51 protein-coding genes and 1 other annotated feature (1 of these 52 running past the window's edge) are annotated in these 57671 nt (G+C 39.1%); of the genes, 23 read left to right on the plus strand and 28 right to left on the minus strand.

From position 1 onward, the window contains the following. Positions 1-117: 117 nt before the first annotated feature. On the plus strand, positions 118-1266 hold the full coding sequence (gene yiaY, locus CTN01_RS14050; protein WP_005370749.1) for an L-threonine dehydrogenase: 1149 nt from the start codon (positions 118-120) through the stop codon (positions 1264-1266). A gap of 81 nt (positions 1267-1347) precedes the next feature. Here the strand turns inward: yiaY and cls are convergent, their stop codons facing one another. Then, positions 1348-2799, minus strand: coding sequence for a cardiolipin synthase (gene cls / locus CTN01_RS14055; RefSeq protein WP_045082648.1), 1452 nt, complete (start codon positions 2797-2799; stop codon positions 1348-1350). A gap of 287 nt (positions 2800-3086) precedes the next feature. Here cls and CTN01_RS14060 point away from each other — a divergent pair, with 287 nt between their 5' ends. From CTN01_RS14060 to sbmA, 4 genes are all read left to right on the plus strand, one after another. Beyond that, complete coding sequence (locus CTN01_RS14060) at positions 3087-3782, plus strand: TIGR01621 family pseudouridine synthase (protein ID WP_045131845.1); 696 nt, start codon at positions 3087-3089, stop codon at positions 3780-3782. A gap of 150 nt (positions 3783-3932) precedes the next feature. After that, positions 3933-4202: a hypothetical protein gene (locus CTN01_RS14065; protein WP_045149569.1), complete on the plus strand. Its 270-nt coding sequence runs from the start codon at positions 3933-3935 to the stop codon at positions 4200-4202. A gap of 80 nt (positions 4203-4282) precedes the next feature. Further along, the gene (locus tag CTN01_RS14070; protein ID WP_045082645.1) at positions 4283-5221 is read left to right on the plus strand and encodes a class I SAM-dependent methyltransferase; all 939 of its coding nucleotides are present in this window, start codon (positions 4283-4285) and stop codon (positions 5219-5221) included. Positions 5222-5507: 286 nt separating this feature from the next. After that, positions 5508-6509 carry a peptide antibiotic transporter SbmA gene (gene sbmA / locus CTN01_RS14075; protein WP_052666675.1) on the plus strand — a complete coding sequence of 334 codons (1002 nt, stop codon included), beginning with the start codon at positions 5508-5510 and terminating at the stop codon, positions 6507-6509. Positions 6510-6615: 106 nt separating this feature from the next. Here the strand turns inward: sbmA and gspS2 are convergent, their stop codons facing one another. From gspS2 to CTN01_RS14110, 7 genes are all read right to left on the minus strand, one after another. Further along, positions 6616-7017, minus strand: a complete 402-nt coding sequence (gene gspS2 / locus CTN01_RS14080) for a type II secretion system pilot lipoprotein GspS-beta (protein WP_006646988.1) — start codon at positions 7015-7017, stop codon at positions 6616-6618. A 19-nt stretch (positions 7018-7036) separates the two neighbouring features. Continuing rightward, positions 7037-7336 carry a YciI family protein gene (locus CTN01_RS14085; RefSeq protein ID WP_006646989.1) on the minus strand — a complete coding sequence of 100 codons (300 nt, stop codon included), beginning with the start codon at positions 7334-7336 and terminating at the stop codon, positions 7037-7039. 190 nt (positions 7337-7526) lie between these two features. Continuing rightward, entirely contained in the window at positions 7527-7883 is a 357-nt protein-coding gene (locus tag CTN01_RS14090; protein ID WP_045082643.1) for an L-rhamnose mutarotase, read from the minus strand. Then, positions 7884-9176 (minus strand): L-fucose:H+ symporter permease, encoded by a 1293-nt coding sequence (fucP, locus tag CTN01_RS14095; protein WP_045127209.1) that lies wholly within the window; start codon positions 9174-9176, stop codon positions 7884-7886. It abuts the gene before it with no gap. A 193-nt stretch (positions 9177-9369) separates the two neighbouring features. Further along, on the minus strand, positions 9370-10203 hold the full coding sequence (locus CTN01_RS14100; protein WP_045127208.1) for an amidohydrolase family protein: 834 nt from the start codon (positions 10201-10203) through the stop codon (positions 9370-9372). Positions 10204-10217: 14 nt separating this feature from the next. Next, positions 10218-11204: an aldo/keto reductase gene (locus tag CTN01_RS14105; protein WP_045082640.1), complete on the minus strand. Its 987-nt coding sequence runs from the start codon at positions 11202-11204 to the stop codon at positions 10218-10220. Positions 11205-11218: 14 nt separating this feature from the next. Next, a complete protein-coding gene (locus tag CTN01_RS14110; RefSeq protein ID WP_045127207.1) occupies positions 11219-12658 on the minus strand; it encodes a tagaturonate reductase in 1440 nt (479 codons plus the stop codon). A 254-nt stretch (positions 12659-12912) separates the two neighbouring features. Between CTN01_RS14110 and CTN01_RS14115 the strand changes: the two genes are divergently transcribed. After that, on the plus strand, positions 12913-14400 hold the full coding sequence (locus tag CTN01_RS14115) for a UxaA family hydrolase (protein WP_045149571.1): 1488 nt from the start codon (positions 12913-12915) through the stop codon (positions 14398-14400). Positions 14401-14431: 31 nt separating this feature from the next. Here CTN01_RS14115 and CTN01_RS14120 read toward each other — a convergent pair whose 3' ends face one another. Further along, positions 14432-15334 (minus strand): GntR family transcriptional regulator, encoded by a 903-nt coding sequence (locus tag CTN01_RS14120; protein ID WP_045149573.1) that lies wholly within the window; start codon positions 15332-15334, stop codon positions 14432-14434. A gap of 136 nt (positions 15335-15470) precedes the next feature. Between CTN01_RS14120 and CTN01_RS14125 the strand changes: the two genes are divergently transcribed. The 3 genes from CTN01_RS14125 to CTN01_RS14135 are packed head-to-tail and all read left to right on the plus strand — an operon-like array spanning position 15471 to position 18067. After that, complete coding sequence (locus CTN01_RS14125; RefSeq protein WP_045149574.1) at positions 15471-16478, plus strand: zinc-binding alcohol dehydrogenase family protein; 1008 nt, start codon at positions 15471-15473, stop codon at positions 16476-16478. A 15-nt stretch (positions 16479-16493) separates the two neighbouring features. Beyond that, complete coding sequence (gene kdgK / locus CTN01_RS14130) at positions 16494-17426, plus strand: 2-dehydro-3-deoxygluconokinase (protein WP_045149575.1); 933 nt, start codon at positions 16494-16496, stop codon at positions 17424-17426. Between the two features lie 8 nt (positions 17427-17434). After that, positions 17435-18067 carry a bifunctional 4-hydroxy-2-oxoglutarate aldolase/2-dehydro-3-deoxy-phosphogluconate aldolase gene (locus CTN01_RS14135; RefSeq protein ID WP_045149576.1) on the plus strand — a complete coding sequence of 211 codons (633 nt, stop codon included), beginning with the start codon at positions 17435-17437 and terminating at the stop codon, positions 18065-18067. Positions 18068-18106: 39 nt separating this feature from the next. On the opposite strand, the gene yciA is transcribed toward CTN01_RS14135, so the two are convergent. The 9 genes from yciA to aroF form a co-directional block, all read right to left on the minus strand. Further along, positions 18107-18508, minus strand: coding sequence for an acyl-CoA thioester hydrolase YciA (gene yciA / locus CTN01_RS14140; RefSeq protein ID WP_005370787.1), 402 nt, complete (start codon positions 18506-18508; stop codon positions 18107-18109). A gap of 11 nt (positions 18509-18519) precedes the next feature. Next, entirely contained in the window at positions 18520-19059 is a 540-nt protein-coding gene (locus tag CTN01_RS14145) for a septation protein A (RefSeq protein ID WP_005370788.1), read from the minus strand. Between the two features lie 246 nt (positions 19060-19305). After that, positions 19306-20112, minus strand: coding sequence for a tryptophan synthase subunit alpha (trpA, locus tag CTN01_RS14150; protein WP_045082634.1), 807 nt, complete (start codon positions 20110-20112; stop codon positions 19306-19308). After that, entirely contained in the window at positions 20112-21302 is a 1191-nt protein-coding gene (trpB, locus tag CTN01_RS14155; RefSeq protein ID WP_045082633.1) for a tryptophan synthase subunit beta, read from the minus strand. Before trpB ends, trpA begins: the two co-directional genes overlap by 1 nt. A 2-nt stretch (positions 21303-21304) precedes the next feature. Further along, positions 21305-22705, minus strand: coding sequence for a bifunctional indole-3-glycerol-phosphate synthase TrpC/phosphoribosylanthranilate isomerase TrpF (gene trpCF / locus CTN01_RS14160; protein WP_107342180.1), 1401 nt, complete (start codon positions 22703-22705; stop codon positions 21305-21307). A 2-nt stretch (positions 22706-22707) separates the two neighbouring features. Beyond that, positions 22708-23718, minus strand: coding sequence for an anthranilate phosphoribosyltransferase (gene trpD / locus CTN01_RS14165; protein ID WP_045127200.1), 1011 nt, complete (start codon positions 23716-23718; stop codon positions 22708-22710). An 11-nt stretch (positions 23719-23729) separates the two neighbouring features. Next, complete coding sequence (locus CTN01_RS14170) at positions 23730-24350, minus strand: aminodeoxychorismate/anthranilate synthase component II (RefSeq protein ID WP_045082630.1); 621 nt, start codon at positions 24348-24350, stop codon at positions 23730-23732. An 11-nt stretch (positions 24351-24361) separates the two neighbouring features. Continuing rightward, positions 24362-25957, minus strand: coding sequence for an anthranilate synthase component 1 (locus CTN01_RS14175; RefSeq protein WP_045149577.1), 1596 nt, complete (start codon positions 25955-25957; stop codon positions 24362-24364). Then, complete coding sequence (gene aroF / locus CTN01_RS14180; RefSeq protein WP_005370798.1) at positions 25954-26967, minus strand: 3-deoxy-7-phosphoheptulonate synthase; 1014 nt, start codon at positions 26965-26967, stop codon at positions 25954-25956. Before aroF ends, CTN01_RS14175 begins: the two co-directional genes overlap by 4 nt. 79 nt (positions 26968-27046) lie before the next feature. Then, positions 27047-27141 (minus strand) — a sequence feature (Trp leader region). A gap of 175 nt (positions 27142-27316) precedes the next feature. Between aroF and rnm the strand changes: the two genes are divergently transcribed. The 4 genes from rnm to CTN01_RS14200 all read left to right on the plus strand — a co-directional run bounded on the left by rnm (position 27317) and on the right by CTN01_RS14200 (position 31356). Then, on the plus strand, positions 27317-28207 hold the full coding sequence (gene rnm / locus CTN01_RS14185) for an RNase RNM (RefSeq protein WP_045149578.1): 891 nt from the start codon (positions 27317-27319) through the stop codon (positions 28205-28207). Continuing rightward, positions 28207-28827 (plus strand): L-threonylcarbamoyladenylate synthase, encoded by a 621-nt coding sequence (locus CTN01_RS14190; RefSeq protein WP_045149579.1) that lies wholly within the window; start codon positions 28207-28209, stop codon positions 28825-28827. Before rnm ends, CTN01_RS14190 begins: the two co-directional genes overlap by 1 nt. A gap of 340 nt (positions 28828-29167) precedes the next feature. Further along, a complete protein-coding gene (rluB, locus tag CTN01_RS14195; RefSeq protein ID WP_005370804.1) occupies positions 29168-30298 on the plus strand; it encodes a 23S rRNA pseudouridine(2605) synthase RluB in 1131 nt (376 codons plus the stop codon). Between the two features lie 173 nt (positions 30299-30471). Beyond that, positions 30472-31356 (plus strand): DMT family transporter, encoded by an 885-nt coding sequence (locus CTN01_RS14200; protein ID WP_045149580.1) that lies wholly within the window; start codon positions 30472-30474, stop codon positions 31354-31356. Between the two features lie 67 nt (positions 31357-31423). On the opposite strand, the gene CTN01_RS14205 is transcribed toward CTN01_RS14200, so the two are convergent. Next, the gene (locus tag CTN01_RS14205; RefSeq protein WP_045149581.1) at positions 31424-32197 is read right to left on the minus strand and encodes a YciK family oxidoreductase; all 774 of its coding nucleotides are present in this window, start codon (positions 32195-32197) and stop codon (positions 31424-31426) included. Positions 32198-32465: 268 nt separating this feature from the next. On the opposite strand from CTN01_RS14205, the gene sohB reads away from it, so the two are divergent. Beyond that, positions 32466-33527, plus strand: coding sequence for a protease SohB (gene sohB, locus CTN01_RS14210; protein WP_045082624.1), 1062 nt, complete (start codon positions 32466-32468; stop codon positions 33525-33527). Positions 33528-33587: 60 nt separating this feature from the next. Here sohB and CTN01_RS14215 read toward each other — a convergent pair whose 3' ends face one another. Then, positions 33588-33836, minus strand: coding sequence for a YciN family protein (locus CTN01_RS14215; RefSeq protein WP_045082623.1), 249 nt, complete (start codon positions 33834-33836; stop codon positions 33588-33590). A 623-nt stretch (positions 33837-34459) separates the two neighbouring features. Here CTN01_RS14215 and topA point away from each other — a divergent pair. After that, a complete protein-coding gene (gene topA / locus CTN01_RS14220) occupies positions 34460-37114 on the plus strand; it encodes a type I DNA topoisomerase (protein WP_045149582.1) in 2655 nt (884 codons plus the stop codon). Between the two features lie 109 nt (positions 37115-37223). Here the strand turns inward: topA and miaE are convergent, their stop codons facing one another. Both miaE and CTN01_RS14230 read right to left on the minus strand, forming a co-directional pair. Next, positions 37224-38003, minus strand: a complete 780-nt coding sequence (gene miaE / locus CTN01_RS14225) for a tRNA isopentenyl-2-thiomethyl-A-37 hydroxylase MiaE (RefSeq protein ID WP_045149583.1) — start codon at positions 38001-38003, stop codon at positions 37224-37226. 90 nt (positions 38004-38093) lie between these two features. Beyond that, complete coding sequence (locus CTN01_RS14230) at positions 38094-38855, minus strand: hypothetical protein (protein ID WP_045149584.1); 762 nt, start codon at positions 38853-38855, stop codon at positions 38094-38096. Between the two features lie 392 nt (positions 38856-39247). On the opposite strand from CTN01_RS14230, the gene cysB reads away from it, so the two are divergent. Together cysB and CTN01_RS14240 are read left to right on the plus strand one after the other, a co-directional pair. Beyond that, positions 39248-40222, plus strand: coding sequence for an HTH-type transcriptional regulator CysB (gene cysB / locus CTN01_RS14235; RefSeq protein WP_045149585.1), 975 nt, complete (start codon positions 39248-39250; stop codon positions 40220-40222). A gap of 117 nt (positions 40223-40339) precedes the next feature. After that, positions 40340-41530, plus strand: coding sequence for a methyltransferase (locus CTN01_RS14240; protein WP_045149586.1), 1191 nt, complete (start codon positions 40340-40342; stop codon positions 41528-41530). A gap of 70 nt (positions 41531-41600) precedes the next feature. Here the strand turns inward: CTN01_RS14240 and CTN01_RS14245 are convergent, their stop codons facing one another. Both CTN01_RS14245 and tyrP read right to left on the minus strand, forming a co-directional pair. After that, positions 41601-43550 carry a putative bifunctional diguanylate cyclase/phosphodiesterase gene (locus tag CTN01_RS14245; protein ID WP_045129531.1) on the minus strand — a complete coding sequence of 650 codons (1950 nt, stop codon included), beginning with the start codon at positions 43548-43550 and terminating at the stop codon, positions 41601-41603. A gap of 260 nt (positions 43551-43810) precedes the next feature. Next, a complete protein-coding gene (gene tyrP, locus CTN01_RS14250; protein WP_107188464.1) occupies positions 43811-45025 on the minus strand; it encodes a tyrosine transporter TyrP in 1215 nt (404 codons plus the stop codon). Between the two features lie 424 nt (positions 45026-45449). On the opposite strand from tyrP, the gene CTN01_RS14255 reads away from it, so the two are divergent. The 4 genes from CTN01_RS14255 (at position 45450) to adiA (ending at position 51711) form a co-directional block, all read left to right on the plus strand. Next, a complete protein-coding gene (locus tag CTN01_RS14255; RefSeq protein ID WP_107342181.1) occupies positions 45450-46664 on the plus strand; it encodes a CinA family nicotinamide mononucleotide deamidase-related protein in 1215 nt (404 codons plus the stop codon). Between the two features lie 242 nt (positions 46665-46906). Next, positions 46907-47746, plus strand: a complete 840-nt coding sequence (locus tag CTN01_RS14260) for an META domain-containing protein (RefSeq protein ID WP_045149587.1) — start codon at positions 46907-46909, stop codon at positions 47744-47746. A gap of 288 nt (positions 47747-48034) precedes the next feature. Then, positions 48035-49351, plus strand: a complete 1317-nt coding sequence (potE, locus tag CTN01_RS14265; protein WP_045129535.1) for a putrescine-ornithine antiporter — start codon at positions 48035-48037, stop codon at positions 49349-49351. A gap of 65 nt (positions 49352-49416) precedes the next feature. After that, on the plus strand, positions 49417-51711 hold the full coding sequence (gene adiA, locus CTN01_RS14270) for an arginine decarboxylase (RefSeq protein WP_045149588.1): 2295 nt from the start codon (positions 49417-49419) through the stop codon (positions 51709-51711). Between the two features lie 35 nt (positions 51712-51746). Here the strand turns inward: adiA and yfaE are convergent, their stop codons facing one another. The 4 genes from yfaE to ubiG all read right to left on the minus strand — a co-directional run bounded on the left by yfaE (position 51747) and on the right by ubiG (position 56747). Continuing rightward, complete coding sequence (gene yfaE, locus CTN01_RS14275) at positions 51747-52043, minus strand: class I ribonucleotide reductase maintenance protein YfaE (RefSeq protein WP_045149589.1); 297 nt, start codon at positions 52041-52043, stop codon at positions 51747-51749. After that, entirely contained in the window at positions 52040-53173 is a 1134-nt protein-coding gene (gene nrdB / locus CTN01_RS14280) for a class Ia ribonucleoside-diphosphate reductase subunit beta (protein WP_045127188.1), read from the minus strand. Before nrdB ends, yfaE begins: the two co-directional genes overlap by 4 nt. A 45-nt stretch (positions 53174-53218) precedes the next feature. After that, positions 53219-55486, minus strand: coding sequence for a class 1a ribonucleoside-diphosphate reductase subunit alpha (gene nrdA, locus CTN01_RS14285; RefSeq protein ID WP_045149590.1), 2268 nt, complete (start codon positions 55484-55486; stop codon positions 53219-53221). A gap of 550 nt (positions 55487-56036) precedes the next feature. Beyond that, positions 56037-56747 (minus strand): bifunctional 2-polyprenyl-6-hydroxyphenol methylase/3-demethylubiquinol 3-O-methyltransferase UbiG, encoded by a 711-nt coding sequence (ubiG, locus tag CTN01_RS14290; RefSeq protein ID WP_045127186.1) that lies wholly within the window; start codon positions 56745-56747, stop codon positions 56037-56039. 170 nt (positions 56748-56917) lie between these two features. Here ubiG and CTN01_RS22800 point away from each other — a divergent pair, with 170 nt between their 5' ends. Beyond that, the gene (locus tag CTN01_RS22800; protein WP_155395460.1) at positions 56918-57067 is read left to right on the plus strand and encodes a hypothetical protein; all 150 of its coding nucleotides are present in this window, start codon (positions 56918-56920) and stop codon (positions 57065-57067) included. Between the two features lie 426 nt (positions 57068-57493). Beyond that, on the plus strand, positions 57494-57671 hold the beginning of the coding sequence (gene gyrA, locus CTN01_RS14295) for a DNA topoisomerase (ATP-hydrolyzing) subunit A (RefSeq protein ID WP_045149591.1). It continues 2486 nt past the right edge of the window; 178 of the gene's 2664 nt are visible here — the first part of the coding sequence; the start codon lies at positions 57494-57496; its stop codon lies beyond the right edge, outside the window.

Raw genomic sequence — 57671 nt, forward strand, 5'->3', positions numbered from 1 at the left:
TTATTAAATAGGTAAAACAATACTAAAAAGATATTTGATTATTCTTGTGTTATTTACGAAAGCATTTTTTAACAGAGTGTTTTGGTAATTAATATTATTTAAATTAAGGTAAATATTATGAGTAGTGCATTCTATATTCCTACTGTTAACTTTATGGGCGCAGGCTGTTTGACTCAAGCGGCTGATGCGATTAAATCTCACGGCTTTAAAAAAGCACTCATTGTTACCGATAAAGTATTGAACCAAATTGGTGTGGTTACTCAAGTTGCTGTATTGCTCACTGAGCGTGATATTGACTCTGTGGTTTACGACGGCACTCAACCAAACCCAACCATTAAAAACGTTGATGAAGGTTTAGCGTTACTAAAAGAAAACCAATGTGATTTTGTGATTTCATTGGGTGGTGGTTCTCCACACGACTGCGCGAAAGGTATTGCGCTATTGGCTGCCAACGGTGGCCACATTGGTGACTACGAAGGTGTTGACCGTTCTGCAAAAGCACAGCTACCTGTGGTTGCTATTAATACCACTGCTGGTACCGCTTCTGAGATGACACGTTTCTGTATCATCACTGATGAAGAACGTCATATTAAGATGGCGATTGTCGATAAAAATACGACCCCATTAATATCTGTAAATGATCCTCAGTTAATGTTGGCAAAACCTGCATCATTAACTGCTGCAACAGGGATGGATGCATTAACTCACGCTATCGAAGCGTATGTTTCAACAGCCGCAACACCAATTACTGATGCAGTGGCAATTAAAGCGATTGAGTTAATTCAACAAAACCTACGTACCGCAGTGAAAGATGGTCAAAACCTTAATGCTCGTGAGCAAATGGCGTATGCACAGTTCATGGCTGGTATGGCTTTTAACAACGCGTCACTCGGTTATGTACATGCGATGGCGCACCAGTTAGGCGGTTACTACAATCTTCCTCATGGTGTATGTAATGCGGTTTTACTGCCACATGTTCAGCGTTATAACGCGCAAGTATCAGCTGAGCGTTTACGTGATGTTGCTAAAGCAATGGGTGTTGATGTTGAAGGTATGACAGCAGAGCAGGGCGCTAATGCAGCACTTGAAGCGATTGTCGCGCTATCTAAAGATGTTGGCATTCCACTAGGTTTAAAAGAACTTGGTGTGAAAGAAGAAGATATCGCATTACTTGCTGATAATGCATTGAAAGATGCTTGTGGTTTCACTAACCCTAAACAAGCAACCCATGAAGAAATTTCACAGATCTTTATGGCTGCAATGTAATTGCTAAAGTAATGAGATAGTAAAAAGGCAATCTAGTGATTGCCTTTTTTAATGGTTAACTTTTATTTAAGCTTAATTGCGTTAAAGCAGTGGGCTAAACATATAGAAAAAGCGCTCAATAAATTTGTTCTTCATTGAACGTTTGCTCCATTGTTCACGATCGATTTCGTCAGAATCAGCAATATAGCTTTGTTGTAATTGACTTAGCTCTTGGGTGAAAACAATATTGTCGACCGCCATCGTCACTTCAAAATTAAGCCATAAGCTTCGCATATCAAGATTTACAGTACCAATGAGGCAATGGCTATCATCAATAACCACAGATTTTGTGTGTAACAATCCGCCGTGGAAACGATGGATATGTACTCCTGATTCAAGTAAATCACTAAAGAATGATCGGCTTGCCCATTCCACCATTATTGAATCATTTCTGCGCGGAATAACAATGTGTACTTCAATACCACGATCAGCCGCTCCTTTCATTGCATGTAGTAAATGTTCACTCGGCACGAAATAAGGGGTTGTGATAACGACAGATTTTTGTGCTTGGTAAATACTTAGTAACAACGCTTGATGTATAATATCATCTGGCATACCTGGCCCTGATGGTATGACTTGTACCGTGTCTTTATGTGCCGTATCCAAGGTACAGGAAGGCAGTGGGGGTAAAAAGCGTTTACCTGTTTCTACCTCCCAATCCCATGCTTGAATACAATTTAGAACCGAGACGGTAGGGCCTGAAATTCGCACCATGACATCGACCCATTGACCCACGCCGGCATCAACTTTAAAGAATGCAGGATCGACTAAATTCATAGAGCCTGTGTAAGCAATATGATCATCAACAACGACAATTTTACGGTGTAGACGTAAATCCAGACGACGGAAGAACATCCTAAACGGTGATACCGCTAATGCTTCAACTAATTCGATGCCAGCGCCGCGCATTAACTTAGGCCAATGCGATCGGAAGAATCGCATACTACCCGCAGAATCAAGTAACAAACGAACTCTAACACCACGTTTAGCCGCTTGAATTAAAGCAACGCCAACTTCATCAGCAAGTCCACCAGGGTTCCAGATATAAAATTCAAGGTGGATTGAATGTTGTGCATTATTTATGTCGTTAACCAGCGAACGTAAAATTTCTTGTGGTGATGATTGTAAGGAAAGATCATTACCAATAAGCCCGGGTATACCTAATCGATTTTCACATAAATCACTGATCGGCTTAGCAACAAGGCTCATTTCCTGAGGTTGATGCCCCGGACAATCATTGAGTTGTTTAAACCAATTAGCAAAAGGCATAAACATTTCACGTGCACGTTCAGCTCGCTTTTTACCAAGATTTAATTCACCAAATAATAGATATGCAATTACCCCACCGATGGGTACGATGTAAATGATCATCATCCACGCTAGCGATACTCCAACAACACGACGTTTAAATACGACGCGAACAGTAACCGATGCGATGAGTAACCAGTAGGCGAAAACGCCAATCCACGTTAAGACTTGATAAAATTGTTCCATCAAATGACTTCATTGATTCAATAATACGTTATAGATATATAGTGCATTGAAAAGTAAAAAAAACCTAATATTTAGGGTGTTTATTAACAAAAATGGGGTGAAGAATCAGTTTTAACTGTTTAATTAAATGCATAAATTACACCTAATATTAATTACTGAAATTTATTGAGAAGAAGTATTTAGTAGATAGGGATATTCCACTTTTTTACTGTGTTAATTTCGCACCTGACTTTTCCTTTGATATTGTGCTGGTATACTCGCTCGCTCTTTTGTTGTAAGGCTGCCCTATGTTTACTCTTGTTTACCAACACCCTGATTTTTTAGTCATTAATAAGCATCCAGGTATCAGTGTTCATAAAGATGACAATGATCAGCCGTTACTCGCTGCTGTTGCTGAACAAACTGGCGACGAAAAGCTCTATTTGATACACCGTCTCGACAAAATGACATCAGGTTTACTTCTGCTTGGACGCAATAAAGAAGCGGCATCGATCCTATCTTCAAATTTTGCCGAGCGTGTGGTCGAAAAGTTTTATGTTGCGATAGGCACCAAAAAGCCAAAGAAAAAACAAGGCGTGGTGATTGGTGATATGACTCGTTCACGTCGTAGTAGCTGGAAATTAGAAAGTACGAAGGAAAATCCAGCCATTACTCAGTTTTTCTCAACAGCAGCAGGTGAAGGACGACGTTTATTTCTCTGTAAGCCTCATACAGGGAAAACGCATCAGATCCGTGTTGCATTGCGTAGTGTTGGTTCAGGTATCACTGGCGACGATATTTATGGTACTGAAGCGTCAGATCGTGGTTACTTACATGCTTATGCACTGTCTTTTCCTTATAAGGGCGAAACACAGCGTTTTATTTGCCCCCCAACAGACGGTAAATTGTGGCAAGTAGCTGAGGCACAACAGGCGTTAAACGATTGGAATCAGCCATGGCAATTAGAATGGCCAACACTGGCTTATAAAAAGGCGAGCGTATAAAGCCTTGAAGTCGTTGCTGTGTTTTTCTGCAATTTATTTAGAACTGTAGAAATCCTCAACAATTAGCACCAGTAGATATTCTTGGTGCTATAACTATCAATAAGCTTGACGTATAATGGCTGTCTAGGATCACCTAGCAAGAGAAAAAACATGCGTATTGCCCGCTCACGAGCTCATAGAAAGCAACTTCGTAATCAACGTCAACTTCGTCATTGTCGTTATCGGGCTCAGCAGTTCTTTCAATTAAAGCACACTACGTTTTATTCCCCTTATCTCCCTGAATTGAAACAGACTAACGATGGTATTTTTCAATTATCGTCGCAATTAATTTACCGTAATTATCCTGCATTTATACCGCTTTTTTTACCTAGAGAAATCACAGCTTCAGTGTCGCCAACGACCCTATTATTAGCGGCTTGAGTAATATAAGACGTGGAAACTGGTATTCTTGTGGTCAGTGTATAAAATAGCGCCCTTAATTCACTATATAGTTTGAAATTATGGAAATAAGTGCATTACCCACTTTAGAAGCTCATCTACTAACAGCATTGTCTTCACCGCCAAATGAAGTTCGTCGACTCTTTCATGGTCGTGGACGTTGTTGGCAAGGGTTAGAGCAAATAACGGTTGATTGGCTACAAGGTCAAGTACTTGTTTCCTTGTTTAAAGAGCCTTCAACTGAGTTCTTAGCTGAACTTACCACTTTGCTTAATAACCTAACTAAAACAGCAGAATGGCAAAACAGTGGTGCGACATCGCTATTGCTTCAACATCGTGATCGCGAAGGATCTCCGATGGATGTGGTGTGGGGTGAAACGTCAGAATATCAAGATGTGATTGAAAGTGGTTTAGTGTACAAGCTAGATCTGGGTCGTAAGCAAAATAACGGCTTGTTCCTTGATATGCGATTAGGCCGTGATTGGGTTCGCGAGCAAGCAGCTGGTAAACGCGTGTTGAACTTATTCGCTTACACCTGTGGTTTCTCGGTTGCTGCGATTGCTGGTGGCGCAGAGCATGTTGTGAACCTTGATATGGCAAAAGCAGCATTAAGCCGTGGTCGTGATAATCACCATTTAAATAAACATGATTTAAAGAAAGTCAGTTTCTTAGGTCATGAATTATTTAAGTCATGGGGTAAGGTGCGCAAATATGGCCCATACGATCTCATTATTATTGATCCACCATCATTTCAGAAAGGTAGCTTTGCGCTCACGAAAGATTACCAAAAGATCTTACGTCGCTTACCTGAATTGTTAACCGAAAACGGTACAGTGTTAGCGTGCGTGAATGATCCGAGCATTACTTCAGCTTTCTTAATTGAAGGTATGGCAGCAGAAGCACCAGAACTCGTGTTTGAGAAGCGCCTCGATAATCCACCAGAGTTTAAAGATATTGAGCCAGAAGGTGGTTTAAAAGCATTGGTATTCCAACGCAACTAATTGAAAAATCGAAGATAGCGATAACCACTTTCTTATCCCTTATGTTTTTAATGTAAGGGATTTTTTGTATCTAATTACTAGGTTACTAGTGATAAAAATGGATAAAACATCACATAACCATATATTCAACCTTACTAACTTGTTCATAATTAAGGCTAATGTTGCAATTTTGTAGCAGCTGACAAATACTGAAAAGGCAGAACATATAAAAACAAAAAACGCAGGATTGTTAGTTAGTTCGTTTAGGGTAGCCACATAACAAAACATAGATTAAGGATGAGTCATTATGTTTAAGTCTTTTTTTCTCGATCGGCGCTGGTTTTTATGGTCGATTTTAGGTAGTGCCTTAATTCTGTATGTGACTTGGTACAAAGTACAGATTGATGTTGAGGTGAATGAATGGTTTGGGACATTTTATGATTTGATCCAGAAAGCACTGGCGAAACCTCATGCGGTTACATTTGATGAGTTTCTTTCTGGTTGTATCGAGTTTTTTAATATTGTCTCTGTTTATATCATTATTGCAGTGATGCTTGATTTCTTTGTTCGTCACTATGTTTTCCGCTGGCGAACAGCGATGAATGATTATTACATGTCACACTGGGATAAAATTCATCATATTGAAGGTGCTTCTCAGCGAGTTCAAGAAGATACCATGCGCTTTGCGCGTATTGTTGAAGGGTTAGGGGTGAGCTTCATGCGCTCATTAATGACGTTAGTCGCCTTCCTACCTATTTTATGGGTGCTGAGTGAAAACATTACTGAACTACCGTGGATAGGTGAAGTTGACCGATCATTAGTGTATTTAGCGATTATCTCTGCCTTGTTTGGGACAGTTTTACTGGCGGTTGTTGGTGTCAAATTACCTGGACTTGAATTTAAAAACCAAAAAGTTGAAGCGGCATATCGGAAAGAGCTGGTTTTTGGTGAAGATCAAAGCAATAGAGCACAGCCAGAGACAGTTGGCGAGTTATTTTTCAACGTACGTAAGAACTACTTTAATTTATATCGTCACTATCTTTACTTTGACATTGCGAAATGGTCATACATTCAATATACCGTTATTGTACCGTATATTGCGTTAGGACCTGCGATTGTATCTGGCGCATTAACGCTCGGTGTGTTGCAGCAAATTTTACGTGCCTTTGGTAAGGTAGAAGATTCTTTCCAATTCCTTGTTCATTCATGGAGCACCATTGTTGAGTTAATGTCTATTTATAAACGTCTTAAAGCATTTGAATTGCAAATAGATGAAGCGATTGCAGCAGAACAAGTACCTGCAGATTAAATAGTGTTATATCGAAATAATGCGATGGTAGATTTCAAATAGAAAATGGAAAAGCCCGTACCAAATGAGCATTGGTACGGGCTTTTTATCGTTATGAAAATGAATATTAATTCAATGCTTCACAAGATTTTTTAGATACCGCTTGCTCGGCCATTGTACGACCACTGATATCTTTGATCGTAATTAGGTAATTTACACCACTATCAAACAATGGTTTTATTTCTTTGTCATTACAGTAGTTTCTCGCAGCCACTTTTGCAGCATTTGATGGTGAGATACGACTTTTCCCACCATAAATAACATTTATTTTAACGGTATTTCCTGACGCGTAAGCTTGGGTTATTTGATAAGCATCGATTTTTGGATAAGGTGCTTTACTATCAATTGCAGCCGCACGGCTTTTTGCTAATGCTTCTGCAATTTGTTGTTTTTCATGAGAAGCACAGCCACTAAGCAGTAATAAACCTAATGATGCAGTGATTAGCGCTTTGCTTATAGTTAATTTCACAATTTCGACCTTAAATAAATTATGGAAGTACTTTTTTAAATGGCTTCACAATCACATTAGCGTATACGCCTGCATCAATATAAGGGTCAGCGTCAGCCCATTGTTGTGCTTGTTCTAAAGAAGCAAATTCTGCAATAACAGTCGAGCCGGTAAATCCTGCGTCACCTGGGTTCTCACTATCAATAGCGGGCATAGGTCCTGCAACTAATAGGCGACCTTGTTCTTGTAAATCCTTCAAACGTGCAAGGTGTTTTTCACGTACGCTCATACGTCGCTCTAAGCTATTTTCAACGTCTTGAGAAAAAATGACATACCACATTATTGTTCTCCCTAATAAAGTACAGAAATGATAGCAGTAAGGTGTGGCTATCTATCTTGTTGTTCTATTTCCCCATAGTAACCAATAAAAAAAGCACTAACTAGGCGTATTTTTTATATTTGTCGAATGTGGTTAATAACGTCATTTTTTGTAAAAAAAAGAAAAGCCCCAGAAAACTAGGGCTTTGATGTTAGTTGAGAAACTCTTGGCATGTTTTAAAATGATAAATTCTGTCTAATGGCTGCCATTTATCTTTAGCTGATTGATTTTTATCGGCACCTTGAAACTGTGCCACGTAAGCCTCCCACTCGGCTTGACGAGGGAGAGTTGCTAACTTCGCCATTGCGATATCATGATTAAAGTCGTCGTTGGTTATCATTGTCATAATGATAGTGTCGTCATGTAAATATAACTCCATATCTAACACTTCAATTTCAGCTAAGGCTGCCACGGTTTCTGGCCACATATTTTCGGGCTGATGTGCTTTTATATATTCACTGGCATTAAAGTGTTCATTAATCTTAAGTACTTTGGTAAAAATTTTCATTTATCGCACCATCGCTTTTTTAAAGGCAAAGAAACTGATCACACAGTAGCCAAAGGCTGGGGCTAATTCAGCCATCGAGAAGTCAGAAACATTGTCAGCAATGAAACCCATAAGTGGCACCATAGCGACAGAGCCTACAATCATCATTACCATAAAAGAAGAAGCAATTTTTGTGTCTCTTCCTAAGTCTGCAATACCTAGAGAGAAAATAGTAGGGTACATAATAGCCATGAACATTGCTGCGGCTACTAACGAGTACACTCCAATATATCCAGGTGCAAATGATGCTGATAGTGCAGCAATGCAAGATAAGATGGCTAAATACCCTAATACTAAATGAGGAGAAAAGCGTTTAATTAGCTGTGTACCAAGAATACGTCCAACAAGAGCACCAACAAGTACGTAGATTAAATAGCTTGACGCTTGATCTGGTGTTAGTTCTAGTTTCATTGCACTGTATCGAATTGCGAAGGCATAAATACCATTTTGACAGCCATTCATTAAAAACATCGCAATGAGCGCCCACTTGAAATGAGGCTTTTTCATGACACGCTTAAATGTTTTGAAATAGCCGTCAGAAGATTCACCAGCACTACCTACATCACTTGCTTTAGGAAATGGTGTGAAAATGACTAAAGCAACGATAAGACATAGCCCTATTGCAATAACGAAATAAGGTGCTGTCGCTGTTTGTACTAAACTGTGATGGTAAGCTTCTACTTGTTCTTGAGACATGGCAGCTAATTGAGTTTCACTTTTATATGTAACGCCTTTTAATATATAGTGAGAGCCAATAATTGCCGTTAAAAAGCTTGCTGCTACATTAAAGATTTGTGCAAAGTTTATTCTAAAAGCAGCTTCATCTTTGGAGCCTAGCATTGTTGCAAGCGGGTTTGCTGATGATTCTAAAAATCCACAACCGCCAGCGATGACAAACAGGCCAACTAAGAAATAGCCAAAACTAAAAATTGATGCAGATGTCGAGCACAGAAAAGTGCCTGTCGCCATGCACACGACACCAATAAGAATTGACACTTTAAAACCAAATTTATTACTGACAATACCTGCAATGATCGGAACGAAAAAATAGCCAAAATAAAAAGCACTATCAATGAATCCCGTTTGAAGATTGCTTAATTGGAAACCGATCTGAAACTGAGGAAGAATTACATTCTGAAGTGCATTAGGGATACCCCAAGCAAAAAACATAACACAAAGGGTGGCAAACGCGAGAGTATATTTCTTAGTGGTTGAAATGTTATTAACATTCGACTCTTTTATATTTACATGCATTTAATTATGCCTCATTCCATTATTGTAAAAAATCATCATTAAGTAGGGTTGATGAAATATTACCTAAAAAAGTCACTTAATTAATTTATGGTTTTTTAATTGCTATCATGGTCTTTATATTCTGTATTTATTCGGTTTTTTATTTTTAAAGTTTAAAAATAAAGGTTAATTAAATAACCTTTATTTTTATTAATTATAAACTATAGAATAATGACGCATTTTCATTAAATAATTTGTATTGGATGTTATGATTATTTTTATAAATAGGTTTTTCACATAACTCTATGATTTTATTTATTTTTGATGCAACTTGGCATACGGGCCAATCTGTGCCAAACATAACACGACTTGGGCCAAATATATCAATCACATACTTTATATATTCTATGAGTTCTTCTTCTTTCCAGTTATACCAGTCGGCTTCGGTAACAATGCCTGATATTTTACAGTAGACATGTGGGTAATCCTTTGCAATTTTCTTTAAATGAATAGCCCATGTATCCCATTCTTTTTTCTTTATGTTTGGTTTGGCAATATGATCAATAACCAATTTCATTTTTGGTAATTGTTCTATTAATCTTATTGTGTTTTCTAAGTGTTCACTTTTTATTAATAAGTCATAAGTGTAATTATATTCATTTAATAAACGTAAACCATTAATAAATTGCAGGTCGAGCATAAAGTCTATGTCTAGTTCATCATGTATAACATGACGAAAACCTTTTAATTTAGTAGACGCTTTATATTCTTTTAATTGATGCTCGAGATTCTTTGATTTTAAATCAATCCAGCCAACAATACCTAAAATATGTTCATTATGATCGGCTAAATCTAATAACCATTTTGTTTCCTGATCCGATTGTCGAGCTTGAACAACAACACTGCCATGAATATTATTGCCTTTCATTTCTTCTTTATAATGACTTGGAAGAAAATCTTGTTGCAAAACTTTCATGGAATCATCAATCCAATCATACTCACTTGGGTTGTAGTGCCAATAATGTTGGTGAGCATCAATTATTTTCATGGATAATTTCCTTATTACAAGTGAGTTAAGGTGTCAATTTCGTTCCAAAATTCCTGAGGAATAGTGGCAGTAATACCTTTTAAATTTGACTCTAAATGATGCTCTTTCATGGCGTTAAGCATCACACTTGTAATTGCTTTATGTCTAAACGGAAATTGGATAGCTGCGGCAATTGGGTCGACATTATGTTTTTCACATACTTGATAGATCCGTTGTACTTTTGCAATGATTTCATCAGATGCTGGTGCATAATCATAGTAAGAGCCAACCTTAGGACCAGATGCTAAAATACCTGAGTTAAATACGCCGGCAAGAATAATTGAAATATTCTTTTTGGCACATTCATCGAGAAAACCATCATCTGCGGTTTGGTTTAATAATGTATAGCGACCTGCGAGCATGAAACAATCAAAATCAGTATGCGGCATTGCTTCTTTTAGAACGTCATGTTCATTACAACCAATCCCAATTGCTGTTACTAATCCTTGGCTACGTAACTCATCCATAGCCTTATAACCGCCATCCATTGCAATCTTGAATTGTTTATTGTGCTGATCACCATGCGTATAACTACCGATATCGTGCATTAATAAAATATCAATTCGATTTGTACCTAAACGCTGGCAACTATCTTCAAATGAGCGCATCACGCCACTGTAGGAGTAATCATAATGACGATTAAATGGCGCTTCATTAGGGAAATCATTTGGCATTTGCACTCCTTGCTCATGGCGAGGGTGTAAAATACGACCAACTTTTGTTGATAGAATATAATCGTCACGATTATATTTATGAAGGCTTAACCCGAGACGACGCTCTGCAAGGCCCGCCCCATAGTGAGGAGCAACGTCGAAATAACGACAGCCAACATCCCAAATTTTATCTAAAGCAGCACACGATTGGCGAGTTGATATTTCACGATATAAATTACCAAAACCACTAGCTCCAAAACCAATTTTAGTTAAATCTAAATTTGTTTTGCCCAATTTTTTTGTTTCCATCATCTATCCTTAAATTATGCGATTAATTGGTTCATAGCTTTTTTAATACCATGTTGCTTAATATTGCTTATATGGGATGAAACGGTTTCAGTAAGCTTTGGTACACTGTTTAAATCTTCTCCCCAGTGTTCAGTCATACCAAGAACATTCATTGTTAATTGTTGAATATTGGATTCATAAAGAGGTTGCCACTCTTTGAAATTATTAAGTATTTTTAAATCATCATTTAGTTCATAGGTTTCATTTTCACGAGTTCCTTGATAGAAACAAATAAGTGCAGCTAATGAAAAGGAAATGTATGCAGGCGCTTGATGATAAGTTTTACTATATGAGATCAATTGTGGTAGAACTCGAGCCTTAAATTTGGCAAATGAGTTCAAAGAAATACTCAATAAGTTATGTTGGATGTATGGATTTTTGAAGCGGCTAATCACTGAGTTATAGAAATCAAGTAGTTCTTCTTGCGGCATTTTAATCATTGGTATGACTTCATGGCGAATAAGATTATCAACAAATGATTGAATATATTCATCTTCAATAGATTCTCTAACAGTATCGAATCCTGATAAGTACGCGACAGGAACCATTGAGGTGTGTGCACCATTTAAAATAGCAACTTTTCGCTCTTTATAGCTTTTTATATCGTCAACAACGTTAATGTTCAGTGGATATTGATTTAGCTTTAATTTATCTTTGAGCCAATCTGGCCCTTGAATAACAAATAAATAAAAATGCTCTGCTGTAACTAGGAAATTATCTTGATACCCTAAAGCTGATTCTATTTGTTGTATTTCATCTTTAGGGTAGCCTGTTACAATTCGATCAACAAGGGTAGAGCAAAATGTATTTGCCTCATTGATCCATTTTTGGAATTGATGCCCTAAATCCCATAGGTAAATATATTGTTCAATGCATTTTTTTAACTCTTCTCCGTTATAGTCAATGAGTTCGCAAGGAAGAAATATAAGCCCTTTATTGATGTCACCATTAAATGTAGTAAAACGATGAAGAAGAAATTGTGTAAGTTTACCTGGAAAAGTTGAAGCTGGTTGGTCATGAAGTTTATCAGTATCATTAAATTTGATACCAGCTTCCGTTGTATTTGAAATAACCCATTCTAAATCTGGATTTTCTGCTTCTAGTAGATACTGGTCAAATTCTTGATAGGCTAATATTTCTTTATTAACTGATTGTATTACTCTCGCTGTTGATTCCTTTTCTCCCTTTTCATTAATCCCTCTAATTAGAGTTGTATATAATCCATCTTGATTGTCTAGTTTTGGATGCAGGCTATTAATTGGTCTTATTACTGTAATGCCAGTATTAAAATCTGTATGCTCATTAAGTAAATCAAACTGCCAGTCAATAAACGCTCTTAAAAAATTACCTTCACCAAATTGTATTGCTTTTGTCGGGTAATTCTTTCGTGGGTATGACGCATTGTTTAATATCATAAATTTACTCTTATCTTTAAATTATTATTAGCTGTCAGGCGAGGTAAACTATGTGATGAATATACCCATGAAAAATTGCCTTTTTATCTGTATGGTTATTTAATGTGTTAGTATTCATTTTTTTCGGTTTTTTATCGGTATTTAATGTAAGGAACAAAGTAATATCGATGATAATTACAATAAGTATTGATCTATATAAGAAGCATAAATAAGATATGATTGTCAGGTGGGGGCTTTAATAAGAGGCCATTACAGTGAATACAGTCTACAAAATTAGTGATAAAGACAATGTTGTTATTGCATTAAAGAACTTTAAATGTGGTGAATTTTTTACTATTGGAAATAATAGTATTGAAATAAAAGAGCCTATTGATAAAGGCAATAAAATTGCATTAACTGATATTAAAAATAGTGAATTAATTATAAAATATGGATTTTCAATAGGTCATGCTATTGAAGATATAAAGCAAGGTTTTTTAGTTCACACCCACAATATAAAAACGAATTTATCTGATACGATTGATTATACATATACACCTAAAATAGAGAAAGAACGTGTTTCTCTTTCTGAAAGAGAAATTAATGTTTATCAAAGAAGTAATGGTGATGTAGCAATAAGAAATGAAATATGGGTAATACCAACGGTTGGTTGTGTAAACGGTATTTCAGAGCAGATTGTTAATGAATTTCAAAAGAGACATACACTAGATGATATTGATGGTGTTTTTGTTTTCAAGCATCAATTTGGTTGCTCTCAACTTGGTGGCGATCATGAAAATACTAAACTGATTTTAGGCGATCTCGTTAAACATCCAAATGCTGGTGGGTGTTTAGTGGTTGGGTTAGGCTGTGAAAATAATCAAATTTCTGCATTCAAAGAAAGTTTAAATGATTATGATGAAAACAGAGTCATGTTTATGAACTCTCAAGATGTAGAAGATGAGATAGAAAACGGTGTTGAAAAATTAGAAATTATTTATCAATTAGTTAGAGCTGATAAAAGACAGAAGTTGCCAATCGGCAAGTTAAAAATTGGTTTAGAATGTGGTGGTTCAGATGGTTTTTCTGGTTTAACTGCGAATCCATTACTCGGTAAGTTTTCTGACTACATCATTAACTATGGTGGTACATCTGTTTTGACTGAAGTACCTGAAATGTTTGGCGCTGAGCATCTTTTATTCGAACGATGTAACGATAAGAAGACGTTTGATAAAGCAGTGAATATGGTGAATGATTTTAAACAGTATTTTATCGATCATAATCAGCCAATCTATGAAAACCCATCTCCTGGTAATAAAAAGGGTGGGATCTCAACACTAGAAGATAAATCACTGGGTTGTACTCAAAAATCAGGTTCATCGAGTGTTATTGATGTTTTAATGTATGGCGAAAAAATAAAGCAAAACGGTTTATTGTTATTAAATGCACCAGGTAATGATCCTATTGCAACAACAGCTTTATGTGCGAGTGGGTGCCATATTGTGTTATTTACAACAGGTAGAGGGACACCTTATGGTGGGGTTGTACCTACAATAAAAGTGTCTTCGAATAATACATTAGCCGAGAAGAAGAAAAATTGGATTGATTTTAATGCTGGCAAACTTTTGACAGGTACTTCTATGGAGGATTTGTTAGAAGAATTTGTTGATCGTATTGTCGCTATTGCTAATGGTGAATTGACCTGTAATGAAAAAAACAATATGCGTGAAATTGCTATTTTTAAATCAGGTGTAACACTTTAAATAACGAGCAGCACCAAATGGTGCTGCTTTTTTATTGTTCAATTAGATTATTCTCAAAAGACTTTTTAGCTGTCTTTAAGTGAAGTTCTAATTCATCTTTTGCTTCTAAGTAATTACCAGATAACATTTTACACAATATCGATATATGTTCCGAAATAGCTATTTGATTTCTATTTCTTAAGTCGTGGTCATCCCATTGATACTGCAAATGAAATATCATGGATATAGTTTCAAAATACTCATCCATAAAAACATTATCGCTGGCAGATAGAATAAGTTTATGAAATTCCCTATCTATATTTGAAAACTCTCTATAGTCATTTATTATTTTTTTATCAAAGTTTTTATGTTGCTCTAATAAGTACTTTGCTTGTGTCCAGCGAATATCATTTTTAGGAAGTTGCATGAAACTTTTTATTGAATGGTTCTCAATTAACAATCTTAAATCATATAATTTGTTTACATAATTAACATCAATTGGAGTCATTTCCCATAGCCCATGCTCTTGAAGTTTTAGTATCTTAAATCGAGAAAGGATAACTAATTGTTCATGAACTTCTTTGACACTTATTCCAATTTCAGAGGCAAGTTCTCTTTCGGTGAAAAGGTCACCTGGTTGTATTTTTTTACTATTAACAGCATAATTAAGATATTTTTCAACAAGCTCTTTGGGTTGTTTTATTCTTGTTTTTTTTACTTTCTTATATTTATCATTACTATCCGGTATTCTTGATAAAACAATGCCATCGTTGGTTTCTATAAGTAATTTTTTGTCTATAAATTCATTTATTATATTTCTAATTGTCGTTCTACTTACACTATAAAGATCTGCAAGAATTGTTTGTGATGGTAATGGGGACTCGATATTTCCCTGACTTAAATCATCTATTATTTGATTAGCTATGAGTTTTCGCAAATTTTTACTTCGTGACATGCTTTATCCTCCTGCTATATATAAAAAACCATTTAACGACTAAAAAAAAGGATTACAGTCACACTAATTATTTATTTTAAAAATATGTGAAGTGTAAAGGTCGATAATGTTCTCAATTTAATGAGGAGCACCTGTTATGAAAACTTTAGTTGTTGAAAAACCATATACCTTTAAATATGAAGAAACTAATATTCAAAAGCCGAGGTTAAATACTGTTACCTTGCGTGTGTTAGCAGTCGGTATTTGTGGTACAGACATTCATGCTTATACAGGGAATCAGCCTTTTTTTACATATCCTAGAGTTTTAGGTCACGAAGTTTGTGGTGAAATTACTGAAGTAGGTGAAAATGTAACACAATGGAAGCAAGGTGACCGTGTTGCCTTAATTCCATATGTATCATGTCAAGTTTGTCCATCCTGCCAAAGTGGCCGTCCTAATTGTTGTGAAAATATTTCGGTTATCGGCGTTCATGAAAATGGTGGTTTTTGTGAGTATTTAAATGTCCCAGCATCGCAATTACTTTCAGTCTCTGATGTTGAACCATCTACAGCAGCCCTCATAGAACCATTTGCGATCAGTGCCCATGCTGTCAGACGTGCAAATGTGCAAAAAGGTCAAGACATCCTTGTGGTTGGGGCTGGGCCAATTGGACTTGGGGCTGCAGCTATTGCCAAAAGTGATGGTGCAAATGTTATCGTCGCTGATACTTCTGAAGAACGTCGTAAGCACATTGAAAAGGTTGTCGGCGTAAAAGCTATTACACCTGATGAAGAGGCGGTTAGAGAGTGTTTTTCAGGTGCTCTGGCACTGACTGTCATTGATGCTACTGGTAATGCTAATGCGATGAATAACGCTGTAAACCTGATTCGTAATGGCGGCACGATTGTGTATGTTGGTTTGCATAAAGGTAACTTAGAAATTAGTGATCCAGACTTCCATAAAAAAGAGACCACATTAATGGGAAGTCGTAACGCGACACTTGAAGATTTTGAAAAAGTGGCCCGTTTAATGGCGAGTAAAGACATCTCAGCAGAAATGATGTTGACTCATAGTTTTATGTTTTCTGAGTTGGCTGAAATTTATCAAGAGCAAGTTATTGATAACAAGCAATTATTGAAAGCTGTTATTTTAATGTCAGAGTAATTCGAGGTAATGATAATGGCAGATATCACCATTAGCGTTATTGGAGAATGTATGGTTGAGCTACAAAAGTCGGGGGAGTTATATAACCCTAACTTTGGTGGCGATACCTTAAATACAGCCTTGTATCTCGCTCGTTTAGTTAATGGAAAAAATATCAGTATTAATTATGTTACTGGTATTGGTGAAGATATTTTTAGTCAGAAAATGGTGAGAGCTTGGCAAGCTGAAAACATTAACACTGATTTAGTTCATACCTCAGCAACTAAAAATGCTGGTTTATATGTAATTGATACTGATTCTGATGGCGAGCGTAGTTTCCATTATTGGCGAAGTGATTCTGCCGCACGATATTGGTTACTCGATGTCAGTGTGCCAGATTTAGTCAGTAAGCTCAGTCAAAGCCAGTGGATTTATTTAAGTGGTATCAGCTTAGCAATATTGCCGAAACAAGCGCTTGAAATCTTGTTTGATGTTTTACATCAATGCCATCGACAAGGCACTAAGATTGCTTTTGATAACAACTATCGAGCAAATCTGTGGTCTTCGAGAGAGGAAGCTCAGTCTGCTTATCGCCGTATATTAAAGATGACAGATCTTGCTTTTTTAACTTTCGATGATGAGCAAGCATTGTTTGGTGATGCAAGTGAATCACAATCAATAGAACGCGCGCAAGTAATGGGAATTGATGAAATCGTTATAAAGCGAGGCAGTAACGCTTGTTTTGTTGTTAAAGATGACCAACTTCATGAGGTACCTGCTAGACATATATCAAATATTATCGATACAACTGCCGCTGGTGACTCGTTTAGTGCGGGTTATATGGCAAGTCGATTTATAGAATGTGATGTACTAAAAGCTGCTGCAATGGGGCACTTACTCGCAGGCACTGTTATTCAATACCCTGGTGCCATCATTCCGTTAGATGTAATGCCACAACTTAATAATTAGGAACAAATATGAATTTACTTGAAAAACTACAAACGATGAAAGTTGTGCCTGTTATTGCAATGGAAAATGCAAGTAATGCAGAAAAGCTTGCAAAAGTTTTGGTAGATAACGGCCTCCCATGTGCTGAGGTTACCTTTCGAACACCCGCCGCAAAAGAAGCAATTATTAATATGCGTAAGGCATATCCAGATATGTTATTGGGCGCGGGAACAGTGTTAACAACAAAACATGTCGATGATGCGATTGAAGCTGGCGTAGATTTTATCGTTAGCCCTGGATTCAATCCAAATATTGTTAAATACAGTCAACAACGCAAGGTTAAAATCATTCCTGGTGTTAATAATCCAAGCTTGGTGGAACAAGCTTTGGAGATGGGAATTGAGACACTAAAGTTCTTTCCTGCGGAGCCATCTGGTGGTGTTGCGATGCTAAAATCGCTAAGCGCAGTATATCCAGTTAACTTCATGCCGACTGGTGGCGTTAATGAGGCTAATATAAATAATTATCTTACATTACCTTCGGTACTTGCTTGTGGTGGTACTTGGATGGTTCCTAATGCTTTGATTGAAAATGAGCAGTGGGAAGATATAGCCGTTTTAGTAAAGACTGTTGTAGAACAACTTCGTAAAACAGTTGTTTAACAATGAAAAAGTCAGGTTCATTGAACCTGACTTTGCTTATTACGAGTTTTTTTGAATTGGGCGAGGGCGGCCTTCACTGTTAATAGCAACATAATTAAACGTTGCTTCGCATACACGGTATCGATCACCGACAGCCTCAACATCGACAGGTTTCACCCATACTTCAAGACCCACACTCATTGATGTATTACCAATACGCTTACATTCACCGTAACAGCAAACCACGTCACCAACACCAACGGGTGCTTTAAACTCTATTTTGTCAACAGAGACAGTCACAACACGCCCGCCAGAAATTTCTTTAGCAAGGATCGCACCTGCTAAGTCCAATTGGGACATGATCCAACCACCAAATATATCACCGTTGGCGTTGGTGTCGGCTGGCATGGCAAGCGTGCGAAGCAGAAGCTGTCCGCGAGGGATATTATTTTCAGTGTTCATGATTTACAACTTTACTGGTTATTGTCACTTTTCGGTAAGTGGCGATAAATGTAGCCACCGGTGAGGAAGGTAAAGAGTAGCGTTAATGCTAATAGCCCAAATACCTTAAAGTCTACCCATATATCTAAAGGGAAATTAAATGCAATATAGATGTTTACTATAGCGCAGACAACAAAAAACACACTCCAAGCAAGGTTAATTCGTAACCAAATTGATTCAGGTAAAGTAATTTCTTTACCCAGCATGCTTTTGATAAGCGGTTTACCCATAAATTGGCTAATAAGTAATGCTAGAGCAAAGATGGCGTAGATGATGGTGACTTTCCACTTAATGAAGTTTTCGTCATGGAGGAAAATGGTTAAGCCACCAAAGATGGCCACTAATACGAAAGTAACCAGTTGCATTTTTTCGACTTTTTTATAGATAAACCAAGTCAAAGCTACCTGAACCGCTGTTGCTGCAATTAAAGCGCCAGTGGCGATAAAAATGCCACTTGTTTTGAATAAAATAAAGAAAATTATAAGGGGAATAAAATCTATTAATTGTTTCATTACAACAACTCATTTTTAATAATTATTGATAGTATACCTTTTTAGAATCATGAATGAAAAACGATCAAAAAAAAGCTGCTTTTCACAATTTGGTGAGAGCATAGCTTTAGCGTTATGAGCTTGGAAAAATAGACTAGGTAATATGCGTAGAAAGAGTGATTCTATGTAGGGAGAAATAGTAAAAAGCCTATCAACGAGAAAGTGGCTCTCATGTGATAGGCTTTTATTAATAATTTTTTTAAGGTTTTAGCGTTTACTTGCCGCTTTCATCGATGAAATGAATGCAGATAATTTTTCTAACATTACGGTGTTGTTTTCAAGATTTTGCTCGATAATTTTCACGACTGCAGAGCCTGAGATTGCGCCCGCTGCACCTGCGGTGATCGCTTCCTTAACTTGCTCTGGAGAAGAAATACCAAATCCTAAAATAGCTGGCGGCGCGTTATGTGCTTTAAGGCTAGATAACAAGTGATCGATTGGCATTCCCGCTTTAGTTTCTGCACCCGTTACACCTGCGCGTGATAACAGGTAAGTGTAACCACCACCCAGTTCAGACACAGCTTGGAGCGTAGTTTCGTCTGCATTTGGTGGCGCAATAAAAATAGGGTGAACACCGTATTTATTTGCCGCATCACGAAACTCTTGTGACGCATTAACAGGAACGTCAGCAATCAGCACTGAATCTACACCTGCTTCTGCACATTGCTGATAGAAGTTATCGATACCTGCAGCAAACACTAGGTTGGCGTACATCAACAAACCAATTGGCATTGTTGGGTATTTCTGGCGAATTTGCGTAAGCATTTCAAAACACAACACAGGGGTTGTGCCAGATTCTAATGCGCGAATGGTTGCACCTTGAATTGTAGGACCATCAGCGAGAGGATCTGAAAATGGAATACCTAATTCTAAAGCATCAGCGCCAGATTCAACTAATGTATCAATGATCTTCATTGATTGTTCTGGAGTTGGATCGCCAATGGTAACAAAAGGCACAAAGGCGCCTTCATTGCGCTCAGCTAATGTGCTGAATAATTGTTGATAACGATCCATTATATAGCTCCTTTTTCCTGCAAAATATCGTGAACAGTAAAGATATCCTTGTCACCACGACCTGATAAGTTAACTACTAGCAATTGTTCTTTTTCTGGCTCTGCATGAATAAGTTTCATTGCATAAGCTAATGCATGAGCAGACTCAAGCGCAGGAATGATCCCTTCTTTACGTGCAAGCAATTGGAATGCATCTAGTGCTTCATCATCAGTTACAGATCCGTACTCAGCACGACCTGTTGCATTTAAGTGAGCATGTTGTGGACCGACTGATGGGAAATCAAGGCCTGCTGATACAGAGTAAGACTCTTCAACTTGACCGTGTTGATCTTGCATCAGTGGTGCTTTCATACCAAAGAAAATACCTAAGGTACCGTGTTTAAGAGGTGCACCATGCATATCGGTATCTAAACCTTTACCGGCAGGCTCTACGCCAATCAGTTTCACATCTGTTTCTTCAATGAAATCTGAGAACATACCTATGGCATTTGAACCACCACCGACACAAGCAATAACCGCATCAGGTAGGCGACCTTCTTTCTCTAAGATCTGGGCTTTAGTTTCTTCACCAATAATATGCTGGAATTCTCGTACAATCGTTGGGAATGGGTGAGGGCCTGCCGCAGTACCTAGCAAGTAGTGTGCTTTGTCATAACTTGCAGACCAATCGCGCATTGCTTCATTACAAGCATCTTTTAAGGTTGCAGAGCCTGAGTGGACAGGAATGACTTCTGCGCCCATCAACTTCATACGGAATACGTTAGGGCTTTGACGTTCAACATCTTTAGCGCCCATATAAACGCGGCATTTAAGGCCGAGTAGTGCACAAGCAAGTGCGGTAGCAACACCGTGTTGACCTGCACCAGTTTCAGCGATGATCTCATTTTTACCCATGCGTTTAGCAAGTAATGCTTGACCTAACACTTGGTTAGTTTTGTGCGCGCCACCGTGTAATAAATCTTCACGTTTCAGGTATAGCTTTGTTTTTGTCCCTTTCGTCAAGTTCTGACATAGCGTTAGGGCTGTTGGACGACCAGCGTATTCTTTAAGTAGTGTAATAAATTCTTGTTGAAAACTTGGGTCTTGCTGCGCTTCAATAAACGCATCTTCCAATTGGTCTAATGCAGGCACTAAAATTTGTGGTACATACTGACCACCAAATTCGCCAAAAAAGGCATCTAATTTACTCATAATTATTTATCGTCCTTAATATTTTTGATTGCCGCGAATGCCGCACTCAATTTATTCGGGTCTTTTTTACCTGGCGCACTTTCCACACCAGAATTTAAATCAAGGCCATCAAATCCTAATGCTGCCGCTTGTTGTGCGTTGTCTGCATTTAAGCCACCAGCCAGTAATATACCTTTGCGACCGCCGCTTTGGATCAACGACCAGTCGAAGCTTGTCCCTGTACCACCAGTTTGATTACCTACTTTACTATCAACAAGGTGTTTATCAACTTGGTATGCTGATAAATCAGGTAAAGCATCTGATACCCCGTGGGCTTTCCAAATTTTACATTGAGCTGGAAGTTGTGCTTTTAGCTCATTAATGTATTGCTGCGTTTCTGTGCCATGTAGCTGCACAACACTTAGTGCAAGTTGTTTTGCTGTATCGACAATTGTTTCAAGCTCTGCGTTTTGGAATACGCCAACATAATCGAGTGGGGCGCCTGTCATCACATGGCGTGCTTGCTCGATTTCAACACAGCGAGGGGATGCAGGAACAAAAATTAAACCGCCGTAAACAGCACCATTTTGGTAAGCGATGGTGGCGTCTTTCGCTTCGGTTAATCCGCAAACCTTGTTATCACCAAGTAATACACGGCGTACCGCAAGATCGAGGTTATCTTCTGCCATTAACGAGCTACCAATTAAAAAGCCATTGGCATATTGAGATAACTGGCGAATTTCTTGATTGCTATAAATGCCAGACTCCGAAATCACAATCGTGTCTGGTGATAATTTCGGTGCAAGCTGTTTAGTGCGGTCTAAATCAATACTTAAATCGCGTAAATTACGGTTGTTAATACCGACAACTTTCGCTTTTAAGTTAATTGCACGTTCAAGCTCTTCTTCGTTACTTACTTCGGTCAAAATGCCAAGATTTAATTGATTGGCAACATCAGCAAGGGTTTGGTATTCCTCGTCATTGAGGACTGACAACATAAGCAAAATAGCATCAGCTTGATAGTGACGAGCTAAATAGACTTGATAGGTATCAACCATGAAATCTTTACATAGTACCGGTTGGCGTACTTGACCACGGACTTGAGGGAGAAACTCAAAGTTACCTTGGAAGTACTTTTTATCGGTTAGAACTGAAATCGCACTAGCGTAGTTGTTGTACACACTAGCAATGTAATCAAGATTAAAATCGTCTCGGATCAAGCCTTTTGATGGTGAGGCTTTTTTACATTCAAGAATGAATGCAGGGCGCTCTACACCATTATCAGTATTGGTTGATAACGCTTGGTAGAAGTCGCGATCACTTGGGATGAGATCATCAATAAATGAATCAAGTGGCTGTGATTCCTTACGTGCTTCTACCCAAATTCTTTTGTCAGCAACAATTTTTGCTAATACTGTTTCCATGATTATCCTCGTGCTGCCAATTTTTCTACTAATTCAAAAGCTTTGCCTGATTGCATGACTTCAATGGCTTGTTGCGTATTTTGTTTAAGATCTTCTTGACCGAATAAACGTAATAGCAGGGCTACGTTGACTGCTACTGCACCAACTTGGGCAGGCGTACCTTTACCGGTTAAAATGTTAGTGATAATGGCGCGGTTCTCTTCAGGTTCGCCGCCTTTAATCGCCTCTAACGGGTAGGTATCCAAACCGAAATCAGCAGGAGTGAGAGTGTATTCGGTGATTTCGCCATTAATGATTTCCGCAACATGGGTTTCACCATGAATAGCCACTTCATCTAAACCACTACCGTGAACTACTGCCGCACGTTTCATGCCCATGGTAGCCATGGTTTCTGCAATCGGACGAACGAGGCTATTGTCGTAAACCCCCATAAGTTCAATGTTAGGTTTTGCAGGGTTAATTAAAGGCCCAAGTACATTGAAGATGGTGCGAGTCTTTAATGTTTGGCGTACTGGCATAGCGTGGCGTACACCACCGTGATATTCAGGCGCGAATAAGAAACACACGCCAAGTTCATCTAATGCGCCACGCGCGTTTTCTGGTGTCATCGCAAGGTTGATACCAAACTTATCAAGCAGATCTGAAGAGCCCGATTTGCTTGAAACGCCACGGTTACCGTGTTTCGCCACTTTAATACCACAAGCTGCAGCTACAAATGCTGCTGTGGTTGAAATATTAATGGTATTGGCACCATCGCCACCTGTCCCTACGATATCAGCAAAGTCATAATCTGGGCTTGGGAAGGCGTTAGCGTTAGCGACTAAAGCGCTTGCGGCTCCAGCAATTTCTTGTGGTGTTTCACCTTTAATTTTCAACGATGTTAAAACGGCCGACAGAATAATGGGATCGACTTCACCCTTGATAATTGCATCAAATAGGGTGTGACTCTCTTGTTGGCTCAGAGATTCTTGATCGTAGAGTTTATTGGCAATATCGTAAATTTTGTTATCCATAATCATCGTCCTTAATGCTTTGAATTATTCTTTCCGTTAGATGTTGTTACCCAATTTAAGGTCTGTGTTAAAAGCTCCGCCCCTTGTGTCGTTAGGATTGACTCAGGGTGGAATTGAAAGCCACATACCTTATCTTCTTCGTTCAGTACTGCCATGACTAAGCCATTAACATCGGCGATAGTCTCTAGGCTTGCTGGCATTTCTGTTGCAACTAATGAATGGTAACGTGCAATAGAGAGAGGATTCGGTAAATTGCCAAACACTGCATGTTGGTTGTGGCTCATCATTGCAGCTTTACCATGGACAATTTCACCTGCGCCTGAAACTTTACCGCCGTAAGCTTCAACAATCGCTTGTTGTCCTAGGCAAATACCAATCATTGGTACTTTACCTTTCACTCGTTGGATCAGTTCAGGCATACATCCTGCTTCTGCTGGCACACCAGGACCGGGGGATAACACTAAAACAGGATTGCTTTTGGCACTAAGTGCATTTTCTACTTGCTCTGCGGTTAAGTTATTACGGTAAATCGTTACTGGATGACCGAGAGAACGAAATTGATCAACAAGGTTGTAAGTAAACGAATCAAAGTTGTCGAGTAGCACAATATGGGCTGGGGTTGCGTTTGTCATTGTGGTTCTCCTTAACCTTGATGTGCTGTGCGAATAGCGTTAATGACTGCTTGCGCTTTGCCACGCGTTTCATCGGCTTCTGCTTGTGAAATGGAGTCGTAAACCACGCCAGCACCAGCTTGAACACTCGCAATACCATTCTCAACATAGGCTGAGCGGATAACGATACAAGTATCCATATCACCGTGACCAGTAAGGTAACCGACAGCACCGCCATAACTACCACGACGACGTTGTTCAACATCACGGATAAGCTGCATAGCTCGGATTTTCGGTGCCCCTGTTAATGTGCCCATGTTCATACACGCTTGATACGCATGAAGGGCATCAAGATCGCCTCGCAATTGGCCTACCACACGAGAAACTAAGTGCATCACATGGCTGTAGCGATCAACTTTCAGTAAATCTGCTACATAGCGGCTACCTGCTTCACTGATCCTGGCGACATCATTACGTGCTAGATCCACTAGCATCATGTGTTCAGCATTCTCTTTTTTATCGCAACGTAGCTCTAATTCAATGCGACCATCTAAATCAAGGTTAATTGATCCGTCGCTGTTTTTGCCTCGTGGTCGAGTACCAGCAATCGGGTATATCTCTACTTGGTTTGAATCTGAACAATATTTCAGTGCACTTTCAGGAGAGGCGCCAAACAGGGTAAATTCTGAATCTTGTAAAAAGAACATGTAAGGGCTTGGATTACCAATTTTCAATGCTTTATATGCTGCGAGAGTTGAAGGGCATGGCAAAGTAAATTGGCGTGATGGCACTACTTGGAACACATCGCCATTGATAACGTATTGTTTAAGATCGTTAACAGTTTGGCAGAAATCTTCATCACTAATAGAAGCCTCTGGCTCACATTTGTCTAATACTTGTGCGGGTGGCACAGGCTGAGGGTTTAAACAGATCTCTTTAATCGTTTGTAGGCGACGACTCAAATCGTGGTAGCTATTGGTGTAATGCTCGCCACCAAATAAAGTTGCTTGCAGCGTGCCTTTACGACGTTGGTGATCGATAATCAACAAGGTTTCGGCAATATAGAAAATATAGTCAGGACAGTTATTGTCTTGCTTCACTTCTGGTAGCGGCTCAAAATCAGCGACTAAGTCATACGCAAATAAGCCACCTAAGAATAAGGCTTCTTTTGGGTGGTGTTTGGTATTAAAGGCATGTTGGATCAAACGTAGAGCATCGAATGATGAGGTTTGACGTAAGCGGCTATCCTCATCAATATCATGAGCGTGGGATGGAAATACCAAGGTTAATGTTTTTCCATTGAGTACTGCATGAATATCGTTAGGCAGTTGGCTTTGTAAATGTGTAATGACATTCACACCATTACTGGTTAGTGCTTCCAACGTGACTTCTTTACTGCGGCAAACAATACGTACCGCAGCATCAACAAGCATTAAGCTCTTTAAATCTTGCTTAGAATCAACTTCTGCTGATTCTAATAAAAGGTTGTGCGGGCGATCGCCACAAACTGAAAAGTACAGTTCAGTGGGATCGGCAACATAAGGTACATCAAGGCTGAGAAGATCGATCTCATTAGCAGCTAATGTATTTTGCCCTAGTGGATGATTTCCTATTGAGTGAGTATTCACAGCGTTCTCCCTGCCGCTTCCACAAACGGTTTTAATTCCTGCATTAATTGTTCAAACATTGGTGCGGTTAATGCTTGATGACCATCAGATAAGGCTTCACATGGGTTTAAATGTGATTCGACAATGATGCCATCGGCGCCAACAGCAGCCGCTGCGCGTGAGAGTGGGATCACTAACTCACGAATACCTGTTCCATGGCTTGGGTCTACCAGCACGGGCAAATGGGTATGTTGCTTTAAATAAGCGACCGCGTTGAGATCCAATGTATTTCTCGTTGCTGTCTCAAACGTTCTAATACCACGTTCACACAAAATGATATTTGGGTTACCTGCATCATAAATATATTCAGCAGCGAGTAGCAATTCCTCGATAGTGGCTGAAAGTCCGCGTTTGAGCAAGATCGGTTTTTTACTTTCACCGATAATTTTTAACAAGCCATAGTTTTGCATATTTCTCGCACCAATTTGAAAACAATCAATATATTGAGTCATTTTTTCAACTTGGCTCACATCCATGACTTCAGATACGGTAGGTATACCGAGCATGTCATTGGCTTTTTTTAACAATTTTAACCCTTCAATACCTAATCCTTGGAAATCATAAGGGCTGGTGCGAGGTTTATAAGCGCCGCCTCGCAGTGCCATAGCACCATGAGACTTCACCATTTCAGCAACAGACAATAATTGTTGCTCTGATTCGACCGAGCAAGGGCCTGCAATAACAGCAAAACGATCGCCACCTACCGCAGCAGAGCCAAAACGTACCACTGTGTTGTGGGCTTGGACTTCTCGGCTAACCAGTTTGTATTTAGTTAAAATGGGTTTTACCGTTTCAACTAAAGGGTTTGCTTCTATATTTAAGCTTTGTAAAACACGTTCATCACCCAATGCACCTAACACAATGCGTTCACTGCCAGGCATATAGAGCGGTTTTAATCCGACACTGGCGATTTGAGCCAGTAGGCTTTTGGCATCAGCTTCTGTCGCTTGCGGTTTTAAGACAATAATCATGATGTCATCCTTGTAAATGGTCGCAGTGAAGGCTAGGTGCAGTGCCCGTTTTATTTTTTATCTGGTTAAATTCGGCGTTATAAAAAAGCCCGCAATGATGGCGGGCTCGTTGTAATTTTGCTGAGTTACAGCTATTCACACCGCCCGTAAGTAGGAGTGCCACCACCAATTATTGAAGAAAACGCATTGTTGATTTTGAATTTGCTGTAACATGTAAGAGTCCTATTAGGTATTAGTTACATTTTTGCTATCAGCTAAATGTACGTGATGCCTTTCAAGTAAGTATTGGATATTTGGTACCTGCGTACTAGTAAACTAGTTCACGATTATAAAGTCAAGAATAAAACTTATGTTGTTTGATTTACATAGCCATACTACAGCGTCTGACGGTCGCTTAACGCCGCAAGAATTAGTTCGACGAGCCGTAGATATGCGAGTCGACATCCTGGCAATTACTGATCACGATACGGTTGCTGGCCTACATGAAGCGCATACAGTGATAGAGCAAGAAGCCTTGCCTATTACGTTAATCAACGGTATTGAAATCTCTACCGTGTGGCAAAACTTTGATATTCATATCGTTGGTCTTAATATAGACCCACAAAATCCAACGTTAGTCGCGTTTATTGAGCAGCAAGTAGAGCGTCGACTTGAACGTGCTAAAGAAATTGGCGCGCGACTTGAGAAAAACAAAATGCCAGGGGCATTTGAAGGCGCTGCTAAACTTGCGGGTGATGCATCGATCACTCGTGCGCATTTCGCTCGTTGGATTGTTGAACAAGGTTATGCGAAAACCATGCAGGCAGTGTTTAAGAAATTCTTAACGCGCGGCAATCCGGGTTACGTACCACCAAACTGGTGCACTATCGCCGATGCTATTGATGTGATTCATGCCGCTGGCGGTAAAGCGGTTATTGCTCATCCTGGTCGTTATAACATGACGGCAAAATGGCTTAAGCGATTAATTCAGCATTTTATTGAAGCGGGTGGTGACGGTATGGAAGTATCGCAGCCTCAGCAAGCACCGCAAGAACGACGTACCTTAGGGGATTACGCCATACAATTTAATTTACTTGCTTCACAAGGGTCCGATTTTCATTACCAATCACCTTGGACTGAATTAGGACGTAACTTGTGGCTCCCTAAAGATGTGCCAGCAATTTGGCATGATTGGGAAGTTGAGAAAAAGCGAGTAGAGGTAGAAATTCAGGCTGAGCCTGCTGCCTCAAAGGAGGAATAATGAGTCAATTTTTTTATGTTCACCCAGAAACACCCCAAACGCGTTTGATTAAACAAGCGGTAGAAATTATTAAAAATGGCGGTGTTGTAGTTTATCCAACAGATTCTGGTTATGCCCTTGGTTGTCAGTTAGAAAACAAACAAGCACTAGAGCGTATTTGTCAGATCCGTCGTTTAAACGAAAAGCACAACTTCACTTTGTTATGCCGTGATTTATCTGAGCTATCTTTGTATACCCGTGTTGATAATATCGCTTTCCGTCTTTTACGTAATAACACTCCAGGTGCATACACCTTTATATTTAAAGGGACAAAAGAAGTACCTCGTCGTTTAATGAATGCTAAACGTAAAACGATTGGTATTCGTGTTCCTGATAATGCGATTGCACTGGCATTACTTGAAGCGTTAGGTGAGCCTCTAATGTCAACCAGTCTTATCTTACCGGGTAATGAAACAACAGAAGCGGATCCCGATGAAATTCGCGATAAGTTAGAACATGCTGTTGATTTGATTATGCATGGTGGTTACTTAGGTGAGCAGCCAACAACAGTGATTGATTTCAGTGAAGGTGAAATTAATATTGTTCGAATTGGTGCAGGTGATGTGACACCGTTTGAATGATCTAGAACGTTCTAAAATTCAGTAAATCTAATAAAAGCAAATAGTTAGTTTCTAGCTGTTTGCTTTTTTGTTTTTATCCCTATTTTATTTGTTTGATTTTCCTGTAAATAACCTCGCAATCGACTATCTTTTTATAGCTAACTTTGCCTTCTTTTGGCATAATGCGCGCCCACATTCTGATAAAAAGTGAGTAGTTAATGCCTCACACAGAATCCAAATTAATGCTATTCGCATAAATGGTTTTGGTTAATTAACTGTCTGATTTTAAATTAGAAAGTGTTATCCGAAATCTTTTGATGAGTATTTCGACGCCTGTGAAGGCGACAAAGGTTTGTCTACAATGAGTGAAAAATTACAGAAGGTATTGGCACGAGCTGGCCAAGGATCACGTCGTGAAATCGAATTAATGATCCAAAACGGTCGAGTGAGTGTTGATGGTGTCGTTGCTAAACTTGGCGATCGTCTTGAAGATTTATCAGTAAGTGTTCGTATTGATGGTCATAACATTGAGCTGATCTCTTCTGATGAAGAAATTTGCCGTATTCTTGCTTACAACAAGCCAGAAGGTGAGCTATGTACTCGTCACGACCCTGAAGGCCGCCGTACTGTATTTGATCGTCTTCCTCGCTTAAACACAGGTCGCTGGGTATCAGTAGGCCGTCTTGATGCGAACACCTCAGGTTTATTGTTGTTTACAACAGACGGTGAACTTGCTAACCGCTTAATGCACCCAAGCCGCACGGTTGAACGTGAATACATGGTTCGTGTATTTGGTGAAGTGACTGAGCAAATGGTAAAGAACGTTGTTAAAGGTGTTGAACTAGAAGATGGTTTAGCACGTTTTGAAGATGTTGTTTACGCTGGTGGTGAAGGTATGAACCATACCTTCTACGTAGTGATCACTGAAGGTCGTAACCGTGAGGTTCGTCGTTTATGGGATTCGCAAGGCGTTACTGTTAGCCGTCTTAAGCGTGTTCGTTACGGTGATGTTTACCTAACGAAAGATATGCCTCGTGGTGGTTGGAGTGAGCTTGAACTAAAAGAAGTGAATGAGCTTCGTGCGACAGTTGAACTTCCACCTGAGACTGAAACAGCATTAACTGTTGAAGGTCAAAAGCGTAAAAAAGGCATTCGTCAGATCCGTCGTGCTGTTCGTCGTCACGAAGAGCGTGTAGAAACCGGCGGTGGTCGCGGTCGTCGTGGTCGTGGTAACGATCGACGTAACCCTGGCTCTAGTCGTAATGCTGAAGTTGAAGCTCAATCAAATGAGCGTCGTGGTAATGGTCGTTCGCAGCCAGCAAAAGGTCGTGATAATCGCGATAGTCGCGATAACGGTAAGCCGCAATCATCAGGTCGCCCACAAACATCGGGTAAACCGCAATCATCAGGTAAGCGTAAGCCTTCAGGAAATGCAGCAAATCGCCGCAATCCTTTAGCCAATAAACCAGCTAAACCACGTACTCGTAAGTAATTGGTTTAGACTAAATGAATAATTAAAAGCCGACCTAGTGTCGGTTTTTTTGTATCCGCTAAGTCACGTGGTATAACTCAAATAGGCACAGAGTAAATAGTGTGAATATTGCTGTGATGCACTTTACTGTGAAGGGATGCTAAACATATAACGAATAGTCAGTGAGTATAGCAATGTTAGATACATTGAGAGAGCAACAACGGGGACGATTGATCACGGTCTTTGGCGTGATGGTATTAAGTTTTGATACGCTACTCGTGCGTTTAATTGATAGTAATGAATGGACATTAATTTTCTGGCGCGGCTTCTTACCTGCTGCCATGTTGTTTATTGTGCAGTGGTTTTCAGATAAAAAACTGATCACGCAACATTTACTGCGTCCATCGTTATTAACTTTAATTACTGCTGGGTTGTTTAGCGCATCTACCATTTGTTTTGTTTTATCACTGAATAATACCCAAGTGGCCAGTACCTTGGTTATTACCAATACTGCACCTTTATTTACGGCAGTGATTGGTTTCTTTTTCTTAAAAGAAAAGTTAGATAAGGCAACGATCTTTGCGATCATTATTGCTGTGGGTGGGATAGGGCTAGTGTTTGGTTATCATCCTACTATTGATGAGCTGAGAGGGGATTCACTTGCTTTAGTTTCTGCTATTGCGATAGCTGTCTATCTTGTGGCACTTCGTAAGACAGAGGGGCAGCTAGGCTCTATTTATATTATCCTTGCAGGTGTATTTACATCTATTATTTCGCTTTCTGTTGGCGCTAAACCGTTCGCACTGGATATGCAACATGCTATTTATATGTTCTTACTCGGTGGTATTGTGATCCCATTGTCTTTCTATTTGATTGCACATGGGCCACGTTATTTACCCGCAGCTGAAACCAGTTTGATTTTGTTGCTTGAAGTGCTTTTTGGTCCGTTGTTGGTATGGTTGATCATTGGGGAAACACCAACAGCCAATGTGTTGCTAGGCTCTGCTGTCGTTGTACTGACCTTGTCTTGTTTATTTGCTTGGCAATGGCGAAAACAACTTAAAACACAAAGTCACTAACACTAGATTTAGCTGTAAAAAGCCGACATTTGCGTCGGCTTTTTTGTTTATATCTCAATGAACAGCTTTATTCTTCTTCACAATGGCTGTGAGTCGATGTTGGCTTAGGCTGGGCATCAATACATTTACCAGAAACATGGCGGCTTTCTGGTCCCATTAGATACACATAGAGCGGGATGATATCTTTTGGCGTTTTAAGCTGCATTGCATCCTCTGCTGGGAAGGCTTTGGCACGCATTCCTGTTCTTGTGCCACCAGGATTTATTGCATTTACTTTTACGTTGGTGTTGCTTAATTCATCAGCAAGGACTTGCATCATGCCCTCGGTCGCAAACTTTGAAATAGCATAACTGCCCCAAAATGCACGACCACTATGACCAACGGTTGATGATGTGAAAATAATTCTGCCATCGGGTGATTTCTTGATAAACGGAATAACAGCTTGAGTTAATAAAAACTGCGCTTTCACATTGACTTGCATTACATCATCAAAGGTCGATTCTTCAATTTGTTCCAGTGGACTAAGTACGCCCAAGATCCCTGCGTTATGTAATACCCCATCGAGGCGACCAAATTGTTGCTCGATGGTATCCACCATATCGAGGTAGTGTTGTTTAGTCGCGCCCATTAAATCTAAAGGGATAATCGCTGGCTGTGTGTAGCCCAGAGTTTCAATTTCATCATAAACGGCTTCAAGTTTTGCTACTGTTCTACCGAGTAAAATAACCGTTGCACCATGGGCTGCATATTGAATAGCGGCTTCGCGTCCAATGCCATCACCTGCACCTGTTACTAAAATGACACGATCTTTAAGAGAATCAGCAGCATTATGGTATTCCACGTTAGCATCCTTCTAATGTTGATTTTTCTTGTTATTTGGCTGATTTTTCGCCGAAGAACCCCACCAAGTATTGAGCTTGGTAACAATATAGATTACTACTAAACAAAACATATCAGAATTTACTCGCTGATTAAATTTCCTTTCATCTTAAGACGTGATCTATAAACCGATTCATTACATTTTTCTGAAAGAGAAGATAGCGATAAACGTGATAACACAGTTACAATAACGGTTGGCACTTTTTACTGCCAACAAAGAGGATTGGATATTGGAATTTTTATTTGATTATGGACTATTTTTCGCCAAAATCGCGACAGTGGTTGTTGCGATTGTTGGTGTATTGGTACTAGTAAAAGCATTGAATGGTCGTCATGGTTCGCAGAAAGGTGAACTGGAAGTGAGCGATCTGACAGAACAATACAAAGATACTGTGAACCAACTTGAATCTCACTTATTTGATAAAGCGTTATTAAAAGCTCGCGATAAAACAGATAAGAAATCAGAGAAAGAAAAAGATAAAGCACGCCAACAAGAAGTGAAACAAGCGGCTAAAAATGGCAGCTTAGAAACATCACGTGATCCTCGTTTATTTGTTATTGATTTCCACGGTAGTATTGATGCGCGTGAAGTATCGTCATTACGTGAAGAGATCACGGCAATTCTGGCGGTTGCTATTGAAGGTGATGAAGTATTACTGCGCTTAGAAACGGGCGGCGGTATGGTACATGGTTATGGTTTAGCATCATCTCAACTTGATCGTTTAAAAGCAGCAGGCATTAAGCTGACGATTGCAGTTGATAAAGTAGCAGCAAGTGGCGGTTATATGATGGCATGTGTTGCTGATAAAATTGTTTCAGCCCCGTTTGCAATTGTTGGCTCAATTGGCGTGATTGCTCAACTACCTAACTTTAATAAGGTATTGAAAAAGAACGATATTGACTACGAGCAAATCACCGCTGGTGAGTTTAAGCGCACATTAACCATGTTTGGTGAGAACACTGATAAAGCACGTGAAAAATTCCAGATGGAAATCGAAGAAACTCACGGCTTATTTAAGAACTTTATTGCAGCTCACCGTCCAGATCTTGATCTTGAAAAAGTGGCGACGGGCGAACATTGGTTTGGTCAACAAGCGTTTGAATTAGGTTTGGTTGATCAAATTTCAACCAGCGATGATTTGATCACTGAAGCATGTAAAGACCGTGAAGTACTTAAAGTAAAATACGTACGTCGTAAGAAGCTTGCAGAGAAACTAGCAGGAGCATCAAGCGAAGCTGCGGATAGTTTACTGATGAAGTGGGTTGCGCGCGGTCAGCGTCCATTTATGTAAGTATTTGTACACAGATATTAAAAAACCCGCTTGATGCGGGTTTTTTTATTCTCGTCATTTTTAGCTTTCTAGCGTAAATTCAGGAGAAAGCTTGTGTGCGAGCATTTTGAACATATTGAAAACAACAGTGGTGTTTGGTGTTGGTAATCCTTCATCATCAAGGAAGTATTCACCTTTGAAAATTAATACACCATCGCGCTCTTCGACAGAAGTTGCACGCATCCCATCAATATAAGACTCTTGATCTTGAATGATTTGGTTAGCAATCATTAGTAAATCAGTTGATGAAATTGGGTTTTTATCACTCATAGTAAAGTCTCAAACAATCTAATAGCCTGCATAGTCTATTTAACTTAATTGAATAAAACAAATAAACAAAAATGTAGAGTGTTTATTATTTAATCAATATTAAGGTATGTTTTGTTTTAATGTCTTTAATTGTGTGACCAAATACATAAAAAATTTTTTTACGTTAGTCAGTGATATTAGATAAATGGTAATGATCTGCGCAAATTCATGCCCAATTTATTTTGTGGTAGCTAATAGCTTTTGTAAAACAACATTTTTCTTCTACTATATCTTTTTAAATCATACTGTTATTTGATAGTTTGTTATATTACATTTATGTTATACATTTTGTTAACAACTGGGGAAGGTACAACCAAACAGACAGATTTCGTTAAAAAGCAGTTGACCTTCTTGTATTCTAGCCCAATATGTAAATAGAATTTTACGTAGCGGCAATGAAATTTTTCATTGCAAAAATGTTTGATTACGAAAAAGATCATAGGCAATCATATTAATTCACTGCTCCTATCTTTTTATGATTAGTGACTTAATGAGATTGGTTGAATGTTGCTGAATTACTCGGTAATACAGTAGCAATTTTTTATTTTTATATTTAGCGAGCACGAGGACGTAATAGAGTCATTATGGGTAAATCTCTCGTTATCGTGGAGTCCCCCGCCAAGGCTAAAACGATTAATAAGTACTTGGGTAAGGATTTCATTGTTAAGTCAAGTGTTGGTCACGTTCGTGATTTACCAACAGGTGCACGTAGTAATGGCAAGAAAGCCGCGGCAACATCGACCAAAGGGTTGAGTGTTGAAGAAAAAGCACGCATCAAGCAAGAGAAAGACCGTAAAGCGCTGATCAGTAAAATGGGGGTTGATCCCTATGATGATTGGAACGCGCATTACGAAGTGCTTCCGGGTAAAGAAAAAGTCGTTAATGAATTACAAAAACTAGCAGCAGACGCTGACTATGTTTATCTCGCAACCGATTTGGACCGCGAAGGAGAAGCCATTGCGTGGCACCTTCGTGAGATCATCGGTGGCGATGATGCACGCTATAAGCGAGTTGTGTTCAACGAAATTACGAAGAATGCAATCCAGCAGGCCTTTGAAGAGCCTGGTGAACTTAATATTGATGGTGTAAACGCACAGCAAGCACGTCGTTTCTTAGACCGTGTTGTTGGCTTTATGGTTTCACCATTACTGTGGAAAAAAGTCGCTCGTGGTTTATCTGCGGGTCGTGTTCAGTCTGTAGCGGTTAAATTAATCGTTGAACGTGAACGCGAAATTAATGCTTTTGATCCTGAAGAGTTTTGGGATATCCACGCTGACACATTAACCGTCGGTAAAGATGCGTTACGTTTAATGGTGGCTCAACAGGCTGGTAAAACATTCCGTCCTGTTAATGAAAAAGACACCATGGCGGCAAAAGCGTTACTTGAAAAAGCAGCGTACGAAGTGATTGATCGTGAAGATCGTCCAACTAGCAGTAAACCATCAGCGCCATACATTACCTCAACACTGCAACAAGCGGCGAGTACGCGCTTAGGTTACGGTGTTAAGCGTACAATGGGCTTAGCGCAACGTTTATACGAAGCGGGTCACATTACCTATATGCGTACCGACTCAACCAACCTATCTAAAGAGGCGGTTGAATCAGCACGTGAGTTTATTGGTAGTGAGTACGGTGATGAATATTTGCCAAAAGCGGCCAATGTTTATGGCAGTAAGAAAAATGCTCAAGAAGCGCACGAGGCGATTCGTCCTTCTCACGTAGAAATGAAAGCTGAAAACCTAGAAGGTATGGAAGCTGATGCGGTTAAGTTATATGACTTAATTTGGCGTCAATTCGTATCATGTCAAATGGTGCCAGCGAAATACGATTCGAGCACGATTACGGTAAAAGCGGGTGACTTTAGCTTAAAAGCGAAAGGTCGTACGTTACGTTTTGCTGGTTGGACTCTAGTACAGCGTCCATCTGGTAAAAATGAAGACACTACGCTGCCTATGGTTAACGTGGGCGATGTATTGAAGCTAGAACAACTCGAACCTAAGCAACACTTTACTAAGCCGCCAGCGCGCTTTACAGAAGCAGCATTGGTTAAAGAACTAGAAAAGCGTGGCATTGGTCGTCCATCAACTTATGCATCTATTATTTCAACGATTCAAGATCGTGGTTATGTGCGTGTTGATCAGCGTCGTTTTTATGCTGAGAAGATGGGGGAGATTGTTTCAGATCGCTTAGACGGTAGTTTCCCTGACTTGATGGATTTCGATTTTACTGCCCGTATGGAAGGTAATCTCGATAAAATCGCTGAAGGTGAGAAAAACTGGAAGAAAGTGCTTGATGAGTTCTTCTCTGATTTCACTACTGAGCTTGAAAAAGCTGAGCTTGATGAATCAGAAGGCGGCATGAAGCCTAACAATATCGTATTAACTGATATTGAATGTCCAACGTGTTCTCGCCCAATGGGGATTCGAACTGCATCAACGGGTGTATTCCTAGGTTGTTCTGGTTACGCACTGCCACCTAAAGAGCGTTGTAAAACAACGATCAACTTAGGTAGTGAAGAAGGCATTGTTAACGTACTTGAAGAAGACGTTGAAACGGCAGCATTACGTGCCAAGAAACGTTGTCCTATTTGTAGTACTGCAATGGACGCCTACCTGATCGACAAAGATCGTAAACTACACGTTTGTGGTAATAACCCAAGCTGTGAAGGTTACATCGTTGAAAAAGGTGAGTTCAAGCTTAAAGGCTATGAAGGCCCTGTTATCGAATGCGACAAGTGTGGTTCTGATATGGAACTGAAAAACGGTCGCTTCGGTAAGTACATGGGCTGTACTAATGAAAGCTGTAAGAACACCCGTAAGATCCTGAAAAATGGTGAAGTTGCGCCACCGAAAGAAGATCCAGTACATCTTCCAGAAATACCTTGTACGCAAGATACTGATGCTTACTTTGTACTTCGTGACGGCGCGTCTGGTTTGTTTATGGCAGCAAGTACCTTCCCTAAATCGCGTGAAACACGTGCGCCGTTAGTGGAAGAGCTAGTACGCTTTAAAGATCGCCTATCACCTAAGTTTACTTACCTAACTGAAGCGCCAGTGGCAGATCCAGACGGTCTACCAACTGTGGTTCGTTTTGCTCGTAAGAGTAAAGAAAACTACGTGCGTTCTGAGATTGACGGTAAGCCTTCAGGTTGGACTGCACTTTACGTTGATGGTAAATGGGAAATCACGGACAAACGTAAAAAGCCAAAGAAAGAGAAAGCAGAAAAAGAGAAAAAGTAATCTTTATTTCTCGCTAATAAAAACGCCACCAGTGAAAGTTATTACTAGTGGCGTTTTTGTTTTTTAGCGTACAAAACATCTAATCGTGGTGATGAGTGTAAATATAAGCTTATTCAGGTACGCCACTGTGGAAACGGAAAGTGTTGTCAGGCGCTTGAATTAGCTCTGCTTCTTTTGCACCAATCACATTGACACGATCACTTATATCCTGACCCGCAATTTTTTCAGCTAGCGTTAAATAATCCTGATAATGGCGAGCTTCTGAGCGTAATAACGAGATATAAAACTTTTTGAGTTCAGGGTCTAAATAAGGCGCTAACTTGGCAAAACGTTCACAAGAGCGCGCTTCAATGAAAGCACCAACGATGAGTTTATCGATTAATGTTGCCGGCTCATGAGTACGCACTGCTTTCATTAAGCCTTTGGCGTAACGTCCCGCATGCAAGTTAGAGTAGGGAATATCACGTTTTTCCATGATCTCTAACACTTGCTCAAAATGGTGAAATTCTTCTTTAATTAAACGCACCATTTTTTCAATGAGCTCTTCACCATAAGGAAAATCAGGACGAGCGACCAATGGTGCAGATAAGCCATTTTTTTTGTTATGAAATAGCGCAGTAGAGCGATTAGCGCCACCGTAAACGAAATCTTCATAAGGTTTCGCCCATGCAAGTAGCGCTTCACCACTGGCTTTATCAACTGCATATTTACGTACCATGAACATCGCGGTTTGGCTGGCTTTTAGTTCACAGTTACAGTGATCGACTAACAATGCAGTTAGGTTTTCTGGTTTGCGTGCCTCTTCAATCCAACTATCTGGTGTTTCACATTGAAGAAATTGTTTAATGGGCGTCAGTAGCTCATTGATCATCTGTTGAGTGTTATCCATAAGGCGTATCTATTTATTGTTATAAGACGTAAAAAAGGCCGCTACTGCGACCTTGGTAGATGAAGCTATTTTAAGCCAAAGTAAATCAAATCACCATTTACGCTTTGGCTGGAATAAGACATCGAGATCGTCTTGGTCTTTATCGAGCTGTTGTTGGCGCTCTTGTTCGTAGTTCATTGATTGCTTGTTATCAATTTCATCAAGCATCAGCTGTAGTTTTTCTCGTGCTTGGTTAGCATAGTTGTCATTTTTAGCTGAAAGTACATCAATGCCTTTCTTAAGCAATTGCTTTGCTGTACCAATTTGTCCTTTAATACGCGCTTCATTCGCGCGCTTAACGACATTTTCAATATTAATACGTAGTTGAATCGACTCTAAACGGGCATTCTCGTTAACAAATGCCTGAGTACCCATACGGCCTTTACTGTGCTCACTTTTGATCACTGTCTTCAAACGTTTGACAAGCTGTAGCATACCAATCGCTTGTTTGTCCGTATTCGGCACTTTAAAAGGGGTAATGTCGGCATTACTGTAATTAGCTTCTAAATGGGTAATTTGCTCGCTGACATTTTTTATACGGTGAGTCAAAGAGCGATCACTAGGTGATGCTTCTGACATTTGTTGTAAAGCATCAACAATACGTTGGTTTAAGCAGACCAATAATTCTTTGCTATAAGGCAGGTGATGCGCATTACCGATTAACTCTTCAGTCGCATCAATAATCGCAATATGCTTAGCCAATTCTTGTTGCTTGATCGACTCTAAACGCTGGCGATATTGAATAATAACGTTGTAGCCAACAATAAGCGCAAGTAACAGACCAATGAGGCCTATAACTAAAGGAATACTCATAAGATATATCTATCTTCCATGCATTAATCTTGAATATTGCAGGATACACTATCTCTAAAAAACAGCCTAGTGAGATGCTTACTAAATAGGAGCTTTGTTCAGATCGATATGTAATTTGTGCTGTGTGGCAAATTTAGGCGTAACAAAATATCCCGAAAGTCGCTTAATATGTGTGCTTGTTGAAATGTTGAGATATTTTACCGGTCTTGATTTATTGTCAAAACATTGAGTTAGGTAACTAAAAAACAAACAAATGCTATGAAATTAACTGATTTCAATATATAAAATGTTAATTACATGGTTGCATTCTTATACCTGTCTCATTAAATACCATAAGGGCTTGATGGATGTGGTGTGAAAGGTAACGGATTATTGAGTAGGTAGGCGGTACCATGAAATTACAACAGCTACGTTATATTGTTGAGGTGGTTAATCACAACCTTAACGTTTCATCGACGGCTGAGAGTTTATATACTTCTCAGCCCGGTATTAGTAAGCAAGTTCGATTGCTCGAAGATGAACTTGGCATTCAGATTTTTGAACGAAGTGGTAAGCATTTAACTCAAGTGACACCTGCTGGTGAAGAAATTGTTCGTATTTCACGTGATATTCTATCAAGAGTAGAAAGCATCAAGGCTGTAGCTGGTGAACATACTCACCCTGAAATGGGAACGCTAAACATTGCGACGACCCATACCCAAGCACGCTATGCTTTGCCATCGGTGATTCAAGGTTTTACAGCACGATACCCGAAAGTATCATTACACATGCATCAAGGAACGCCATCTCAAATTGCTGATGCCGTTGGTAAAGGTCGTTCAGATTTTGCTATTGCGACAGAAGCGTTGCATTTGTATCAAGATATGATCATGTTGCCATGTTATCACTGGAATCGTTCAATCGTGGTTCGTAGTGATCATCCATTAGCAACCAAAACAAACATTACTATTCACGATTTAGCGGCTTATTCTCTTGTGACGTATGTTTTTGGTTTTACTGGACGCTCAGAGCTTGATAGTGCATTTAATCGTTCAGGTTTGACGCCTAAGATTGTATTTACGGCAACAGATGCGGATGTTATTAAAACTTACGTACGTTTAGGCATTGGTGTTGGTGTCATCGCCAGCATGGCAATGGATCTTGAAACAGATAAAGATTTAGTTGCTATTGATGCCAGCCATATTTTTGAAGCGAGTACGACCAAGATAGGCTTTAAGAAAGGTACATTCTTGCGTACGTATATGTACGACTTTATGGAACGTTTTGCACCTCACTTGACTCGTAATGTGGTCGATCAAGCAATAGCGTTAAAGACTAATGGTGAAATTGAAGCGATGTTTGCTTCTTTTGATTTACCGGTACGATAACTTTTTTGTTCTCTATTTTTAAAACCGCCACTCTTGGCGGTTTTGTTGTTTATAGGAAGGTGTATTTAGGTATACACTAGCGCCCCTTGTTTTTATGTACCTTAAAGTTGCTATTTTATGACTTGCTATGCCAACACTTTTCACCAATTAGATACGTTATTGACGAAAAATAGACAATATTGGCAGTTTGTTCCTTTTGCTGATGAGGGGTTTGCATGGCAACAGCAACACCCTGAATTTTGTCAATGGTTACAGTCTATTGATGATCAAAGTTTGCAGCAGTTAAATCAAGATCATGACGCACTATTAGCAGCGTTTGAACCATGGATCCCTGATGCTAAAACATTAGCTGATTTAGCGAAAACGCCGTCGCTACAAAAAACAGAATACGCGTATCCTAAAAACTTTGATACAGGTATTCCTGGGCGTAAATGGCAACAAATCACAGCATTTAATCATGTATTGCCACGCCTGAATTTACCGTGGCTTGAATGGTGCGCGGGAAAAGGCTTTCTAGGGCGCGTATTATCGGTTAGCCACCAACAGCCTGTAACAAGTTTAGAATGGCAACCGCAATTATGTATTGATGGTGAAGCCGCGGCGAAACAACTGGGATTAGATATCCATTTTGTTCAAGGTGATGCGTTTGATGTAAGCAGTCAGCAATATATTAAAGAGCAACAACATGCTGTTGCTCTGCACGCCTGTGGTGATTTGCATGTGTCGCTCATTAAACAAGTTGTGGCGAAAAAAGGAAAGGCGGTGAGTCTATCTCCGTGTTGCTATCACTTGATCCAAAACTCACATTATCAGCCGTTATCAACAGCTGCAAAATCGAGCCAGCTGCAGTTATCTAAGCATGACTTACGTTTACCGTTGCAAGAGACCGTGACGGCTGGAAATCGCGTTAAGCAACTTCGGTTTATTGAGGTTAGTTTTCGGTTAGGGTTTGATTTATTACAGCGAAAAATTAATCAATCGAGCACTTACTTACCTGTCCCGAATGTACAAAAAGCGTTATTAGGTGAAGGTTTTAAATCTTTTTGTTGTTGGGCTGCAGATCAGAAAGGGATTGTATTACCCGCTAACATTGACTTCGATTATTGGCAGCAACAGGGCGAACAACGTTTTGCGATAACAGAGCGAATGGAGCTAGTTCGTCAATTGTTTCGTCGACCACTTGAATTATGGTTAGTGCTTGATCGTGTTTGTTATCTTGAAGAATTTGGCTACAACGTATCGTTAGGAACATTCTGCGAAAAACAAATGACACCAAGAAATTTATTGATTCACGCTGAACGTTGTTAATGTTTTATGGGCAATATAATACCACCGTGAAATCACGGTGGTATTATTGATATTAGTAAAGCTGAGTTTACTATTTCGTCAGTAGCGTCGAAAGAATCCCCTTCTCTAATTCGCTAACAGAGAGGGGCTTATTAAAGTAATAACCTTGGCAATAATTGAAATTACAGCTTTGGATATATTCTAGCTGCTCTTTCGTTTCAACCCCTTCAGCGACCACTTTAAGATTGAGTTTATTACAAATGGCTTTTGTTGCTTCAACAATTGCTTTCCCACTGTCATGCTCATTTTGAACAAAACTTTGGTCTAGCTTAACAGTACTGATTGGAAGGTTTTGCAATTGTGATAACGATGAGTATCCAGTACCAAAATCATCAAGATAAAGTTCAAAGCCGAGTGCAGCAATAGCATCTAAACATGGCATGGCCTCACTGAATTCTTGCAGCATGGCAGATTCGGTTATTTCTAATGCTACTTGAGCTGGGTCTATATTATATTCTTCAATAATTGCCTTTAGCTCATCTAAAAGAGACATTTTTAGTTGTGCACGAGATAAATTAATACTCATGATTAACTTGGTATCGTATTGTTGATTCCACTTTTCCAATTGTTTACAAGCGTTCCTCAGCACCCAAGAGCCAATAGGGACAATTTGCCCTGTTTCTTCAGCCAATGGAATAAACTCAGCAGGAGATACATGGCCTAAAGAGTCGTCATACCAACGAATAAGCGCTTCAAAGCCTTTTAGCAACATTGTATTAAGATCAATGATAGGTTGGTAATACAATTCAAAGTCTTTAATTTCAAGTGCTTGAGATAAGTGATGGCGTAGTGCGTTTTTACGATATAGTGTTTCTGCTAAATGAGGTTGGAAATGATAGCTACAGTTACGACCATGCTTTTTAGCACAATGCATTGCCATATCAGCTTGAGTAATTAAGGTCTCAAAACTATTGGCATCTTTAGGGTATTGCGCAGTACCTATACTGCATCCAATCGATATTTCACCAATATTTTTGATATAGAAAGGGCTGTTTAGCGCAGAAATTATTTCTTGGGTTAGTTGGACTAAATTAGATGCATATCGATCTTCAACTTGGATTATAAACTCATCACCACCAAAACGGGCGACAAGCCCGCGTCCTCTTATTGTATCTAATAATCTAATTGCAACAGCTCTTAATAACTTATCGCCAATAGCGTGTCCATAAGTATCGTTAATCAGTTTGAAGCTATCGAGATCAAGAAATAACAAATGGTACGGAAGTGAGGAGTGATGGCTAGCTTTGAGTGCCGTAGAAATACCGCGTCGGTTCATTAAACCCGTTAGAAAGTCGTGTTCAGCATTATAACGTTCGCGCTGTAAGTTCTCTTTTTCTTTGGTGATGTTAACAACTTGAAGTAGGAGTTGAGATTTATCAGATAGCCATTTAGTTTCAATGTTAAACCAAATATGACTTTTTCCTGTCCAACATAATCGGCTATGTTTAAGGTTTAGATTATTTTTAGCGTCAGATATCCACTGTTGAGCAATATCACTATCGCCAACAAAGGATGCTAAGTTACTGAGCTCTGCACCATAGGTTTTGGTAAACACGGTATTGGCACTCACCAAGTTACCTTGTTCATTAAATAGCAGCGCGAGATTAGAGTAATCTGAAAAAGCGAGTTCACGTCGAATGCTTGATTCATCACCGATAACCTCCACAAGCATTGCAACACGGTTATCAGGCAAATTGATGCCAGAGAAAATGCAAAGCAAGTTTTTGCCTACCTTTCTTGGATCTAAATGCCACCATGTTTTGACTGTTTTATTTTGTTTAAATGTTTCGCGGTACTCTTCTAAGGTTGCTTCTACTGCGGCTGACATATCTTTGCCAAGATCGCGCGATCGAAGTTCGTTGTGAGAGGAAGACTCCCATAAAGGAAGTGCTTTGTCGTTAGCCCAAATGATTTGTTTGTGGTCAAAATCAAAAATCCAAATAGGACTTTGAAGATGATTTAAAGGCGAGTAAATATCCATCACCAATATCTTTTTAATTATTATGTAAAATGATTTTAACTGACATATAAAAAAGAGAATATAAATTTTTTTATAAATACGTGATATTACTCCACAAAATTATGCTTTGCATGCAATATTTTGTATAACAAGTTGGCGGGTATTTTGGTGGGATTAACTTATTGTAATAGAATGTTTTTATTGTTTAAATATATTCTTAAAATGTAAAGCAATAAGAAAGTAACAAAATTACTTTCTTATTCTTTATGTTTATTTATCAATTATCCAACAGCTGGAATTAAGCCGACCATTTGTAATGTTTGTGCCGATATAATTAAAACACCCGCCATTGTCACAATAATCAAGCCAAAATTACCACCCTTTACTTTATAAGGTGAAATTTCTTTAGATATATTATGCTTTCTTCTCTGAGATCTAACCATTGCGACAGGTAAAAATATCGCCAAAATTACTAAAGCAATGGCTGCGTATCCCAGTGCCATAATAAAGCCTTGTGGGTAAAAGATAGCAAAAGCAAGGGGAGGCAAGAAGGTGATCACGCCAGTTTGCATACGACCACTCACATTACTTGAACGTTTCAAGCTATCAGCTATAAAATCAAATAACCCTAAACTAACACCTAAGAAAGATGTTGCTAGTGCAAGATCTGCAAAAATAGAGACAGATTGGCTAACCATAGGATTATGGAGTAAATCACTTAAACTTGCGATAAAACTGCCCAATGTTGTACTAGCCATTAACTCTGGTTGACTCATTACACCTTGACTTGCTAATTGCCATAAAACGTAGATAAAAAGAGGCAGTGCCGAGCCAATAATCATGACTTTTTTTAATGTCTTAATTTCAATGCCTATGTAACGCACAATTGATGGAATACTGCCGTGGAAACCAAAAGAGGTAAAAACAACAGGTAATGCTGATAAAATTAAGCCTTTTTGTACGGGCATTTCAACAAGGTGTTGTCCCTCAACATGTGGAACTAATAATCCCAGCATGACGGCTAGCGCAACAATTTTTGCAGCAAAAAGTAATCGGTTTACCAAATCAACGGTATGAGTACCAACAGAAACTATCGCAGCAATTAAAAGCGTAAATAATAATGCGCCTAATTGTGGAGGGATGGATGTATTAAACCAGCCACTTAACTTCTCACTTAACTGACCACCACCACCAGCAATGTAGGCTGCACATAAAGAATAAAGCAGAAAGATCATGGCAAAATTAGCAATGATTTGTCCTTTGCGACCAAGAAGTTGTTGAGCCAAAGTATTTAATGTCGCATTGGTATCTGCATGTTGATGAACTTCAATCATCAATAAAGCGGTGTAAGTCATTAGTGCCCATATGCCGAACATGGCAACTAATGCGGTGGTAAACCCAAGTCCAGCAGAAGCGAGAGGGAGGGCTAACATGCCTGCACCAATAGTCGTACCTGCAATAATAAGCATACTGCCGAGTGTTTTATTTAAAGCCATTTGTGTTGCTCCCAGAGGTAAATAATTAGATCGGGAGGTGGTCGTTATTGATCACCTATCGTTGCTCCCTATGAAAATAGAGGCCACAGAGGCGTATCGAGATGAGTGTAAACTTTTAATTACATCTTGATAATAGCCACTGTGGCTATCGATAGGTATGTGCTGTCGAGGTATGCTTCATTAAATTTGCTCTAACCGTTTTTTACTAGTGGATGTGTTGTTTTTAATAGCGTATTTCACTATGAGGTCACATTAACGATAGATATCTCTCCTGTCAACAATAGTTTTACATGTGTAAACTTATCTTTACATAAATTGGTGTGGAGATTAATTGCGTGATTGATGAAAGGAAGGCTGTATAACAAATGATGTTAGGCATAGACTAATAACACTCGATGTTCGGTGAATGATTCAGAGGGATAGGATGCTTGAAATTACAATGATAAGTACCGGTGAAGAGGTTTTACTGGGTGATATAACAGATACTAATGCAGCGTGGTTATCTCGTCTTTTTTTTCAACATGGTTTTCCAATGACACGTCGAATAACTGTTGGCGATCATTGTGAGCGGTTAGCAAAAGAAATTGAGTCATGCAGTTTTAATAGCGATATCGTTATTGTTAATGGTGGACTTGGGCCAACAACTGATGATTTAAGTGCTGCCGCGGCGGCAATGGCTGCTGATGTTGGTTTAGAGCAATCTGAACATTGGGTTGCTGAGATGAAAGCAAAATATAAAAAGCTTAATCGAGAAATGCCAGCGGCTAATTTGAAGCAAGCAATGCTACCTGAAGGGGCTGAATTAATCGATAACCCTGTTGGCACTGCCTGTGGCTTTTCGATTAAATTAAATCGTGCTTGGATATGTTTTACTCCAGGTGTTCCCAGTGAATTTAAGTTTATGGTTAAAGAGAAAATACTGCCATATTTACAATTACACTATCCTCAAAGCCAATCGTTGCACTGCCATCGATTATTTACTTATGGTTTGTCAGAGTCGGGAATAAGTGACACCTTGAAGCATATCGTTTTACCGCACGGTTATGAATTGGGGTATCGTTCTTCATTACCGTTTATTGAGGTGAAACTATTCGCACCATCTAATGATCGCTATGCACTAGAACTATTAAATGAAATGGAACGATTGTTAGGCGATAACATTGTAGGCAAAAATTTAAGCTTACTTGATAACCTTGAATACCTCATTGAAAAAAAGCAAAAGAAAATAGGGTTATTGGAGCATTCAACGGGTGGTTTTGTTGTCAATTGGCTTAATCAAAAATGTAAGTTGAGTGAATATATTGTATCTGCCACCGTGAATCATAATGCTACGAAAGAAGAGAGCAATTTAGAAACGTTAGTGAGTGAAATAGATAAGCAACTGTCTCTCATTTATAGTCACTCAAAGGTCGATATTGGCTTATATTCTGGCGCTATAGCAGGAGACTGTTTTACTGTAGGGATAATCACTATAGAAGGTCGGTGGATCCAACAATTACAATTTAAGCGTGAATACACATATAACGCTCAACGTTCGATTATTGCCACAGTGCTTCTTGATATGCTTCGTCGTCAACTGGAAGGGATTAGTGTTTTTGGTCACTATGAATCGTTAAATAGAATATTGCAAAAAACATAGTCTATAACTGTTAGGTTAACCTATATTACAGATTATGAATCATAGCGTTGACAAGTAAAATACAAGCATAATATTGGCATGGGTTATAAAGATTGCGCCTCGTTTTGAATGCTGTATTATTAAATAGCATTAAGAGCAAATAATTGCAAATTAGCATGCTATCTTCCTGATAGCAAAGTTAACTGAGTAACATATTTCGTTGCTATGGTTATGATTTGAAAATCGCAAAGGATAGAAGATAAATGACTTTTAAATTAAAAAAGCTAGCGTTAGCCACTTCAGTTGTACTTTCTGCATTCATGCTACAAGCTTGTAATGATGCTGACACTGCGGCAAATCACAACCAGCAGCAAACAGAATCAACGGCTAAAACAGAGAAAGCTGAGATGAAATCATTAGATGTTAATGTTATTTACCTTGATCGCCGAATGCTACCACCAGGTGCTGTCTTGAATGTTGCATTAGAAGATGTGTCTCTTGCTGATGCACCATCAACGACAATTACAAGTGAAGCTATGGACGTTGCAGGTGCGCCACCATACCCTTTAACACTTCAATATGATGCTGCGAAAATTCAAAATAATCATCGTTATAGCTTACGTGCAACCATTAAGGTTGGTGATAAGTTAGTAATGACTTCAACAACTAACATTGACCCATTTGCAGCAGATGTAAAACAACCGATTGAAATTAAATTAGACCGTGTTGCTCATCAGCAAAATGGAACAGCAGAGAATACTACTCTAGTTGGTCAGCAATGGAATTTAGTGACGCTTGAAGGTGAAACTGTAAAACCTGGTGCTGGTGGTAATGTGGCATTTATTCAATTTGATATGGATAAAAAATCGGCTCATGGTTTTTCTGGCTGTAATAACTTCCAAGGCGTATTTGAAACATCTAATGGCACATTAACGATGGGGCCTGCAGCTGCAACACGTAAAATGTGTATGGATGGTATGGAGCTAGAAAAGTCATTTTTAGAAACTATGCCTAATTTTGCAAGCTATGTGATTGTTGATAATGTGCTTACAGTGAAAGATAAGCAAGGAAAACAAATTGCTACTTTTAAAAGCGATAAGTAAGACTAAAAAATAACAGATAAATAGCTATAGTAGTTTGATAAAGCGTATAAGTTGTAATTTATAATTGCGACTTATACGCTTTTTTTAGTTAAAAACTCATTAAATATCCTAAATAAGACTGTAACCGAAACTTAATATGTTTTTTAGGTGTTCTAAGAATATACATCTATTCTAATATTATATTTATTTGTACGACCTTAAAGTTTATTTATTAATAATTAAAGGGTTAAATAAATAATAAAACATTAAAACTTAGTGTATTTAATAACTTAGAAGGTTGCTTATTTTATGAGTTCTACCAGTAATAAAATGGGATTAATGGGATTAACAACCATTGTCACCGTTAATATGATGGGATCTGGAATAATATTATTACCATCAAGTCTTGCTGCAACAGGAGGGATAGCCCTGTTAGCTTGGGTTGTTACAGCATTAGGTGCACTTGCAATTGCTTATTCTTTTGCAAAGTGTGGAATGTATTGTACAGATGATGGCGGTATGTCCGCATATGCTGAAAAAGCACATGGTAAATCCAGTTTTTTTATTGCCTCTTATACTTACTATGTGTGTCTAGTTATTAGTGCAGTCGCTATTGCTGTTTCGTGTGTTGGTTACTTGGAATACTTTATTCCATGGTTAAAAGAAACGCCATTCCAAACATTCATTGGTGTAGTGGCTATTTTAATTATTACTATGTTTGCCAATGTTAGAGGTGCAAAAATAACAGGCCAAATATCTACGGTAACCGTATGGGGGATTATTATTCCTGTGCTTGGTTTATCTATTATTGGTTGGTTTTGGTTTGATACTAAAATTTTTGCAGAAGCTTGGAACCCAAACAATATCTCGGTTGGTAGTGCGATTTATGCTGGTATGGCACTAACGTTATGGGCTTTCTTAGGAATAGAATCAGCAGGGGCTAATTCAGGTACAGTTGAAAATCCTAAACGTAATGTGCCTCTTGCTTGTATGCTTGCCACCGTTTTTTCTGCAGCAACGTATATTGCATCAACAACTGTTATTCAAGGCATTATTCCTAACGATATATTGGCTAAGTCTGACTCTCCTTTTGGTCTCGTTTTTGCTCAGATGTTTAGCCCATTCGTTGGGGAAATTATTACTGCAATGGCAATTATGGCATGTGTTGGTTCACTGCTTGGTTGGCAATTTACGAATGCCCAAGTGTCTAAAGTTGCTGCTGATATGCGATTATTTCCAAAGATTTTCTCTGATGTTAATAAGCATGATGCGCCGTTTAAAGGCATGATGATAATGTTAGCATTAGAATTACTTCTTGCAGTAATGACGATCTCTCCAACATTACTAAAACAATTTAATGTATTAGTGAACCTAGCTGTATTTATTAATATGGTTCCATATATTCTCGCACTCACGGCTCTTGGCATTATTATGAGACAGAGTCAGGTTAATCAAAAAGAATATAATACTGGTATTTTAATCGGTTCAGTTGCCGTTATTTACAGTATTTATGGCGCGTATTCTACTGGTGAGGAAGCTGTATTCTATGGCACTGTTATTACATTGTTTGGTTATTTCTTCTATGGGTTCATTGCGAGCCGAGATGCTGTTCCTAATAAAACATAAAGGTTGGCTTTAATTTAAAAACAAATGATCTATCGATATAAATTTGAATATAACAGGACCAGAATATGCTTAATTACGGAAAACATAAGAGAGTGTTAATTTTTGATAACTCGCAAAAAACAGGGGTTATTGCGAATGCAATTGATCGTTTAATCGAACAATTTAAAAATGAATCAATTACCGTTCTTAGTGCCTCTTCTTATGATGATTGTTATTCTATTCTAAATGTTAATTTAGCGATTGATTGCTTAATGTTGACCTCGAGCATGACAGGGCAGCAACAAGAAGAAAACGATATGTTCTTTTCGTTGATTGAAAAACTAAATCAACGCCAAGATGGAGTTCCCGTCTTTTTATTAGCAGAAAGAAAAAAAGTGACCCTGACGATTAACCGAGAGTTAATGTCTCAGGTTGATGAGTTTGTATGGATATTAGAAGATACGGCCGACTTTATTGCTGGTCGTGCAATGGCGGCGATGGAGCGATATCGAGAGCAATTGTTGCCACCACTCGCATCAGCGATGATGAAATATGATGATATTCATGAGTATTCATGGGCAGCGCCTGGACACCAAGGCGGTGTCGGTTTCCGTAAAACACCAGCAGGTCAACGATTCTATAACTATTATGGTGAAGGTCTATTCCGCTCTGATATGGGGATCGAGCGAGGCTCACTGGGCTCGTTATTGGATCATACGGGAGCGTTTGGTGAGAGTGAAGAATACGCAGCAAAAGTCTTTGGTGCAGATAAATCCTATTCTTTAGTCACTGGTACATCAGGTGCAAACCGTACCATTATGCAAATTTGTATGCGTGAAAATACGCTCGCTATCTGTGACCGAAACTGTCACAAATCTATTGAGCAGGGGTTAATGCTTACTGGTGCATTACCGGTTTACATGGTACCAACTCGAAATCGTTACGGTATTATCGGTCCTATTTATCCAGATCAAATGTCGCCCGAAGGCTTAAAGAAATCAGCAGAAAGTAGCGAGTTAACCAAATCAAAAGCGGGTGGACAGGCAACTTATGCAGTGGTGACAAACTGTACCTATGATGGTTTGTGTTATAAAGCTAAGCGTGCGCAAGATATATTAGCTGAAAGTAGTAATCGTATTCACTTTGATGAAGCTTGGTATGGCTATGCACGTTTTAATCCTATTTATACCGATCACTTTGCGATGCGTGGTGAGCCAATAGAAGATCCTGATGCACCAACTGTGTTTGCGACCCACTCAACGCATAAGTTATTAAACGCATTGTCACAGGCGTCATGGATCCATGTGCGCTATGGTAAAGATCATATTAACTTTGAGCGTTTCAATCAGTCTTACATGATGCATGCGACAACATCACCCTTGTATGCAATTAGTGCCTCTAACGATATTGCTGTATCACAAATGGATGGTCCTCGCGGTCAGTCACTTACCCATGAAGTGATTAAAGAAGCGATTGATTATCGTCAGGCTATGGGGCGTTTGCATCGAGAATTTGCTGCTGATGGTGAGTGGTTCTTCAAACCATGGAATGCAGAAACGATCACTGATCCTGAAACAGGTAAAGTCTATGATTTTGAAGATGCGCCTGCAGAGCTTTTGGCAACACATCAAGATTTCTGGGTGATGAAGCCAGGTGATAAATGGCATGGCTTTGAAGATATGCCTGCTGATTGGTGTATGCTCGATCCAATTAAAGTCAGTATCTTAGCTCCTGGTATGGGAGATGACGGTAAGTTATTGGATACAGGTGTACCTGCAGCACTGGTTACACAATACCTTACTCGATTTGGCATAGTGCCAACCCGAACGACAGACTTCCAAGTCATGTTCTTATTCTCAATGGGGATCACTAAAGGTAAATGGGCAACGCTTGTTAATACCTTATTGAGCTTTAAAACACATTACGATAACAATACGCCACTGAAAAACGCTTTACCGGATCTCGTTGCTGCTCATCCTGACGTGTATGGGCATTTAGGCTTAAAAGATCTTGGTGATAAGATGTTTGGCTATTTGAAACACCATACACCATCGGAAATGCTTAATGCTGCTTATTCAACGTTACCGAAGGCTGATATTACGCCACGCGCTGCGTTTGAAGCGATAGTTGATGATAATGTTGAGATGGTACCTTCTGATAAGCTACAAGGTCGTATTGCAGCAAATGCGGTTATCCCATATCCACCGGGTATTCCAATGTTGATGTCAGGTGAGAACTTTGGTGATGATAGTAGCCCGCAGATTGGTTATCTTCATAGCCTTGAAGTATGGGATAAAGAATTCCCAGGGTTTGAGCATGAGACAGAAGGGACTGAAGTTGAAGATGGTGTTTATCACGTGATGTGTGTGAAAAATAAGTAACGTGATTTAGCACTAAAAGAAAAGGTAGCTCTACATTATTGAGCTACCTTTTTTGTTGTTTCTTGCTTTGTCGTAACTTGGTAACTAAATTCTATTTCGATATCTGATTTAGGGATTGAACGACAGGTTAATATTTCATTTTGTGCAATAAAAGCGAGTGCGTCATGTTGATCGACTGCACCTTGCTTTAACTTACAACGGCAAGCACCGCACATACCATTTCGACATTGGTATTCAGGTTGAACCCCCGCTTGTTCTAGCTGCTTGAGCAGAGGCTCATGGTTATTCCCATGAACCTCCACACCATTAACCTTAATGGTTAATTGACTCATAGCTCGAAGTCACCAAGATCATCTGCACTTACATCGTTGTCAATTTGACCAACAAGGTATGAACTGATCTCAGCTTCTTGTGGTGCAACCTGTACATTGTCAGAAGATAACCAAGAGTTAATCCATGGAATTGGGTTTTGCGTTGCACCGTCATAGGCTGGACGTAAACCCACAGCAACCATACGTAGGTTGGTAATATATTCTACATATTGACATAGGATTTGCTTATTTAAGCCAATCATTGAGCCATCTTTAAAGAGGTAATCTGCCCATTCTTTTTCTTGCTCAGCAGCGGCTTTGAATATATCAAAACATTCTTGCTCACACTCTGCTGCAATTTCTGCCATTTCAGGATCGTCGTGACCGTTACGTAGTAAGTTCAGAATATGCTGGGTACCGGTTAGGTGTAATGCTTCATCACGCGCAATGAGCTTGATGATTTTTGCATTACCTTCCATTAGCTCACGTTCAGCGAAGGCGAATGAACACGCGAAGCTGACATAAAAGCGAATAGCTTCTAAAGCATTTACTGACATTAAACAAAGGTAGAGTTTTTTCTTTAACTCATGAAGGTTGACCGTAAATGGAACACCATTAGCTGAATGATTACCTTCACCATAACGGTGATAATCATTAGTCGCAGAAATTAGAGCATCATAGTATTTAGAAATATCACCAGCACGCTTGATAATATGCTCATTCTCGACAATATCGTCAAAAACAACTGAAGGGTTGTTAACGATATTGCGGATAATATGCGTATAAGAACGTGAGTGGATTGTTTCAGAGAACGACCAAGTTTCGATCCATGTTTCTAATTCAGGAAGAGAAACAATCGGTAATAGTGCTACGTTAGGACTACGACCTTGAATCGAATCAAGTAATGTTTGGTATTTTAGATTACTAATGAAAATGTGCTTTTCATGATCTGGCAGGTTGTTGTAATTAATACGATCGCCAGAAACATCTACTTCTTCTGGACGCCAGAAAAAGGATAGTTGTTTTTCGATAAGCTTTTCGAAAATTTCAAATTTTTGTTGGTCGTAGCGAGCAACATTCACTGATTGACCAAAGAACATAGGTTCTTTTAATTGATCATTACGTGTTTGACAAAAAGTACTGTAAGCCATGATTTCCTCAAATCAAAGGGGAGCCATGAGGCTCCCATTTAATAATTAAATTTTACAACTGGTGCAATCGTCTGCTGCCATATCACCCTGACTATCAGAGGCACCATCACGAGTGTTATGGTAGTAAAGGGTTTTCACGCCAAGTTTGTAAGCATTTAGTAGATCTTTAAGTAGCAACTTCATTGGAACTTTACCGCCAGCTTGCTTACTTGGATCATAATTGGTGTTAGCCGAGATCGCTTGGTCGATAAATTTCTGCATGATACCCACAAGTTGTAGGTAACCGTCGTTACTGCCGATATTCCATAGTAGCTCGTAGTTATCTTTGTACTTAGCGTACTCAGGAACAACTTGCTTGAGGATACCATCTTTTGACGCCTTAACAGAAACGAAACCACGTGGTGGCTCAATACCATTTGTCGCATTAGAAATTTGCGACGATGTTTCTGATGGCATTAATGCAGATAGGGTTGAGTTACGTAGACCGTGTGTTTTGATCTCTTCACGTAATGTTTCCCAATCGTAGCGTAATTCAGCAGAGCAAATATTATTGATATCTTTTTTATACGTATCAATAGGTAGAATACCTTGTGAATACGTTGTCTCATTAAATGCTGGACAAGGACCTTGTTCTTTAGCCAGATTTACAGAAGCTTTTAATAAGTAATATTGAATTGCTTCAAAGGCTTCGTGTGTCAGATTATTTGCGCTGCCGTCAGAGTAGCGAACACCATTTTTCGCTAAGTAGTAAGCAAAGTTAATAACACCCACACCTAATGTACGGCGGTTCATCGTTGAACGACGCGCAGCTGGAAGTGGGTAATCTTGGTAATCTAATAATGCATCAAGCGCACGAACAGTTAGCTCAGCAAGCTCTTCTAAATCATCAAGGCTATCAATAGCACCTAGGTTAAATGCAGACAGCGTACACAGTGCAATTTCACCGTTTTCATCTTCAACGTTGTTCAGTGGCTTAGTCGGCAGTGCGATTTCAAGACACAGGTTAGATTGACGAATTGGTGCAACCGCCGGATCAAATGGGCTGTGTGTATTACAGTGGTCAACGTTTTGGATGTAAATACGACCTGTTGACGCACGCTCTTGCATTAGTAGTGAGAACAGATCAATCGCTTTGATTGTTTCACGCTTGATGCTGCTATCTTGCTCATACTTTAGGTATAAACGCTCGAACTCTTCTTGATCAGCAAAAAATGCATCGTACATTCCTGGTACGTCAGAAGGAGAGAACAGAGAAATGCTTTCGCCTTTAATCAAACGGGTATACATCAGTTTGTTGATTTGTACGCCGTAGTCCATATGACGAACACGGTTTTCTTCAACACCACGGTTATTTTTAAGTACTAAGAGTGATTCAACTTCACGGTGCCAAAGAGGGTAGAACAGTGTTGCTGCACCACCGCGTACGCCACCTTGCGAACAACATTTAACGGCTGTTTGGAAGTACTTGTAAAATGGGATACAACCGGTATGGAATGCTTCACCATCACGGATTTCTGAACCCAATGCACGAATACGACCAGCATTAATACCAATACCTGCACGTTGTGACACGTAACGAACAATAGAACTTGCTGTCGCATTGATAGAATCAAGGCTGTCATCACATTCAATCAGTACACAAGAGCTAAATTGACGTGTTGGCGTACGAACACCAGACATAATTGGTGTTGGTAGTGAAATTTTAAATAGTGATGATGCATCGTAGAAACGCTTAATGTAATCAAGACGTGTTTCTTTTGGATACTTATTAAATAAAGCTGCTGCAATCAGGATGTATAGGAATTGGGCACTTTCAAAAATTTCACCTGATACACGGTTTTGAACAAGGTATTTACCTTCAAGTTGCTTAACCGCTGCGTATGAAAAGTTCATATCACGCCAGTGATCGATAAAATTATCCATCACTGCAAATTCTTCTTCAGTGTAATCTTCTAATAAGTGACCGTCGTACTTGCCTTTAGCGACAAGGTTCTTAACGTGCTCATATAGCTTTGGTGGCTCAAATTGACCATAGGCTTTTTTACGAAGATGGAAAATCGCCAAACGTGCAGCAAGATATTGGTAATCTGGCGTGTCTTCGGAGATTAAATCAGCTGCAGCTTTAATAATTGTTTCATGAATATCATCAGTACGAATGCCATCGTAAAATTGAATATGAGACTTTAATTCAACCTGTGATACGGAAACATTTTCTAAACCTTCTGCCGCCCACTCAATAACTCGGTGGATTTTATCTAGATCGATATTTTCAGTACGGCCGTCGCGCTTGGTAACTGTTAGTTGTTGAGTCATTTTTAGTTAGTTTCCCAGTTTTCCTTGCCTATGAGCTTTTTTTGCAACTTTTATAAATAGATTAGCAAAGAATGTGATCTTTAGTAAAAATTCTTGTAAGACAAAAACACTACATATTGGGGTGTGCTGTCAAAGTGATTACAAGATAGTGGTGATTTCGCTTTTTTGCAAGATGACATTTTTTGACCAGCTGTGGATAAGATGGGGATTTTTATAAAAAAGTCAGTGCCTACTTACTTAACTCGCTAATGCCATCAATTAGATAGCAAATTGCAATATTTGAGGATGAGATTTTAGTGAGAAAAAAAATATATTTTTATTGAAATTTCGTGATTTTAGAGGTTCGAAAATTGTTGTGAGTGATATCAATAAATACTAAGTAACCCTTGATATAACAAGATATTTTTGAGTGACTATGTACACAGTTTATTGGTCTAATGTTACTGAGATGTTTGTTGGTAGGAGATCTAAAATGCATGAGGTTGAATAACTAGGTGTAGCTTCAACATTAAATATTCAATGTTGAAGCTAAAAGCATTATTTATGTAGGTTAGTTTTGTTTTTGGGTGTGAACGATATAGTTCACATCAACATTGGAGCCTAAACTATAAGCATTTGTTAGAGGATTATAATGTAAACCTATAATATGACGCTCTTCTAGTTCTGTTTTATCAATCATTGCGATTAATTCAGAAGGGCGAATAAACTTATTATGATCGTGTGTCCCTTTGGGAACGATACGCATCACATGCTCTGCGCCAACAATAGCAAAAAGGTAAGATTTTATATTACGGTTTAAGGTAGAGAAGAAAACGTGACCGCCTGGCTTAACCATTTTGGCACAGGCTGCAATAATTGATGCAGGATCAGGAACATGCTCTAGCATTTCCATACATGTAATAACATCATAATATCCATGACGCTCATCAGCATGCTCTTCTGCTGTTGATTGAATGTAATCTAACTTTGTCCCTGTCTCTAATGCATGTAAACGAGCAACGGTTAATGGTTCTTTGCCCATATCGAGACCTGTTACCTCAGCGCCTTCTATCGCCATACTTTCTGCTAAAATACCACCGCCACAACCGACATCGAGTACCTTTTTGCCAAATAGACCATTGGAATGATCAATAACGTAATTTAGACGAAGGGGATTAATTTGATGAAGAGGTTTAAATTCACCTTCTAGATCCCACCAGCGAGAGGCCATTTCTTCAAATTTACTGATCTCTGCTGGATCGACATTTTGTGGTTTGCTCATTACATTGATGCCATTTTCCTTAATTGATACTACACATTATGCGAAATAATTGAATGGTTGCAAAGCGGTAAAATAAAAGGGATTGATTCAGAAAAGAAAAAGCCAAACCAGATGTGTTTGGCTATTTGTTTATGTATTGATAGCAAAACTAATCGTTAAAGGAAGCTAAGGTGGCAGGAATAAGCTCTGGGCTCACAGAACTACCAAGAAAAGTGAGCGTAGCAAGTATTGCCATTAAGATGTATTTTCCAATGACTATTGATAGTCCAATCATATTTATAGCTGTACCATCAGCGTATCCTTATGCATCCATGACATAGGTGAATAAGATTTTGACCTATAATCTGCCTATCTATTGTATATTAGTTTATTAACCTTGCTATCTTAATGGGTATAGGGGGTAAAAGTTGCGACAACTCCCAATCTTATGATTCATTAATCAATTGCAACGCGTACAGTTAAAAATTAAGTTATCAGTCTAGTTTTTACAAACCGTTACATATTCGGTAAGTTAGAATAGTTACATTATGATTTGAGTTGTTCTTCCAATAGTGTGTAATTTATAAACAGGTGCATATATTCAATTCACAATTGTGACATCGTTTATTTCTGTTTTATTTCATTTCCGCTAAATTACTCACAACATAAGTCGTGAAAGGTGTGCCTATTAGGGCTGTAATATGCTATATTCTTACGCCTTGCACGTATAAAAATACGACAGAAATTACCTGAGGGATATTGGCTCCATGAGCGATCTTGCAAAAGAGATCACGCCCATAAATATTGAAGATGAGCTGAAAAGCTCTTACCTCGACTATGCGATGTCAGTAATCGTTGGTCGTGCTCTTCCTGATGTGCGTGATGGCCTTAAGCCAGTACACCGCCGCGTTTTATTCGCGATGAATGTACTAGGCAATGACTGGA

This window comes from Photobacterium angustum, assembly GCF_003026365.1.
Taxonomy (GTDB): Bacteria; Pseudomonadota; Gammaproteobacteria; order Enterobacterales; family Vibrionaceae; genus Photobacterium; species Photobacterium angustum.

Bases quoted from the DNA above. Each gene is read 5' to 3' on its own strand.
- yiaY (WP_005370749.1), top strand. From the start codon at position 118: ATGAGTAGTGCATTCTATATTCCTACTGTTAACTTTATGGGCGCAGGC.
- cls (WP_045082648.1), bottom strand. From the start codon at position 2,799: ATGGAACAATTTTATCAAGTCTTAACGTGGATTGGCGTTTTCGCCTAC.
- CTN01_RS14060 (WP_045131845.1), top strand. From the start codon at position 3,087: ATGTTTACTCTTGTTTACCAACACCCTGATTTTTTAGTCATTAATAAG.
- CTN01_RS14065 (WP_045149569.1), top strand. From the start codon at position 3,933: ATGCGTATTGCCCGCTCACGAGCTCATAGAAAGCAACTTCGTAATCAA.
- CTN01_RS14070 (WP_045082645.1), top strand. From the start codon at position 4,283: ATGGAAATAAGTGCATTACCCACTTTAGAAGCTCATCTACTAACAGCA.
- sbmA (WP_052666675.1), top strand. From the start codon at position 5,508: ATGTTTAAGTCTTTTTTTCTCGATCGGCGCTGGTTTTTATGGTCGATT.
- CTN01_RS14085 (WP_006646989.1), bottom strand. From the start codon at position 7,336: ATGTGGTATGTCATTTTTTCTCAAGACGTTGAAAATAGCTTAGAGCGA.
- CTN01_RS14090 (WP_045082643.1), bottom strand. From the start codon at position 7,883: ATGAAAATTTTTACCAAAGTACTTAAGATTAATGAACACTTTAATGCC.
- fucP (WP_045127209.1), bottom strand. From the start codon at position 9,176: ATGCATGTAAATATAAAAGAGTCGAATGTTAATAACATTTCAACCACT.
- CTN01_RS14100 (WP_045127208.1), bottom strand. From the start codon at position 10,203: ATGAAAATAATTGATGCTCACCAACATTATTGGCACTACAACCCAAGT.
- CTN01_RS14105 (WP_045082640.1), bottom strand. From the start codon at position 11,204: ATGGAAACAAAAAAATTGGGCAAAACAAATTTAGATTTAACTAAAATT.
- CTN01_RS14110 (WP_045127207.1), bottom strand. From the start codon at position 12,658: ATGATATTAAACAATGCGTCATACCCACGAAAGAATTACCCGACAAAA.
- CTN01_RS14120 (WP_045149573.1), bottom strand. From the start codon at position 15,334: ATGTCACGAAGTAAAAATTTGCGAAAACTCATAGCTAATCAAATAATA.
- CTN01_RS14125 (WP_045149574.1), top strand. From the start codon at position 15,471: ATGAAAACTTTAGTTGTTGAAAAACCATATACCTTTAAATATGAAGAA.
- kdgK (WP_045149575.1), top strand. From the start codon at position 16,494: ATGGCAGATATCACCATTAGCGTTATTGGAGAATGTATGGTTGAGCTA.
- CTN01_RS14135 (WP_045149576.1), top strand. From the start codon at position 17,435: ATGAATTTACTTGAAAAACTACAAACGATGAAAGTTGTGCCTGTTATT.
- yciA (WP_005370787.1), bottom strand. From the start codon at position 18,508: ATGAACACTGAAAATAATATCCCTCGCGGACAGCTTCTGCTTCGCACG.
- CTN01_RS14145 (WP_005370788.1), bottom strand. From the start codon at position 19,059: ATGAAACAATTAATAGATTTTATTCCCCTTATAATTTTCTTTATTTTA.
- trpA (WP_045082634.1), bottom strand. From the start codon at position 20,112: ATGGATCGTTATCAACAATTATTCAGCACATTAGCTGAGCGCAATGAA.
- trpB (WP_045082633.1), bottom strand. From the start codon at position 21,302: ATGAGTAAATTAGATGCCTTTTTTGGCGAATTTGGTGGTCAGTATGTA.
- trpCF (WP_107342180.1), bottom strand. From the start codon at position 22,705: ATGGAAACAGTATTAGCAAAAATTGTTGCTGACAAAAGAATTTGGGTA.
- trpD (WP_045127200.1), bottom strand. From the start codon at position 23,718: ATGGATAACAAAATTTACGATATTGCCAATAAACTCTACGATCAAGAA.
- CTN01_RS14170 (WP_045082630.1), bottom strand. From the start codon at position 24,350: ATGACAAACGCAACCCCAGCCCATATTGTGCTACTCGACAACTTTGAT.
- aroF (WP_005370798.1), bottom strand. From the start codon at position 26,967: ATGATTATTGTCTTAAAACCGCAAGCGACAGAAGCTGATGCCAAAAGC.
- rnm (WP_045149578.1), top strand. From the start codon at position 27,317: ATGTTGTTTGATTTACATAGCCATACTACAGCGTCTGACGGTCGCTTA.
- CTN01_RS14190 (WP_045149579.1), top strand. From the start codon at position 28,207: ATGAGTCAATTTTTTTATGTTCACCCAGAAACACCCCAAACGCGTTTG.
- rluB (WP_005370804.1), top strand. From the start codon at position 29,168: ATGAGTGAAAAATTACAGAAGGTATTGGCACGAGCTGGCCAAGGATCA.
- CTN01_RS14200 (WP_045149580.1), top strand. From the start codon at position 30,472: ATGTTAGATACATTGAGAGAGCAACAACGGGGACGATTGATCACGGTC.
- CTN01_RS14215 (WP_045082623.1), bottom strand. From the start codon at position 33,836: ATGAGTGATAAAAACCCAATTTCATCAACTGATTTACTAATGATTGCT.
- topA (WP_045149582.1), top strand. From the start codon at position 34,460: ATGGGTAAATCTCTCGTTATCGTGGAGTCCCCCGCCAAGGCTAAAACG.
- miaE (WP_045149583.1), bottom strand. From the start codon at position 38,003: ATGGATAACACTCAACAGATGATCAATGAGCTACTGACGCCCATTAAA.
- CTN01_RS14230 (WP_045149584.1), bottom strand. From the start codon at position 38,855: ATGAGTATTCCTTTAGTTATAGGCCTCATTGGTCTGTTACTTGCGCTT.
- cysB (WP_045149585.1), top strand. From the start codon at position 39,248: ATGAAATTACAACAGCTACGTTATATTGTTGAGGTGGTTAATCACAAC.
- CTN01_RS14240 (WP_045149586.1), top strand. From the start codon at position 40,340: ATGACTTGCTATGCCAACACTTTTCACCAATTAGATACGTTATTGACG.
- CTN01_RS14245 (WP_045129531.1), bottom strand. From the start codon at position 43,550: ATGGATATTTACTCGCCTTTAAATCATCTTCAAAGTCCTATTTGGATT.
- tyrP (WP_107188464.1), bottom strand. From the start codon at position 45,025: ATGGCTTTAAATAAAACACTCGGCAGTATGCTTATTATTGCAGGTACG.
- CTN01_RS14255 (WP_107342181.1), top strand. From the start codon at position 45,450: ATGCTTGAAATTACAATGATAAGTACCGGTGAAGAGGTTTTACTGGGT.
- CTN01_RS14260 (WP_045149587.1), top strand. From the start codon at position 46,907: ATGACTTTTAAATTAAAAAAGCTAGCGTTAGCCACTTCAGTTGTACTT.
- potE (WP_045129535.1), top strand. From the start codon at position 48,035: ATGAGTTCTACCAGTAATAAAATGGGATTAATGGGATTAACAACCATT.
- adiA (WP_045149588.1), top strand. From the start codon at position 49,417: ATGCTTAATTACGGAAAACATAAGAGAGTGTTAATTTTTGATAACTCG.
- yfaE (WP_045149589.1), bottom strand. From the start codon at position 52,043: ATGAGTCAATTAACCATTAAGGTTAATGGTGTGGAGGTTCATGGGAAT.
- nrdB (WP_045127188.1), bottom strand. From the start codon at position 53,173: ATGGCTTACAGTACTTTTTGTCAAACACGTAATGATCAATTAAAAGAA.
- nrdA (WP_045149590.1), bottom strand. From the start codon at position 55,486: ATGACTCAACAACTAACAGTTACCAAGCGCGACGGCCGTACTGAAAAT.
- ubiG (WP_045127186.1), bottom strand. From the start codon at position 56,747: ATGAGCAAACCACAAAATGTCGATCCAGCAGAGATCAGTAAATTTGAA.